General features: G+C 66.1%; 51 protein-coding genes and 2 tRNA genes (2 of these 53 running past the window's edge). 23 read left to right on the top strand and 30 right to left on the bottom strand.

The features are described 5' to 3' along the window. Positions 1-1,024, bottom strand: the 5' portion of a protein-coding gene (locus HNP48_RS19125) for an FAD-binding oxidoreductase (protein WP_184859895.1). The gene continues 455 nt to the left of window position 1, outside the view; 1,024 of the gene's 1,479 nt are visible here — the first part of the coding sequence; it begins with the start codon at positions 1,022-1,024; the stop codon falls past the left edge of the window. A 119-nt stretch (positions 1,025-1,143) separates the two neighbouring features. On the opposite strand from HNP48_RS19125, the gene HNP48_RS19120 reads away from it, so the two are divergent. Further along, the gene (locus tag HNP48_RS19120; protein ID WP_184859894.1) at positions 1,144-2,049 is read left to right on the top strand and encodes a LysR family transcriptional regulator; all 906 of its coding nucleotides are present in this window, start codon (positions 1,144-1,146) and stop codon (positions 2,047-2,049) included. Here the strand turns inward: HNP48_RS19120 and nudB are convergent. The 15 genes from nudB to serA all read right to left on the bottom strand — a co-directional run bounded on the left by nudB (position 2,024) and on the right by serA (position 21,173). After that, positions 2,024-2,509: a dihydroneopterin triphosphate diphosphatase gene (gene nudB, locus HNP48_RS19115; RefSeq protein ID WP_184859892.1), complete on the bottom strand. Its 486-nt coding sequence runs from the start codon at positions 2,507-2,509 to the stop codon at positions 2,024-2,026. The genes HNP48_RS19120 and nudB overlap by 26 nt on opposite strands. Further along, on the bottom strand, positions 2,506-5,181 hold the full coding sequence (locus tag HNP48_RS19110) for a chemotaxis protein CheW (RefSeq protein ID WP_311773835.1): 2,676 nt from the start codon (positions 5,179-5,181) through the stop codon (positions 2,506-2,508). Before HNP48_RS19110 ends, nudB begins: the two co-directional genes overlap by 4 nt. 139 nt (positions 5,182-5,320) lie before the next feature. Beyond that, positions 5,321-6,130 carry a curli production assembly/transport component CsgG gene (locus HNP48_RS19105; RefSeq protein WP_184859890.1) on the bottom strand — a complete coding sequence of 270 codons (810 nt, stop codon included), beginning with the start codon at positions 6,128-6,130 and terminating at the stop codon, positions 5,321-5,323. Between the two features lie 126 nt (positions 6,131-6,256). Continuing rightward, entirely contained in the window at positions 6,257-8,080 is a 1,824-nt protein-coding gene (aspS, locus tag HNP48_RS19100) for an aspartate--tRNA ligase (protein ID WP_184859888.1), read from the bottom strand. A gap of 46 nt (positions 8,081-8,126) precedes the next feature. Further along, positions 8,127-8,747: a DUF502 domain-containing protein gene (locus HNP48_RS19095; protein ID WP_184860021.1), complete on the bottom strand. Its 621-nt coding sequence runs from the start codon at positions 8,745-8,747 to the stop codon at positions 8,127-8,129. Positions 8,748-8,755: 8 nt separating this feature from the next. After that, entirely contained in the window at positions 8,756-9,091 is a 336-nt protein-coding gene (locus tag HNP48_RS19090; RefSeq protein ID WP_184859886.1) for an FmdB family zinc ribbon protein, read from the bottom strand. A gap of 107 nt (positions 9,092-9,198) precedes the next feature. Then, entirely contained in the window at positions 9,199-10,644 is a 1,446-nt protein-coding gene (locus HNP48_RS19085) for a sodium:solute symporter family protein (RefSeq protein WP_184859884.1), read from the bottom strand. Between the two features lie 45 nt (positions 10,645-10,689). Next, positions 10,690-12,273, bottom strand: a complete 1,584-nt coding sequence (gene ubiB / locus HNP48_RS19080) for a ubiquinone biosynthesis regulatory protein kinase UbiB (protein WP_184859881.1) — start codon at positions 12,271-12,273, stop codon at positions 10,690-10,692. Next, the gene (locus HNP48_RS19075; protein ID WP_184859880.1) at positions 12,270-12,875 is read right to left on the bottom strand and encodes an SCP2 domain-containing protein; all 606 of its coding nucleotides are present in this window, start codon (positions 12,873-12,875) and stop codon (positions 12,270-12,272) included. The genes ubiB and HNP48_RS19075 overlap by 4 nt, the downstream gene beginning before the upstream one ends. A 78-nt stretch (positions 12,876-12,953) precedes the next feature. Then, positions 12,954-14,006 carry a Tim44 domain-containing protein gene (locus HNP48_RS19070; protein ID WP_184859878.1) on the bottom strand — a complete coding sequence of 351 codons (1,053 nt, stop codon included), beginning with the start codon at positions 14,004-14,006 and terminating at the stop codon, positions 12,954-12,956. Between the two features lie 36 nt (positions 14,007-14,042). Then, entirely contained in the window at positions 14,043-14,774 is a 732-nt protein-coding gene (ubiE, locus tag HNP48_RS19065; RefSeq protein ID WP_184859876.1) for a bifunctional demethylmenaquinone methyltransferase/2-methoxy-6-polyprenyl-1,4-benzoquinol methylase UbiE, read from the bottom strand. A gap of 214 nt (positions 14,775-14,988) precedes the next feature. After that, on the bottom strand, positions 14,989-15,411 hold the full coding sequence (locus tag HNP48_RS19060; RefSeq protein ID WP_184859874.1) for a gamma-butyrobetaine hydroxylase-like domain-containing protein: 423 nt from the start codon (positions 15,409-15,411) through the stop codon (positions 14,989-14,991). Between the two features lie 71 nt (positions 15,412-15,482). Then, positions 15,483-15,923, bottom strand: coding sequence for an HIT family protein (locus HNP48_RS19055; RefSeq protein ID WP_184859872.1), 441 nt, complete (start codon positions 15,921-15,923; stop codon positions 15,483-15,485). Then, entirely contained in the window at positions 15,920-19,834 is a 3,915-nt protein-coding gene (locus HNP48_RS19050; protein ID WP_184859870.1) for an FAD/FMN-binding oxidoreductase, read from the bottom strand. Before HNP48_RS19050 ends, HNP48_RS19055 begins: the two co-directional genes overlap by 4 nt. A gap of 109 nt (positions 19,835-19,943) precedes the next feature. Continuing rightward, the gene (gene serA, locus HNP48_RS19045; RefSeq protein ID WP_184859868.1) at positions 19,944-21,173 is read right to left on the bottom strand and encodes a phosphoglycerate dehydrogenase; all 1,230 of its coding nucleotides are present in this window, start codon (positions 21,171-21,173) and stop codon (positions 19,944-19,946) included. Between the two features lie 298 nt (positions 21,174-21,471). On the opposite strand from serA, the gene ugpB reads away from it, so the two are divergent. From ugpB to HNP48_RS19015, 6 genes are all read left to right on the top strand, one after another. After that, positions 21,472-22,782, top strand: a complete 1,311-nt coding sequence (gene ugpB / locus HNP48_RS19040) for a sn-glycerol-3-phosphate ABC transporter substrate-binding protein UgpB (RefSeq protein ID WP_184859866.1) — start codon at positions 21,472-21,474, stop codon at positions 22,780-22,782. A 123-nt stretch (positions 22,783-22,905) separates the two neighbouring features. Then, positions 22,906-23,787, top strand: coding sequence for a sn-glycerol-3-phosphate ABC transporter permease UgpA (ugpA, locus tag HNP48_RS19035; protein ID WP_184859864.1), 882 nt, complete (start codon positions 22,906-22,908; stop codon positions 23,785-23,787). A gap of 1 nt (position 23,788) precedes the next feature. Beyond that, a complete protein-coding gene (gene ugpE / locus HNP48_RS19030) occupies positions 23,789-24,640 on the top strand; it encodes a sn-glycerol-3-phosphate ABC transporter permease UgpE (RefSeq protein ID WP_184859862.1) in 852 nt (283 codons plus the stop codon). A gap of 70 nt (positions 24,641-24,710) precedes the next feature. Continuing rightward, positions 24,711-25,721, top strand: a complete 1,011-nt coding sequence (locus tag HNP48_RS19025; RefSeq protein ID WP_184859860.1) for a sn-glycerol-3-phosphate import ATP-binding protein UgpC — start codon at positions 24,711-24,713, stop codon at positions 25,719-25,721. Next, entirely contained in the window at positions 25,718-26,470 is a 753-nt protein-coding gene (ugpQ, locus tag HNP48_RS19020; protein ID WP_184859858.1) for a glycerophosphodiester phosphodiesterase, read from the top strand. The genes HNP48_RS19025 and ugpQ overlap by 4 nt, the downstream gene beginning before the upstream one ends. A gap of 112 nt (positions 26,471-26,582) precedes the next feature. Further along, on the top strand, positions 26,583-29,096 hold the full coding sequence (locus tag HNP48_RS19015; protein WP_184860019.1) for a DUF3772 domain-containing protein: 2,514 nt from the start codon (positions 26,583-26,585) through the stop codon (positions 29,094-29,096). A gap of 2 nt (positions 29,097-29,098) precedes the next feature. Here HNP48_RS19015 and HNP48_RS19010 read toward each other — a convergent pair whose 3' ends face one another. Further along, positions 29,099-29,377: a hypothetical protein gene (locus tag HNP48_RS19010; RefSeq protein WP_184859856.1), complete on the bottom strand. Its 279-nt coding sequence runs from the start codon at positions 29,375-29,377 to the stop codon at positions 29,099-29,101. A gap of 71 nt (positions 29,378-29,448) precedes the next feature. Between HNP48_RS19010 and hemA the strand changes: the two genes are divergently transcribed. The 6 genes from hemA to HNP48_RS18980 all read left to right on the top strand — a co-directional run bounded on the left by hemA (position 29,449) and on the right by HNP48_RS18980 (position 35,744). Further along, on the top strand, positions 29,449-30,750 hold the full coding sequence (gene hemA / locus HNP48_RS19005; RefSeq protein ID WP_184859854.1) for a glutamyl-tRNA reductase: 1,302 nt from the start codon (positions 29,449-29,451) through the stop codon (positions 30,748-30,750). An 86-nt stretch (positions 30,751-30,836) separates the two neighbouring features. Further along, positions 30,837-31,925 carry a peptide chain release factor 1 gene (gene prfA / locus HNP48_RS19000; RefSeq protein WP_184859852.1) on the top strand — a complete coding sequence of 363 codons (1,089 nt, stop codon included), beginning with the start codon at positions 30,837-30,839 and terminating at the stop codon, positions 31,923-31,925. Between the two features lie 25 nt (positions 31,926-31,950). Further along, entirely contained in the window at positions 31,951-32,805 is an 855-nt protein-coding gene (gene prmC, locus HNP48_RS18995) for a peptide chain release factor N(5)-glutamine methyltransferase (RefSeq protein WP_184859850.1), read from the top strand. A 52-nt stretch (positions 32,806-32,857) separates the two neighbouring features. After that, positions 32,858-33,181, top strand: a complete 324-nt coding sequence (grxD, locus tag HNP48_RS18990; protein WP_184859848.1) for a Grx4 family monothiol glutaredoxin — start codon at positions 32,858-32,860, stop codon at positions 33,179-33,181. A 154-nt stretch (positions 33,182-33,335) separates the two neighbouring features. Beyond that, positions 33,336-34,343: an AAA family ATPase gene (locus HNP48_RS18985; RefSeq protein ID WP_184859846.1), complete on the top strand. Its 1,008-nt coding sequence runs from the start codon at positions 33,336-33,338 to the stop codon at positions 34,341-34,343. A 69-nt stretch (positions 34,344-34,412) separates the two neighbouring features. Continuing rightward, positions 34,413-35,744 (top strand): hemolysin family protein, encoded by a 1,332-nt coding sequence (locus HNP48_RS18980; protein ID WP_184859844.1) that lies wholly within the window; start codon positions 34,413-34,415, stop codon positions 35,742-35,744. A gap of 26 nt (positions 35,745-35,770) precedes the next feature. On the opposite strand, the gene HNP48_RS18975 is transcribed toward HNP48_RS18980, so the two are convergent. Both HNP48_RS18975 and HNP48_RS18970 read right to left on the bottom strand, forming a co-directional pair. After that, complete coding sequence (locus HNP48_RS18975; RefSeq protein WP_184859842.1) at positions 35,771-36,451, bottom strand: lytic transglycosylase domain-containing protein; 681 nt, start codon at positions 36,449-36,451, stop codon at positions 35,771-35,773. After that, the gene (locus HNP48_RS18970) at positions 36,448-38,190 is read right to left on the bottom strand and encodes a proline--tRNA ligase (RefSeq protein WP_184859840.1); all 1,743 of its coding nucleotides are present in this window, start codon (positions 38,188-38,190) and stop codon (positions 36,448-36,450) included. The genes HNP48_RS18975 and HNP48_RS18970 overlap by 4 nt, the downstream gene beginning before the upstream one ends. 90 nt (positions 38,191-38,280) lie before the next feature. On the opposite strand from HNP48_RS18970, the gene HNP48_RS18965 reads away from it, so the two are divergent. Beyond that, on the top strand, positions 38,281-38,988 hold the full coding sequence (locus HNP48_RS18965) for an RNA pyrophosphohydrolase (protein WP_184859838.1): 708 nt from the start codon (positions 38,281-38,283) through the stop codon (positions 38,986-38,988). A gap of 68 nt (positions 38,989-39,056) precedes the next feature. On the opposite strand, the gene proB is transcribed toward HNP48_RS18965, so the two are convergent. From proB to rplU, 4 genes are all read right to left on the bottom strand, one after another. After that, positions 39,057-40,199, bottom strand: coding sequence for a glutamate 5-kinase (gene proB, locus HNP48_RS18960; RefSeq protein ID WP_184859836.1), 1,143 nt, complete (start codon positions 40,197-40,199; stop codon positions 39,057-39,059). A gap of 102 nt (positions 40,200-40,301) precedes the next feature. Then, positions 40,302-41,372 (bottom strand): Obg family GTPase CgtA, encoded by a 1,071-nt coding sequence (cgtA, locus tag HNP48_RS18955; protein WP_184859834.1) that lies wholly within the window; start codon positions 41,370-41,372, stop codon positions 40,302-40,304. A gap of 181 nt (positions 41,373-41,553) precedes the next feature. Continuing rightward, positions 41,554-41,811, bottom strand: coding sequence for a 50S ribosomal protein L27 (gene rpmA / locus HNP48_RS18950; protein ID WP_184859832.1), 258 nt, complete (start codon positions 41,809-41,811; stop codon positions 41,554-41,556). 15 nt (positions 41,812-41,826) lie between these two features. Next, positions 41,827-42,138: a 50S ribosomal protein L21 gene (gene rplU, locus HNP48_RS18945; RefSeq protein WP_024814187.1), complete on the bottom strand. Its 312-nt coding sequence runs from the start codon at positions 42,136-42,138 to the stop codon at positions 41,827-41,829. Positions 42,139-42,364: 226 nt separating this feature from the next. On the opposite strand from rplU, the gene HNP48_RS18940 reads away from it, so the two are divergent. From HNP48_RS18940 to HNP48_RS18905, 8 genes are all read left to right on the top strand, one after another. Further along, entirely contained in the window at positions 42,365-43,294 is a 930-nt protein-coding gene (locus HNP48_RS18940; RefSeq protein ID WP_260420295.1) for a polyprenyl synthetase family protein, read from the top strand. A gap of 49 nt (positions 43,295-43,343) precedes the next feature. Further along, a tRNA-Pro gene (locus HNP48_RS18935) sits at positions 43,344-43,420 on the top strand. A 138-nt stretch (positions 43,421-43,558) separates the two neighbouring features. Continuing rightward, positions 43,559-45,298 (top strand): type IV-A pilus assembly ATPase PilB, encoded by a 1,740-nt coding sequence (pilB, locus tag HNP48_RS18930; RefSeq protein WP_184859828.1) that lies wholly within the window; start codon positions 43,559-43,561, stop codon positions 45,296-45,298. Positions 45,299-45,326: 28 nt separating this feature from the next. Continuing rightward, a complete protein-coding gene (locus HNP48_RS18925; protein WP_184859825.1) occupies positions 45,327-46,547 on the top strand; it encodes a type II secretion system F family protein in 1,221 nt (406 codons plus the stop codon). Continuing rightward, entirely contained in the window at positions 46,547-47,467 is a 921-nt protein-coding gene (locus HNP48_RS18920) for an A24 family peptidase (protein WP_184859823.1), read from the top strand. Before HNP48_RS18925 ends, HNP48_RS18920 begins: the two co-directional genes overlap by 1 nt. A gap of 2 nt (positions 47,468-47,469) precedes the next feature. Next, a complete protein-coding gene (gene coaE, locus HNP48_RS18915; RefSeq protein ID WP_184859821.1) occupies positions 47,470-48,069 on the top strand; it encodes a dephospho-CoA kinase in 600 nt (199 codons plus the stop codon). Between the two features lie 98 nt (positions 48,070-48,167). After that, positions 48,168-48,923 carry a cell division protein ZapD gene (zapD, locus tag HNP48_RS18910; RefSeq protein WP_184859819.1) on the top strand — a complete coding sequence of 252 codons (756 nt, stop codon included), beginning with the start codon at positions 48,168-48,170 and terminating at the stop codon, positions 48,921-48,923. Positions 48,924-48,937: 14 nt separating this feature from the next. After that, on the top strand, positions 48,938-49,153 hold the full coding sequence (locus tag HNP48_RS18905; RefSeq protein ID WP_184859817.1) for a DNA gyrase inhibitor YacG: 216 nt from the start codon (positions 48,938-48,940) through the stop codon (positions 49,151-49,153). Position 49,154: 1 nt separating this feature from the next. Here HNP48_RS18905 and HNP48_RS18900 read toward each other — a convergent pair whose 3' ends face one another. The 5 genes from HNP48_RS18900 to HNP48_RS18880 all read right to left on the bottom strand — a co-directional run bounded on the left by HNP48_RS18900 (position 49,155) and on the right by HNP48_RS18880 (position 55,705). Beyond that, the gene (locus tag HNP48_RS18900; protein ID WP_184859815.1) at positions 49,155-49,628 is read right to left on the bottom strand and encodes an NUDIX domain-containing protein; all 474 of its coding nucleotides are present in this window, start codon (positions 49,626-49,628) and stop codon (positions 49,155-49,157) included. Further along, positions 49,606-50,478 (bottom strand): ATP-binding protein, encoded by an 873-nt coding sequence (locus HNP48_RS18895; protein WP_184859813.1) that lies wholly within the window; start codon positions 50,476-50,478, stop codon positions 49,606-49,608. The genes HNP48_RS18900 and HNP48_RS18895 overlap by 23 nt, the downstream gene beginning before the upstream one ends. A gap of 19 nt (positions 50,479-50,497) precedes the next feature. Then, the gene (argJ, locus tag HNP48_RS18890) at positions 50,498-51,727 is read right to left on the bottom strand and encodes a bifunctional glutamate N-acetyltransferase/amino-acid acetyltransferase ArgJ (protein ID WP_184859811.1); all 1,230 of its coding nucleotides are present in this window, start codon (positions 51,725-51,727) and stop codon (positions 50,498-50,500) included. 103 nt (positions 51,728-51,830) lie between these two features. Further along, positions 51,831-54,596 carry a preprotein translocase subunit SecA gene (secA, locus tag HNP48_RS18885; RefSeq protein WP_184859809.1) on the bottom strand — a complete coding sequence of 922 codons (2,766 nt, stop codon included), beginning with the start codon at positions 54,594-54,596 and terminating at the stop codon, positions 51,831-51,833. Positions 54,597-54,736: 140 nt separating this feature from the next. Next, positions 54,737-55,705 carry a M23 family metallopeptidase gene (locus HNP48_RS18880; protein ID WP_184859807.1) on the bottom strand — a complete coding sequence of 323 codons (969 nt, stop codon included), beginning with the start codon at positions 55,703-55,705 and terminating at the stop codon, positions 54,737-54,739. A gap of 32 nt (positions 55,706-55,737) precedes the next feature. Here HNP48_RS18880 and HNP48_RS18875 point away from each other — a divergent pair, with 32 nt between their 5' ends. After that, positions 55,738-56,037 (top strand): hypothetical protein, encoded by a 300-nt coding sequence (locus HNP48_RS18875; RefSeq protein WP_184859805.1) that lies wholly within the window; start codon positions 55,738-55,740, stop codon positions 56,035-56,037. A gap of 156 nt (positions 56,038-56,193) precedes the next feature. Here the strand turns inward: HNP48_RS18875 and HNP48_RS18870 are convergent. Together HNP48_RS18870 and HNP48_RS18865 are read right to left on the bottom strand one after the other, a co-directional pair. After that, positions 56,194-56,269: transfer RNA gene (locus HNP48_RS18870), tRNA-Thr, on the bottom strand. 61 nt (positions 56,270-56,330) lie between these two features. Next, positions 56,331-56,449: the 3' end of a ClpXP protease specificity-enhancing factor gene (locus HNP48_RS18865; protein WP_184859803.1), read on the bottom strand. The gene runs 433 nt beyond the window's last position; 119 of the gene's 552 nt are visible here — the last part of the coding sequence; its start codon lies beyond the right edge, outside the window; it ends in the stop codon at positions 56,331-56,333.

Below are 56,449 nucleotides of genomic sequence, written 5' to 3'. Positions count from 1 at the left end.
CGCGCAGCGCCCACAGGGCCTCGAACTGGGCCAGCGTGGCCGACAGCGCGGCATCGGCCACCCAGCCCGCCTCCATCGCAGCTTCGAGCACCCCTTCGATGGCCTGCTGCGCCTGGTCGGTGGCGCCCTCCTCGGCACCGGTCACCGAGACCTCCAGCAGCACATACCAGGGCGACGCCTCCGCCAGCGGGCGGCGCGCGCCAGGCACATGCTGCAGCACCAGCGACAGGCAGGTGTCCGACAGCAGCTCGAAGGCCGTGAGCGACGCGCCCAGGCGCTGCTGGGCCAGTGCCAGCAACTGCAGGGCCTCGCCCGGCGAAGGCACGGCCACCAGCGCGGCCACCTGGGCGGCAGGCAGCGGAAACAGCTTGAGCACCGCGGCCGTGATCACGCCCAGCGTGCCCTCGGAGCCGATGTACAGGTCGCGCAGGTCGTAGCCGGTGTTGTCCTTGCGCAGGGTGCGCAGGCCGTTCCAGACCTCGCCCTCGGGCGTCACCACCTCCAGGCCCAGGCACAGCTCGCGCGCATTGCCATAGCGCAGCACCTGCACGCCGCCCGCGTTGGTGGCCAGGTTGCCGCCGATGGTGCACGAGCCCTCGGCCGCCAGGCTCAGCGGGAACAGGCGCCCCGCCGCGCGGGCCGCATCCTGCACCTGCTGCAGCGTGGCGCCGGCCTCCACCACCAGGGTGTTGTTGAGTGCATCGACCTGGCGCACCCGGTGCATGCGTGTGAGCGACAGCAGCAGCGGCAGGTGCTGGCCCGCCGCCTCGGGCACCGAGCCGCCCGAGAGCCCCGTGTTGCCGCCCTGCGGCACCACAGGCACGCCGTGCGCATGGCACCAGGCCAGCAGTTGCGCCACCTCGGCCGTGTCCGCCGGCTGGGCGACCGCCAGGGCCGGGCCGGTCCATTTGCCGCGCCAGTCCGTGAGGAAGGGGGCCATGTCCGCGGGCTCGCTCCACAGGCGGCCGGCGTAGGCGGCGCGCAGGGAGTCCAGGGGGCTGGCGGCGTGGGTATCGGCGGTCATCGGCTGGCTGCTTGTCTCGTTGCTGGCGCGTTTGCGCTTGCCGCAAAGTATCTGCAGCCACCCTGCTCCCCACAATCAATGCTTTCTTATGGATTGTGAAGGTGGTCTAATGAATGACCATGTCCCTGCCCCATTTCACGCTGCGCCAGCTCGAAGCCTTTGTCACCGTGGCCGAGATGCGCAGCTTCACCGCCACGGCGGACCGGCTGGCGCTCACACCCTCGGCCGTGAGCCAGCTCGTGGGCGAGTTGGAGGAGGTGCTCGACTTCAAGCTCTTCGAGCGCAGCACACGCCGGGTGGCCATCACCAGCGCGGGGCGGGAGTTCCTGGCCTCGGCCGAATCGGTGCTCAAGCACCTGCGCATGGCGCAGTCGGCCGCCAGCGATGTGCGCAACCGCGCGGCGGGGGTGGTGCGCATCGCCGCCCCGCTGGTCGTGGCCAGCGTGATCCTGCCGCGCGCAATCAAGGCCTACGTGGCGGACCGGCCCAAGGTGCGCATCCACATCCGTGACGTGCCGGTGGAAAAGCTCGTGGACGCGGTCGCCAGCGGTGATGCCGACCTGGCCCTGGGCCCGGACCGCGCCTGCGGCGAGGACGTGGCGCGCACCCAGCTGTTCCAGAGCCCCTGGGTGCTGTGGTGCGCCCCCACCCACCCGCTGGCGCGCCAGCGCAGCGTGACCTGGGAGCAGTTGCACGCCCACCCCCTGGTGGCTGCGGGCCGCGACCACGAGCGCAGCGTGGCGCAAATGCACACCGGCCTGCCCAGCGAGCAGCGCGTGACGCCCGTGGAAATCGTGGACAACATCTCCACCGCGCTGGGCCTGGCCGCGGCCGATGTCGCTGCCACGCTGGCGCCCGACTACGTGGGTGCGCTGGCCAAGCCGCTGGGCCTGGTGCGCCGGCGCATCCTCGCTCCCGAGGCCATGCGCTACGTATGCCTGTACAGCCCCACGCAGCGCGCCACCTCCCCGGCAGCCGAAGGCTTTGCCGAGCACCTGGTCAAGGTGCTGCCGCAGCGCCGCTGAAACGAGGAAGCAACAGGCAGGCCTCGGCATTCGATGCCGAAAAGCACCGGTCCGCCGCCTCGCGCCAGGGCAGCCACTGGTACGCCACATGCTCGCGCGGGCTCAGCACCACGGGCGTGCCCACAGGCACGCACAGGCCGAAAATACGCTCGTGGTTGAACACCACGCCCGGGGCGTAGCGGTGGCGCCACTGGGGCCAGATGTCGTAGACGTTCTCCAGGTACCAGTCGGCCAGCACGCAGCCCGGTGCCTGCACGTCGATGCCTGTCTCCTCCCACACTTCACGCGCGGCCGTGGCCTCCCAGGCCTCATCCTCACGGTCCTTGCTGCCAGTGACGGACTGCCAGTGCTCCCCTCCGTCGGCGCGGCGGATGAGCAGCACCTCGCGCGCGGGCGTGTGTACCACGACCAGCACGGACTGCGGTATCTTGAAGGGGCGCGCCGTGGCCTGGCTGCTCATGCGGCAGCCAGCAGTGCACCAACGTCCTGCGCGGGCCCGTCGGCCAGCGCCCCCAGAGCGCACTGCTGCAGCCACTGTGGCGAGATGCGGCACAGCAGGCCGCGCCCAGGCTGGTCGCCCGCGGTGGCGACCGGAACCACGGCATCGATCAGCGCGGTGCCTGCCGACCCGGCTGCCATGCCCACCGGACGCAGTTCCCGCCGGTCGAGGTCGAGCATGGCGCCCAGTGCATCGACACGCAGGATGAAGTCCCGCCCACTGTTGTGGCCCTGGCTGCCATTTTCCAGCGGCACGCGCACCAGCACCATCTGGCGCTGGAGGTCGGCGGCGCGCGACACGGGCGCACTGCCCGGCGCGGTCGACACCACGCTGCGCAGGTCCACCACGGAGTAGACGCGCTCACCGATCTGCGCCATGCCCAGAAAGGGCGGGCGCGATCCCCCACCGTGCAATACCGTCACATCGGGCCCGGCGGCGACCACCTGGGCCGCTTCCACACCCAGCCAGTGCGTGCCGACCAGGAAGGTGGCCATCTGCAAGCGGTGCTGGGCCCCCACGCGGGCGGCGCCCAGGTGCGCATCGGACTGCGGCGCGGCAGGCACCGGCGCGCGGCGCTCGCACAGGTGGCGCAGCACCAGGCAGCCGAGGCCGTGGTCATAGCCATCGCTGCTGCGGAACTCACGGTAGCCTTGGCCGCGCGACTGGCCCACGCCGTACAGCTGGCCGTCCAGCGCCACCGAGCGCCCGCCCTGCCGGCTGGTGGCAATGGCCTGTGGCGGCTGCAGGCTGGCGGGGTCACCGCTGGTGCGCACGATGCGGTCCTGGCCATCGACGAAGGCCAGCACGTCGCGCGTGCCCGTGCCCACGGCGCAATCGTCGAGGATGGATTGGAGCTGGCTGGCAGCGTCCCAGACGATGGCGATGCCGCCCAGCACCGGACCAGTGGCCCGGCCCATGCCATCGCCCACATCGGCCCGCACCGCGGCGGCATACACGAAGGTCGGCCCCTGGTCGTAGAAGCGGCTGGCCTGGTAGGGACTCACGGTGTAGGCCTGGCTGCCCCGCAGGCGCAGGCAGCGCTGCACCCAGTCCTCGTCGAGCCGGGTCCCGACGTGGTGTGCCAGGCCCGGCCGGGACACTGCCATCACCCGGCCATCGACGCCAAACAGCACCAGGCAGGCGTAGACGGTATACAGGCCGTTGATCTCCTCCAGCACCGAGGTGGCCTGGCTGCAGCCTGCCGTGCCCGCAGCGAGGGTGCGGGCGAACTGCGGGGCGAGCGCCCACCACCGGCAGTCATTGGCCCGCTCATAGAGGTTGCGGTCCAGGATCTGCATGGCCAGCGCAGCCCGGCCCTGGGCATCGCGCAGCAGCGAGCGCAGCACCACGCCATACAGATCCTGCAGCGCACCCGAGAAGGCCTGCGCGGTCTTGCGCGCCGTGGCGCCGATCTCGGACAGCAGGGTCTTGGCGAACAGCAGCTCGCGCGGGGCGGCCGCATCCCGGCCGTCCGCACCCGCGTCGCCGATCTGGTTGAGTTCCAGCAACCCGTTCCAGACCGACCGCTCCAGCGCCGCCAGGATGGCGGCCGAGCGCTGCGGGATCTCGCGCAGGTCCTGCGAAAGCAGCTCCGCCTGGCCCGACAGCTCGCCGGCCAGGGGGCTGCGCTCGTCGTGCGCGGTCTCGTCGAAAGCCAGGTCCAGCGGCAGCAGGGCCACTCCGCGCCAACCCGGGCCCTGGTAGCCCTGGAAACCCTGGGTGCCGCGCACGGCCATCAGGTAGCGGCGGCTGGCATGGCGCACGCAGTGGATGCCCGCGCTGCCGGCCTGGGGCAGCACCCAGCCGGTGGGCAGCTGCAGCGCATCGCCCGAGACCAGCACACGCCCATGGGCATCGACCAGGGCCAGCACCGCATCGCTGCCCTGCAGGCCCCCGCCCTGGGCGTCGCCCTGCTGCACCGAGTCGAAGATGGCCGGCATCTCGTCGGCCAGCTTGAACTCCAGGCACAGCACGCCGACGATGCGCCCACCGGCATGCACGCGCCGCGCGTAGAGCAGCGTCTCGGCCTCGGTGCCGCAAAAGCCATGCACGGCATGGTGCTCGGCATAGGCGGCATCGCTTTGCAGCACCGAGCGCAGGAAGGCGCCATCGGCATCGAGCCGGTCGAGCCCGCCCACGGGAGCTACCGGGCGCAGGCCGGCACACAGCTGCAGATCGGTATCGAAGAGAAAGATGTTGCGGTACACGGAGTACTTGCTGGCGTACTCGGCCAGGCGCGCCTCGACCAGGGGGCGCAGGGCCGGGTCCGGGTCCGCGAGGTACTCGGCCACACCCACATCCGTGGCGAAGAAGCCGATGTCGGCGGTGCGCTCGAACAGGTTGCGCACCAGCACATCGATGCAGACCTGGGCGCGGGCCGCCAGATCGGCGCTGCGGTTCTTCAGGGCCTCGTTCACCAGGCCCTGCATCAGATCGCCCGAGAGCGCCGCAAAGTCCCTGCGCGCCTGGGCCAGGTCACCGCCCGACGAGGCCTTGGAGGACAGCAGGGACAGCGAGGACAGCAGCGACAGCTGGTCCCACGCGCTTTCGACCAGGCGCAGTTCCTGGCGCTGGTGCTGCGCCGCGGGCATGTAGCGCAGCCATTGCTCCGCAGAGTTTGGAAGGGAAGACACGGGTGATCGTCCTTTGCGCGGGGGTCCCGGCGAGGACCGAGCACGCATTGTGCGGCCTGGCGGGCGATCGACCAACAGGCATATTGCACGCCCGGCCCGCACGGGGTGCGTGTCCCCGCGCGGCGGCGCGAAGGCCTGCTCAGGGCTTGCTGCGGGTGGCCACGGGGGGCGGCAGCTCCTTGGCCTGCAGCATCTGCACCTGGGTCACGAGCTTGTTGTGCGCGTCGAGGAAGGCAGCGGCGATCACCTTGCCCTCGTTGGTATTGCTCCAGCCGGCACCGCCCGCGCCGCCCATGCGGCCCCAGAGCAGGCCGGCCGCCCCCAGGTCGGTGCTGCGCGCAGCACCCGTGGCGGCCGCCACCTGCTCGGTGGTCTCGTTGTCGGTGAGCAGCAAGGCGGTCTGAGCCTCCTTGAACTTCACCTGCTCTACCAGCCCCACCAGGCCGGCGATGTCACGCAGCACCGGAATCATGGCGATGATGCCGGCGATGCTGCGGCCTGCGTCCTGCTCGCTGAAAGTCAGGCTGGGTGTGAGCGTGTACTGCGCCTCGTAGCCCTTGCCCTTGGCCACTGTGGAGTTCTTGCGCAGGATGCCGGCGTCCTTGAGCTCCTGCTCCTGCACCGTGCCGCGCAGGCCGGCCGCACGGTCGACGATGCGAAAGCAGCCGCTCTGCTGGGCGATAAGCCGGATCAGCGGCACGGGCGAAGCCGGCAACTGGTAGCTGCTGGACATGGTGTAGCCGTTCGGGTTCTCGGCCAGCGCCAGCGTGGCCACGGGCTGGCTGCACTGGGTCAGTTCCTTGGCGGCATCCTTGGCCCCGGCCGGGCCGGCCGAGCCGGTGACCACCGAGCCGCCCTGGCCCAGCTCGGTCTTCTTTTCACCGCAGCCTGCGAGCAGCAGGGCCGCGGCCGCTGCCAGCACGAAGGGAACGCTCACGGAAGGACGCATGGAATACCTCGGATCGACTCGAAAAGGAAACACAGGGGGCCCCTCCAAGAAAAAAGCGGCACCGGCCCGAGGCCGCTGCCGCTTTCATCAGGGGTGCCCGGTCATGGGGATGACAGGCTTGCCCGCTCAGGCCCCAGCCGTCGTCTTCACGGCATCCGGGTTGCGCAGGCGGATGTGCAGCTCGCGCAACTGCTTTTCGTCCACGGGCGACGGGGCCTGGGTCAGCAGGCACTGGGCGCGCTGGGTCTTGGGGAAGGCGATCACGTCACGGATCGACTCGGCGCCGGTCATCAGCGTCACGATGCGGTCCAGGCCGAAGGCCAGGCCGCCGTGCGGGGGCGCACCGTACTGCAGCGCGTCCAGCAGGAAACCGAACTTCTCCTTGGCTTCCTCGGGCGAGATCTTGAGCGCGTCGAACACCTTCTGCTGCACGTCGGCACGGTGGATACGGACCGAACCGCCACCCATTTCCCAGCCGTTGAGCACCATGTCGTAGCCCTTGGAGATGCACTTCTCGGGCGCGGTGACCATCCAGTCCTCGTGGCCGTCCTTGGGGCTGGTGAAGGGGTGGTGCACCGAGTTCCAGCGCTGGTTGTCCTCGTCGTACTCGAACATCGGGAAGTCCACCACCCACAGCGGGGCCCAGCGGTCCTCGAACAGGCCGTTCTTCTTGCCGAATTCGCTGTGGCCGATCTTGATGCGCAGCGCGCCGATGGCGTCGTTGACGATCTTTTCCTTGTCGGCACCGAAGAAGATCAGGTCACCGTCCTGGGCGCCCGTGCGCTGGAGGGTCTCGTTGAGCGCCGCGTCATGGATGTTCTTGATGATCGGGCTTTGCAGGCCTTCACGGCCCTTGGACAGGTCGTTGACCTTGACCCAGGCCAGGCCCTTGGCACCGTAGATCTTGACGAACTCGGTGTAGGCGTCGATCTCGCCGCGCGACAGGCCGGCGCCTTCCTTGGCACCGCCGGGCACGCGCAGGGCGACCACACGGCCGTTCTTCATGTTGGCGGCGCCCGAGAAGACCTTGAACTCCACGTCCTTCATCACGTCGGTCAGCTCGGTGAACTCGAGCTTCACGCGCAGGTCAGGCTTGTCCGAACCAAAGCGGAAGGCCGCGTCCTGGTAGGTCATGACCGGGAACTCGCCCAGGTCCACGCCCAGCGTGTTCTGGAACACCGTCTTGATCATGCCCTGGAACATGTCGCGGATGTCCTGCTCTTCCATGAACGATGTTTCGATATCGATCTGGGTGAACTCGGGTTGGCGGTCGGCACGCAGGTCTTCGTCGCGGAAGCACTTGGTGATCTGGTAGTAGCGGTCGAAGCCGGCCACCATCAGGAGCTGCTTGAACAGCTGGGGCGACTGGGGCAGCGCGAAGAACTGGCCATCGTGCACGCGGCTGGGCACCAGGTAGTCGCGCGCGCCTTCGGGCGTGCTCTTGGTGAGCATGGGGGTCTCGATGTCCACGAAGCCGTTGGCGTCGAGGAACTTGCGCACTTCCATGGCCACCTTGTAGCGCAGCATCAGGTTGTTCTGCATGTAGGGGCGGCGCAGGTCCAGCACGCGGTGCGTGAGGCGCGTGGTTTCGCTCAGGTTCTCTTCATCGATCTGGAACGGAGGCGTGACCGAGGGGTTGAGCACGTTGAGTTCATGGCACAGCACTTCGATCTGGCCGCTCTTGAGCTTGTCGTTGGTGGTGCCGCTGGGACGCGCACGCACCACGCCCTTGACCTGTACGCAGTATTCGTTGCGCACTTCTTCAGCGGTCTTGAACATCTCGGCGCGGTCGGGGTCGCACACCACCTGCACATAGCCTTCGCGGTCGCGCAGGTCGATGAAGATCACACCACCGTGGTCGCGGCGGCGGTTCACCCAGCCCGAGAGGGTGACGGTTTGGCCCAGAAGGGCTTCGGTCACAAGACCGCAGTAGTGGGAACGCATGGCCATGGCAGAACTTCCGGCGCCCCTCGGGCGCATTGACAAAAAGGGTTACTTACTTGGGCGGCAACTGGGTGGGGTCGACCGGAGCGACCACACCCATGGAAACAATGTACTTGAGCGCGGAATCCACGCTCATGTCGAGCTCGACGCAGTCGCTCTTGCGCAGCATCACGAAGTAGCCGCCCGTCGGGTTGGGGGTCGTGGGCACATACACGCTCACGAATTCATCGCGCAGGTAGGCCGCCACCTCACCGCCGGGCGCGCCGGTGACGAAGGCCACCGTCCAGACGCCTTCGCGTGGCCACTGCACCAGCACGGCCTTGCGAAAGGCGTTGCCGTTCTCGGAGAACAGGGTGTCGGAAACCTGCTTGACGCTGGAATAGATCGAGCGCACCACCGGAATGCGGTGCACCAGGGCATCGCCCCACTGCACCAGCTTGCGGCCGGCGAAGTTGCTGGCAATGGCACCCACCACGAGCAGGATGGCCAGCGTGAGCACCACGCCGAAGCCGGGCACGTGCACGCCCAGCACCCGGTCGGGCTGCCAGGCCTCGGGCAGGATCTGCAGGGTCTGGTCCAGTGTGCTGACGATCCAGTGCAGCACCCACGCGGTGATGACACCGGGCACGATGACCAGCAGACCGGTGAACAACCATTTGCGCAGCGAGGGCATCAGCAAGCTCAGTCCTTGGAGGTGGAGCCGGCACCGGCGCTTGGCGCACTGGTGCTGGAGGCGGTGTCTTTCTTGGCGGGTTCCGCGCTGGCCGCTGGGGCTGCGGCCGGGGCATCGCCGCCCTTGGCGTCGGTGGCTGGAGCGGACGTACCGCCACCGCTACCGCCCCGGAAATCCGTGACGTACCAGCCCGAACCCTTGAGCTGGAAGCCCGCAGCCGTCACCTGCTTGGAAAATGCCTCGGCGCCGCACGCCGGGCACACGGTCAGCGGTGCGTCGGAGATTTTTTGCAGCACGTCCTTGGCATGGCCGCAGGAGCTGCATTTGTAGGCGTAGATAGGCATGTCGAGCGCGTCGTTGAAGGCAAAAGTGCAAAACCCTCAATTATAGGCGTGCGGCCCCCCGGGGGCCACGGTGGGTGGTTTCACCGCACGCAGGGTGCCTCGACCCGTTACTCGACGCCCACCATGCGGTGGTGGCCGGCATGGCTGTTGCGCAGCATCTGGGGCAGGAGCGAGCCCGCCACCATGCCCACGACGGCGGCCAAAAGGCCGGCGAGTTGCGCCGGGAACACTTCGCCCCAGGAGGTATTGAGCAACAGCAGCCAGGTGCCCAGGCCGAGCACGATGGCGAAGACAGCGCCCTGCGTGGTGGCACGCTTCCAGTACAGGCCCGCCACCAGCGGCACGAAGGCGCCCACCAGCGGTACCTGGTAGGCACCCGAGACCAGTTCATAGATGGAGGTGCCCTGCATGCGGATCGCATAGGCCAGCACGCAGCCACTGAAGACCAGGGTAGTGATGCGCATGGTGCGCAGGTGCTCCTTGTCCGTCATCGTGGGGCGGAACTGGCGCCAGATGTTCTCGGTGAAGGTGACGCTGGGCGCCAGCAGGGTGGCCGAGGCCGTGGACTTGAGCGCCGAGAGCAGTGCGCCGAAGAACAGCACCTGCATGATGAAGGGCATCTTGGCCATCACCAGCGTGGGCAGCACTTTCTGCGGGTCTTCCTTGAGCAGGGTGGCGGTTTCGCCGGGCATGATGATCAGCGCGCTGGCCACGAGGAACATGGGCACGAAGGCGAACAGGATGTAGCAGATGCCGCCGATCACCGGGCCGCGCGTGGCGGCCTGGATGCTGTTGGCCGACATGACGCGCTGGAACACATCCTGCTGCGGGATGGAGCCGAACATCATGGTCAGGCCCGCGGCGATGAAGAACACCACGTCGTGGAACTTGGGCTCGGGCAGGAAGCGGAACAGCTCGCGGTTGGAGGCGAACTCGATGACCTTGTCGGCGCCGCCGGCCATGTTGCCGGCGAACACGGCGATGATGGCCAGGCCCACGACCAGGATGATCATCTGGATGAAGTCGGTCACCGCCACCGACCACATGCCGCCGAACAGCGTGTAGGCCAGGATGGACACCACGCCGATGGTCATGCCCACGGGTATGCTGATGGCGCCGCCCGAGAGCAGATTGAACACCAGGCCCAGCGCCGTGACCTGCGCCGACACCCAGCCCAGGTAGCTGAGCATGATGATCAGCGAGCAGACGATCTCGACCAGGCGGCCGTAGCGCTCACGGTAGTAGTCGCTGATGGTGAGCAGCGTCATGCGGTAGAGCTTGGCCGCGAAGAACAGGCCCACCAGGATCAGGCAGAAGCCCGCGCCGAAGGGGTCTTCCACCACGCTGCCCAAGCCGCCCTCGATGAACTTGGCCGGGATGCCCAGCACCGTCTCGGAGCCGAACCAGGTGGCGAAGGTGGTGGTGATGATCATGTACAGCGGCAGATGCCGCCCGGCGATGGCGAAGTCCGCCGCGTTCTTCACGCGCCGGGCTGCCACGAGGCCGATGGCAATGGTGATCAACAGATAGACAATGACCAGGGTCAACAGCACGGCATGCTCCTCGATGTCGCGAAGGGGTGGAAAGGTGAACGAAGCCTAGAAGATCCGCAAGCGCGCAAACACTTGCAACTGCTGTACCAGCAGCAGCGCCACCCAGCCCAGCACAAAGCCGGCCCCGGTGTAGATGACGGCGTTGAGCAGGCGGTTGGTGCGTTTTTGCTCGGCCAGCAGTTCCAGCAGTTCGCGCTGGTGGTCCTGGGGCCGGTTGCGCAGGTAGTCGTGCAGCAGGCGTGGCAGCTCGGGCAGCATCTTGGCGAAATGCGGGCTCTCGGCCTGGATTTCGCGCAGCAGGCGCTGCGGCCCCATCTGCTCGAGCATCCATTTCTCCAGAAAGGGCTTGGCCGTGCTCCACAGGTCGAGCTCGGGGTCGAGCTGGCGGCCCAGGCCCTCGATGTTGAGCAGCGTCTTTTGCAGCAGCACCAGCTGGGGCTGGATCTCCACGTGGAAGCGACGCGAGGTCTGGAACAGGCGCATCAGCACCATGCCCAGCGAAATCTCCTTGAGCGGCCGGTCGAAATACGGCTCGCAGACGGTGCGGATCGCCGATTCGAGGTCGTTGGCGCGCGTATCGGGCGGCACCCAGCCGCTTTCGATGTGCAGCTCGGCCACACGCTTGTAGTCACGGCGGAAGAAGGCCGTGAAGTTCTGCGCCAGGTACTCCTTGTCGAACTCGGTGAGCGTGCCCACGATGCCGAAATCGAGCGAGATGTAGCGCCCGAAGGTCGCCGCATCCAGGCTCACCTGGATGTTGCCCGGGTGCATGTCGGCGTGGAAGAAGCCGTCGCGGAACACCTGGGTGAAGAAGATGGTGACGCCGTCGCGCGCCAGCTTGGGGATGTCCACCCCGGCATCGCGCAGCCGCTCGATCTGGTTGATGGGCACGCCGTTCATGCGCTGCATCACCATCACCTCGGCGTGGCAGAAGTCCCAGAAGATCTCGGGAATCAGCACCAGGTCCAGGCCGGCCATGTTGCGGCGCAGCTGCGCGGCGTTGGCCGCCTCGCGCACCAGGTCCAGCTCGTCGTGCAGGTAGTTGTCGAACTCGGCGACCACCTCGCGGGGCTTGAGGCGCTTGCCATCGGCCGAGAGGTTCTCGACCCAGCCGGCCATCATGCGCATCAGTGCCAGGTCCTTCTCGATCACCGGCAGCATGCCCGGGCGCAGCACCTTCACGGCAACCTCGCGCTCGATGCCCTGGCGGTCGCGCAGGGTCGCAAAATGCACTTGGGCAATCGAGGCGCTGGCCACCGGTGTGCGGTCGAAATGCGTGAACACCTGGTCCACCGGGCGGCGGAAGGCGCGCTCGATGGTGGCGATGGCGATGTCCGGGTGGAACGGCGGCACCCGGTCCTGCAGCAGGGCCAGCTCATCGGCGATGTCCGCCGGCAGCAGGTCGCGCCGGGTGGACAGCACCTGGCCGAACTTCACGAAGATGGGCCCCAGGCGCTCCAGTGCCTCGCGCAGGCGCTGGCCGCGCGGCGCATCGAGGTTGCGGCCGATGGAGACGATGCGCGAGACCAGGCGCAGCCACGGCTTCTGGAAGCTGTCGAGCACCAGCCCGTCCAGCCCGTAGCGGAACACCACCCAGAGGATGGATGCACCCCGGACGAATTGCTTCATGGACCGGTCCGGTCTGCGCTGGTGCTGCTGGGGTTGCCCGGCGCAGGGACCGGTGCCGAGGTGCTGCCGCCGGCGGCCGGCGGAACGCGCGAGCCCACGAACTGGCGCAGCGCCTGCGCGGCCTTGCGGGCCACTTCGCTGATGGTGTGCGCCGGCGCATCCCCCACCACGCGCGAAAGGTCTTCTTCCAGGTCCCAGCGCACGTTGTCCACCAGCCAGTTGATTTCGGCCGCCAGCTGCACATCGCCCTCGATGCGGATGGCGGGCTTGTCGCCGCGCAAGGCGGCCTGAGCCAGCGCCAGGGGCGAGGTGTCGGTCACTTCGAGCAGCAGGTCGGGCACGGCGCCTTCAGGCGCCAGGTTCAGCAGCCCGGCCGGCGTGATCACCAGCGCCATGGAGAACATGCGCCACTGCACGCGCGCCACACGCCCGCGCTGGCGCACCAGGCGGTCCATGGCTTCCCGCTCCTGCATGAGCACATGGTTCAGGAACAGCACCAGCCGCTGCTGCACCTCGTGCACGAGCCATTGCGGCGGCTGCGGGCCGGCAGCCAGGCGCTCAAAGAGGCCATCCAGGAACGAAAAAGGGGACTGTGTTGCCATAGTCCCCGATTATTCCCTGAACTTGGCCCAAAACAGGGGTTTTGGGCCGATCCGAGTTGATTTACAAAGCCGCTGCGCTCACTGCAGGGCCTGCACACCGGCCACGAGCCAGCCGCTGGCACCGCTCTTGGCCTTGGTCATGTTCCATACTTCGCGGAAGGGGCTCGGGCCGGCCGAGAGCTCTTCGCGGATCATGCCCGAGAACTCCACGCTGGCCATGTAGCCGTCGTCCAGCTCTTCAATGCCCAGCAGTTGCGCCTCGATCATCACCACGTCGGTGTGGTTGGGCTCGGCGCCGCGGTGCGTCTCGCGCTCGGCCAGCTGCGAACGGATTTCCTCAAGCATGCCGTCGGTCATCATGGAACGCAGGGTGGAGATGTCCGAGCGGTCCCACGCAGCCTGCAGGGTCACGAAATTGCGCTTGGCAGCCGCCAGGAAACCGGGCGTATCAAAGCCCTCGGGCACACCCCAGTTCTGCGAACCGGACAAGGCGGCGCCGGCGGCGGCACCGGTCAGGCCGGAACCGATCACCACGCCCGAACCGGCAGCTCCGGCCGCAGCCGGCTGCGCACGCGCGGCATCGAAAGCCATGCTGTTGCGCTCCCAGGGGCGAGCCGAGGCGTCGTTGCCGACATTGTTGGGGCTGTACTGCGGAGGCACCTGGGCCGCCGCCGGGGTGGCTGCGCCCGCGCCCTGGAAGGCGAAGGGTGCGCCGCCTGCAGACACGCCGCCCTGGTTGCCGCCGCCATTGCGCATGCGCATGACCATCTTGAAGATGGCAAACGCCGCCACGGCGAGCAGCAGGATCATGAGGATGTTGCCGAAACCTGCACCCAGGCCCAGCGAGCTGGCCAGCCAGGCCAGGCCCAGGCCCGCGGCCAGGCCACCGAGCATGGCGCCCCAGGGCTTCTTCGGGGCAGCGGCAGCGGCCGGTGGCGTCGCTGGCGTGGCGGGCTTGTTGGCCGCGTTGTTGGCGTTCTGGGCAGGGCCGGCGGGCGCCGCGGATTCGCGCTGCGTCACGTTGCTGGACTGCTTGCCCACGGAGTTGCCGCCACCCAGGCGGCGGGCGTCGGCATCTGCATGCGCGAACGCCAGCATTGCCACCAGAACCACAGACCACAGTTTCATCATGTCATCTCCATCTTGTATACGGCCGAACTTTGCCGTTCAGCACTTGATTCCAACATGCAAGGCCACTATGCCGCCAGTCATGTTGTGATAGTCCACATGCCCAAAGCCAGTTTGCTGCATGAGGCTTTTGAGCTCTTCCTGCCCTGGGTGCATGCGGATGGACTCGGCCAGGTAGCGGTAGCTCGCGTCATCGCCGGCCACCAGCTTGCCCAGTTGCGGCAGCACCTTGAAGGAATACCAGTCATAGACCTTGGTCAGCGGCTTGGCGACCTTGGAGAACTCGAGCACCAAGAGCTTGCCGCCCGGCTTGAGCACACGGCACATCTCGCGCAGCGCAACATCCTTGTGCGTCATGTTGCGCAAACCAAACGCCACGCTCACCACGTCGAAGTGCGCATCGGGGAACGGCAGCTTCTCGGCATCGCAGACCAGGGTGGGCAGCACCACGCCCGCGTCGATCAGGCGGTCGCGCCCGGTACGCAGCATGGCTTCGTTGATGTCGGTGTGCACCACGCGGCCGGTGGCGCCGACCTTCTTCGAGAAAGCCAACGCCAGGTCGCCCGTGCCGCCCGCGATGTCCAGCACCTGGCTGCCCTCGCGCAGGTTGGCCACCATCACGGTGTAAGCCTTCCAGGCGCGGTGCAGGCCCGCCGACATGAGGTCGTTCATGACGTCGTACTTGGACGCCACCGAATCGAACACGCCGCGCACATGGCGCGCCTTGTCCTGTTCGTCGACCGACTGGAAACCGAAGTGGGTGCTGCTCATGGGATTCATGCTAGGCGCGTGCGCGCCAGAGGTACAGCGACAACCCCGCACTGAAACGGGGCATCTGCCGCAGGGGTGGAGAAAGTCGGGGCATCAAAAGACAGGCGAAACCTGTCCGTGCATACCCTGTTTGCTATTGTAAGGAGAGCACCAAAGGCCGGTGCGCCGGGCGCCACGATGGTGCGCGCGGGCCACAGTGCGGGCTCGACCGGGCTCAGTGGCTGCCGCAGGCGTGGCCACCGCCCCCGCCCTTCGGGGCCATGGGCGCATCGCGGCCCACTCCGGCGGCGGCAAGCCGGCTCTCGTACTGCGCCCACAGCGCGGCCTGCTGCTGGCCCAGCTCGTACAGGTAATCCCAGGTGAAGATGCCCGTGTCGTGCCCGTCCGAGAACGTGGGCTTGACGGCATAGTTGCCGATGGGCTCCAGACTGTCGAGCGTTACCTCGCGCTTGCCGGTCTGCAGCACCTCCTGGCCCGGGCCATGGCCCTGCACCTCGGCCGAGGGCGAGTAGACGCGCATCAGCTCGAACGGGATGCGGAAGGCCGCGCCGTCCGAGAACACCACTTCGAGCACCCGCGACTTGCCGTGCACCGTGAGTGCCTGCGGCGTGGGCGAGCCCGCTTTCAAACCTGCCATGGATATCACCTCGAAAAACGGCCTGGCGACGATTGCCAGGCCGGCCCACATTGTCCCACCCGGGGTCTGCCTCAGTGGCCAAGCCCCTGCAGCGCGGCCACCATCGCCGCCTCGGCGGCCGGCAGGCGCGCGCGCAAAGCGGCCTCCTCGGCAAGCGGACTGGGCCGCTGGGCAGCGGCCCACACGGGCGCCGGGAAATGGCTGTCCCAGGCGAAGCGTGCAATCACGTGCCAGTGCAGGTGCGGCACCATGTTGCCCAGCGCCGCCAGGTTGACCTTGGTGGGCGCCAGATGGTCGCGCAGCGCCCGCTCGACGGCCGTGACGGCCTCCATGCAGTGCACGCGCTCGGCCGCCGACAGGTCCGAGAACTCGGCCGCATGGGCTGCCCACACCACGCGGTAGAAGGCCGGAAAGCCGGCCTCATCGGCGCGGATGACGCGCAGGCGCTCACCGCGCCAGACCAGCGTGCCGCCATCGGCGGCGCACAGGGGGCAGGCGATGCGTTCGCTCATACCAGCACCCGCTCGATGCCACCCGCGTTGGCGCGCTCCACGTACTCGGGCATCCAGTTCTCGCCCAGGATCTCGCGCGCCATCTCCACCACGATGTAGTCGGCTTCGAGCAGACCGTTGTTCAGGTCGTCCTGGTAGCGGTTCAGGCCTTGCAGGCAGCTCGGGCAGCTGGTGAGGATCTTCACGTTGTCCTGCGCCCCCACGGCGCCGCTGGCGCGCAGCGCGGCCTCGCCCTTCTTGATCTCCTCTTCCTTGCGGAAGCGGATCTGGGTGGAGACGTCCGGGCGCGTCACGCCCAGGGTGCCCGACTCGCCGCAGCAGCGCTCGCTCTTGAGCACCTGCTCGCCCACCAGGGCCTTCACGGTCTTGAGGCCGTCCTGCTGCTTCATGGGGCTGTGGCAGGGCTCGTGGTACAGGTAGGCACCCTTGCCCTGCAGGGCGATGCCCTTTTCGAGCAGGTATTCGTGGATGTCGATGATGCGGCTGCCCGGGAAGATCTTGTCGAACTCGTAGCCCTGCAGCTGGTCGTAGCAGGTGCCGCAGCTCACCACCACGGTCTTGATGTCCAGGTAGTTGAGCGTGTTGGCCACGCGGTGGAAGAGCACCCGGTTGTCGGTGATCATCTTCTCGGCCTTGTCGAACTGGCCGCTGCCGCGTTGCGGGTAGCCGCAGCACAGGTAGCCCGGCGGCAGCACGGTCTGCACGCCCGCATGCCAGAGCATGGCCTGCGTGGCCAGGCCCACCTGGCTGAACAGGCGCTCCGAGCCGCAACCGGGGAAGTAGAACACCGCCTCGGCCTCGGCCGTGGTGGCCTTGGGGTTGCGGATGATGGGGACGTAGTCCTTGTCCTCGATGTCCAGCAGCGCGCGCGCGGTGCGCTTGGGCAGGCCGCCGGGCAGCTTCTTGTTGATGAAGTGGATCACCTGCTCCTTGACCGGTGCGGTGCCCACCGTGGCCGGCGGCTTGGCGGTCTGCTTGCGGCCGACCTTGCGCAGCAGGTCCACGGCCATGCGCTGGGCCTTGAAGCCCACGTCCACCATGGCACTGCGCATGAACTTGATGGTCTCGGGGTTGGTGGCGTTGAGCATGGTCATCGCCAGCGCATTGCCGGGGCGGAAGGTCTTCTTGCCCATCTTGCGCAGCAGGTTGCGCATGTTCATGGTGACGTCGCCGAAGTCGATCTTCACCGGGCAGGGGCTGGCGCACTTGTGGCAGACCGTGCAGTGGTCGGCCACGTCCTCGAACTCCTGCCAGTGCTTGATGCTCACGCCGCGGCGGGTCTGCTCCTCGTAGAGGAAGGCCTCCACCAGCAGCGAGGTGGCCAGGATCTTGTTGCGCGGGCTGTACAGCAGGTTGGCGCGCGGCACGTGCGTCGCGCACACGGGCTTGCACTTGCCGCAGCGCAGGCAGTCCTTGACCGAATCGGCAATGGCGCCGATGTCGCTTTGCTGCATGATCAACGACTCGTGCCCCATGAGGCCGAAGCTCGGCGTGTAGGCATTGGTCAGGTCGGCATGCAGCAGCGCCGGGTCGCGCGCCTGGCCACCCGGGGTGGCGTCCATGGCCAGCACCGGCGCGGCATCGCGCAGCAGCTTGCCCTTGTTGAAGCGGCCTTCGGGGTCCACGCGCTGCTTGTACTCGGCGAACGGGCGCAGCTCGTCGTCGGTCAGGAATTCGAGCTTGGTGATGCCGATGCCGTGCTCGCCCGAGATCACACCATCGAGGCTGCGCGCCAGCACCATGATGCGTTCCACCGCCTCGTGCGCGGTCTGCAGCATCTCGTAGTCGTCGCTGTTGACGGGGAGGTTGGTGTGCACATTGCCGTCGCCGGCATGCATGTGCAGGGCCACCCAGACGCGGCCCTTGAGCACGCGCTTGTGGATGGCCGTGGCCTCGTCGAGGATGGGCTTGAAGGCGGCGCCGGCAAAGATGGTCTGCAGCGGCGCACGCAGCTGGGTCTTCCAGCTGGCGCGCAGGGTGTGGTCCTGCAGCTGCGGGAACAGGCTGTCCACGTTCTGCAGCCAGGTGGCCCAGAGCGTGCGCACCTCGGCCACCAGGGCGATGGCCTGGGCCACGCGGTCCTCCAGCAGCTCGGCCGAGGGGATTTCATTGGCGTCGTCGTGCTTGCCCAGGGGCAGGTTGCCGCGCTCGAAGAAGTCGGTGAGCGCATCGCACAGCTTGAGCTTGTTGCGCAGTGACAGCTCGATGTTGATGCGCTCGATGCCGTCGGTGTACTCGGCCATGCGCGGCAGCGGGATCACCACGTCTTCGTTGATCTTGAAGGCGTTGGTGTGGCGGCTGATGGCGGCCGTGCGCTTGCGGTCCAGCCAGAACTTCTTGCGCGCCTCGGGGCTGATGGCGATGAAGCCCTCGCCGTTGCGCGAGTTGGCGATGCGCACGACCTCGCTGGTCACACGCGCCACTTCGTCGGCGTCGTCGCCCGCGATGTCGCCGATCAGCACCATCTTGGGCAGGCCGCCGTTGCCCTTCTTGCTCTTGGTGGCGTAGCCCACCGCCTTGAGGTAGCGGTCGTCCAGGTGTTCCAGCCCCGCCAGCAGCACGCCCGAGCGCTTTTGCTCGGCGAACATGTAGTCCTTGATCTCGACGATGCTCGGGACGGCGTCCTTGGCGTTGCCGAAGAACTCCATGCACACGGTGCGCGTGTGCTCAGGCATGCGGTGCACCACCCAGCGCGCGCTGGTGATCAAGCCGTCGCAGCCCTCTTTCTGGATGCCGGGCAGGCCCGAGAGGAACTTGTCGGTCACGTCCTTGCCCAGGCCTTCCTTGCGGAAGGTCTTGCCCGGAATGGACAGGCGTTCGGTGCGCACCGGGGTCTTGCCGTCGGCCTCGAAGTACTGCAGCTCGAAGGTGGCGGTCTCCACGTCGTGGATCTTGCCCATGTTGTGGTCCAGGCGCGTGACTTCGAGCCACTGCGCCTGCGGCGTCACCATGCGCCAGCTGGCCAGGTTGTCCAGCGCCGTGCCCCACAGCACGGCCTTCTTGCCGCCCGCGTTCATGGCGATGTTGCCGCCGATGCACGAGGCCTCGGCGCTGGTCGGGTCCACGGCGAAGACGAAGCCTGCGCGCTCGGCCGCGTCGGCCACGCGCTGGGTGACCACGCCGGCCTCGGTCCATACCGTGCCCACGTCGCGGTCCATGCCCGGCAGGCGGCGCATCTCCACCTCGGTCATGGCCTCGAGCTTTTCGGTGTTGATGACCACGCTCTTCCAGGTCAGCGGGATGGCGCCGCCGGTGTAGCCGGTGCCGCCCCCGCGCGGGATGATGGTCAGACCGAGCTCGATGCAGCCCTTGACCAGGGCGGCCATCTCGGCTTCGGTGTCGGGCACCAGCACGACGAAGGGGTACTCCACACGCCAGTCGGTGGCGTCCGTCACGTGGGACACGCGCGACAGGCCGTCGAACTTGATGTTGTCCTTGGCCGTCAGGCGCCCCAGCGTGCGCTGGATGCGCCGGCGCAGCTCGCCCGCCTGCACGAAGGTGGCGTTGAAGGCAGTCACCGCCTTGCCGGCGGCTTCGACCAGTTCGCCCACCAGGCGGTCGCGCCCGGCGTCGTCGCCCGGGGTGCGGCGCTTGTCGATCTCGGCCAGGCGGTGCTGCAGGGCTTCCACCAGCTGCTTGCGCCGGCCGGGGTTGTCCAGCAGGTCGTCCTGCAGGTAGGGGTTGCGCTGCACCACCCAGATGTCGCCCAGCACCTCGTAGAGCATGCGGGCGGAGCGCCCGGTGCGCCGTTCCTTGCGCAGCTGGTCGAGCACCTCCCAGGAGGCGGAGCCCAGCAGGCGGATCACGATCTCCCGGTCGGAGAACGAGGTGTAGTTATAGGGGATCTCGCGCAGACGCACAGGCTCGGCGGCCTGCGTCTGCAAGGCAGCCAACGCTATCGGAACATTCATGGGGGTCTACCTGGGGTGGGCGCCGCGCGCCCATGAGCCTCGGGGGCGTGATTTTACGCCAGAGGCCCGATCGGCGCTGGGCGGGGCCCTCTCCCGCCCCGCTTTCCGCTCAGAACAGCACGCGGCTGCGCAGCGTGCCGGTGACGCCGGCCAGCTTGTCCAGCGCCAGGTCGGACGAGGCCGCGTCGATGTCGATCACCACGTAGCCGATCTTCTCGTTGGTCTGCAGGTACTGCGAGGAAATGTTGATCTGGTTGTCCGAGAAGATGCGGTTGATCTCCGACAGCACGCCCGGCACATTGCGGTGGATGTGCAGCAGGCGGTGCTTGCCGGGGTGGGCCGGCAGCGCCACTTCCGGGAAGTTGACCGACGAGGTGCTGGTGCCGTTGTCGCTGTACTTGACGAGCTTTTCGGCCACTTCCAGGCCGATGTTGGCCTGGGCCTCCATGGTGGAGCCCCCCACGTGCGGGGTGAGGATCACGTTGTCCAGGCCGCGCAGCGGGGACAGGAACTCGTCCTTGTTGGTGCGCGGCTCCACCGGGAACACGTCGATCGCCGCGCCCAGCAGCTTGCGCGCCTTCAGGGCCTCGGCCAGGGGCTCGATCTCGACCACCGTGCCACGCGCGGCATTGATCAGGATGCCGCCGGGCTTCATGGCCGCGATCTCGGCAGCGCCGATCATCCACTGGGTGGAGGGCAGCTCGGGCACATGCAGGCTCACGATGTCGCTTTGCGCCAGCAGGTCGTGCAGATGGTGCACCTGGCGCGCATTGCCCAGGGGCAGCTTGTTGACCACATCGAAGAAGGCCACCTGCATGCCCAGGGCCTCGGCCAGCACCGACAGCTGCGTGCCGATGGAGCCGTAGCCGACGATGCCCAGGGTCTTGCCGCGGATCTCGTAGGCGTTGTCGGCCGACTTGAGCCAGCCGCCACGGTGCGCCACGGCATTCTTCTCGGGAATGCCGCGCAACAGCAGAATGGCCTCGGCCAGCACCAGCTCAGCCACCGAGCGGGTGTTGGAATACGGGGCATTGAACACGGCAATACCGCGCTCGCGTGCGGCATCCAGGTCCACCTGGTTGGTGCCGATGCAGAAGCACCCCACGGCCACGAGCTTGTGGGCCCTGGCGAAGACCTCCTCGGTCAGCTGGGTGCGCGAGCGGATGCCCAGGAAGTGCACATCGGCGATCTTGGCCTTCAACTCTTCGTCGGGCAGGGCGCCGGAGACGGTCTCGATCTGGGTGTAGCCCGCAGAGCGCAGCACGTCCACCGCCGAGGGGTGGATGCCTTCGAGCAGCAGGAATTTGATCTTGTTCTTGTCCAGAGAGTTGTTGGCCATGGCAGTTGGTGGTTGCTGAGGAATGGGAACGAACGGGTCTTGCGCGCTGCGCACCGAAGGTGTGCAGCGCAAGCACCACTATGCACCAAGGATGGTGCAATGCACAAAACCTTGCAACGCTCCGTGAATGGCAAAATCCTGTCACATAAGCGTCACAATCGGACACACTGCGTCCAACGCAAGGGGATTTCCCCAGTTGTGACCACTACAGTGCTGTGCGACAACGACATATCACTGTCACAAGGGCTGCCTAGCATGCGCCCTTTGTGCATTTCGCCATCTCCGGAAGGAACCATTCATGCAACTCAAGCAACTGGCACTGTCTGCTGCCATCGCCCTGTCCGTCTGCGCCCCCGCGCAGGCCCAACAAGTAGAAATCCAATGGTGGCACTCCATGAGCGCCGCCCTGGGCGACTGGGTGAACGATCTGGCCAAGCAGTACAACGCCAGCCAGACCAAGTACAAGGTCGTGCCCACCTACAAGGGCACCTATGACGAGTCGATGACCGGCGCCATCGCGGCCTTCCGCGCAGGCAATGCGCCCCACATCATCCAGGTGTTCGAAGTGGGTACCGCCACCATGATGGCCAGCAAGGGCGCCATCGTGCCCGCCGCCAAGGTGCTCAACGACGGCGGCTTCAAGTTCGACCCCACCCAGTACGTGTCGGCCGTGGCCGGCTACTACACGGCACCCAACGGCCAGATGCTGAGCTACCCGCTCAACAGCTCGACCACCATCTTCTATTACAACAAGGACGCCTTCAAGAAGGCCGGCCTGGACGCCGACAAGCCGCCCAAGACCTGGCCTGAAGTGTTCGCAGCCGCCTCCAAGCTCAAGGCCAGCGGCCACAGCTGCCCGCTCACCACCAGCTGGATCAGCTGGACGCAGCTGGAGAGCTTCTCGCTGTGGCACAACACGCTGTTCGCCTCCAAGAACAACGGCTTCGATGGCAATGACGCCCAGCTGCAGATCAACACACCGCTGCACGTGCGCCACTTCGAGAACCTGGCCAAGGCCTCCAAGGACGGCAGCTTCGTCTACAAGGGCCGCGGCAACGCGCCTGACGCCTCCTTCCCCTCGGGCGAGTGCGCGATGATCACCGGTTCGTCGGGCCTGTACGCCCGCGTGGCCAAGGAAGCCAAGTTCGCCTACGGCATCTCGGCCCTGCCCTACTACGACGACGTGAAGGGTGCCCCCCAGAACACCGCCATCGGCGGTGCCAGCCTCTGGGTGATGTCCGGCAAGAAGGCCGAGGAATACAAGGGCGTGGCCGATTTCCTGAACTTCCTGAACGACACCAAGGTGCAGGCCGCCAGCCACCAGCGCACGGGCTACCTGCCCGTGACCACGGCGGCCTACAAGCTGACCGAAGCCTCCGGTTTCTATGAGAAGAACCCTGGCACCGATGTGGCCGTGACGCAGATGATCCGCAAGGCGACCGACAAGTCGCGCGGCATCCGCCTGGGCAACTTCGTGCAGATCCGCACCATCATCGACGAGGAAACCGAGCAGATCTGGTCGGGCAAGAAGTCGCCCAAGGAAGCCCTGGACACCGCCGCCACCCGCGGCAACGAGCAACTGGCACGCTTCGCGCGCGCCAACAAGTAAGCAGGCAGCCCCGCCTGCGGGCAGCCATCCCGGCACACCGGCCGGGACGCTGCCGAAAGCCCGCCTCCCTCGCAAACCGACCTGGTTTGCTGGTTGGCGGGTTGTCTTTTTGAGAGTCTGGACATGGAAAAACGCGTTCTCTTTCGCTCCGCGTGGCTGCCGTGGGTGCTCATTGCCCCCCAGTTGGTCATCATCAGCGTCTTCTTCTTCTGGCCCGCCGGCCAGGCCCTGGTGCAATCCTTCCAGATGCAGGACAGCTTCGGCCTGTCCAAGGAATGGGTGGGCCTGGACAACTTCAAGGCCCTGTTCGAAGACCCGGGCTACCTGGCGTCGTTCAAGACCACGGCCTTCTTCTCGGTCCTGGTGGCCGCGGTGGGCATCTGCCTGTCGCTGATGCTGGCGATCTTTGCCGATCGCATCATCAAGGGCGCCATCGTCTACAAGACCGCACTGCTGCTGCCCTATGCCGTGGCCCCCGCCGTGGCCGGCGTGCTGTGGATGTTCATGTTCTCGCCGTCGCTGGGCGTCGTGGCCTACATGCTGCGCCAGTCGGGCTTCAACTGGAACCACATGCTCAACTCCGACCACGCCATGTCGCTGATCGTGATCGCAGCCGTGTGGAAGCAGATCTCCTACAACTTCCTGTTCTTCCTCGCGGGCCTGCAGTCCATCCCCAAGTCGCTGATCGAAGCGGCGTCCATCGATGGCGCCGGGCCCTGGCGCCGGTTCTGGAGCATCCAGTTCCCGCTGCTCTCGCCCACCACCTTCTTCCTGCTGGTGATCAACGTGGTCTACGCCTTCTTCGACACCTTCGCCATCGTGGACTCGACCACGCAGGGCGGCCCGGGGCGCGACACCGCCATCCTGGTCTACAAGGTGTACCACGATGGCTTCAAGGCCATGGACATGGGCGGCTCGGCTGCGCAGTCGGTGGTGCTGATGGCCATCGTGGTCGTCCTGACCGTCATCCAATTCCGCTACGTCGAAAAGAAAGTCCAGTACTGATATGGTTGAACGCAGCCCTTATCTCACCGCGTTCTCGCACCTCATCATGGTGCTGGGCGTGATCATCGTCGGCTTCCCGCTGTACCTGGCCTTCGTGGCCTCCACCCACACGGCGCAGGACATCGTGCAGGTGCCCATGCCCATGGTGCCCGGCAGCAACTTCTGGCAGACCTACCACGACGCGCTGTTTGGCGGCGGCACCGGCGCGGGCTCCACCGCGCCGGTGGCACGCATGATGTGGGTGAGCTTTGTCACCGCCATCGTCATCACGGTGGGCAAGATCGCGATCTCCCTGCTCTCGGCCTTTGCCATCGTCTACTTCCGCTTCCCGTTCAAGGGCATCTGCTTCTGGCTGATCTTCATCACGCTGATGCTGCCCGTGGAAGTGCGCATCGGCCCGACCTACCAGGTGGTGTCGGACCTGGGCATGCTCAACAGCTATGCGGGTCTCACGGTGCCGCTGATCGCATCGGCCACGGCCACCTTCCTGTTCCGCCAGTTCTTCCTCACGGTGCCCGACGAATTGGTCGAAGCCGCCCGCGTGGACGGCGCCGGCCCCATGCGCTTCTTCAAGGACATCCTGGTGCCGCTGTCGCGCACCTCGATTGCCGCACTGTTCGTGATCCAGTTCATCTACGGCTGGAACCAATACCTGTGGCCGCTGCTGGTGACCACTTCGGAAGACATGTACCCCGTGGTCATCGGCATCAAGCGCATGCTGGCCGGCGGCGATGCGGGCAACGAGTGGAACATCGTGATGGCCACCGCCCTCCTGGCGATGCTGCCCCCGGCCTTCGTGGTGGTGGTCATGCAGCGCTGGTTCGTCAAGGGCCTGGTGGATACCGAGAAATAAAGACAAAGCCAACCCGACAGCCCCTATCGCCCTATTCAACTGCGTTAGCAGCTACTAATTCAATAGCAAAATGGCATCTCTTTCCTTTCGCAACATCATCAAGCGCTACGGCGTGGGCCCCAAGGCCAACCAGGTCATCCATGGCGTGAACGCCGAGGTCAAGGATGGCGAGTTCATCGTCATCGTCGGCCCCTCAGGCTGCGGCAAGTCCACCCTGCTGCGCATGGTGGCCGGCCTGGAGGAAATCTCGGGCGGCGAGCTGCGCATCGGCAGCCGTGTGGTGAACGACCTGGAACCGGCCCAGCGCGACATCGCGATGGTGTTCCAGAACTACGCGCTCTACCCGCACATGACGAACTTCGAGAACATGGCCTACGGCCTGAAGATCGCCAAGGTGCCCAAGGAAGAAATCAAGGCGCGCGTGGACAAGGCCGCCAAGATCCTGGAGCTCGGTCACCTGCTCGAACGCAAGCCGCGCGAGCTCTCGGGCGGTCAGCGCCAGCGCGTGGCCATGGGCCGCGCCATCGTGCGCCAGCCCCAGGTCTTCCTGTTCGACGAGCCGCTGTCCAACCTGGACGCCAAGCTGCGCGCCCAGACCCGCCTGGAAATCCAGAAGCTGCACCGCGAACTCGGCATCACCAGCCTGTTCGTGACCCACGACCAGGTCGAGGCCATGACCCTGGCCGAGCGCATGATCGTGATGAATGCCGGCAACATGGAGCAGTTTGGCACGCCCGAGGAGGTCTACCACACGCCGGCCTCGACCTTCGTGGCCAGCTTCATCGGCTCGCCGCCCATGAACCTGCTCAAGAACGCCCCGGGCGGCAAGGAAGGCGCCATCCTGGGCATCCGCCCCGAGCACCTGGACGTGGGCAGCGACGGCTGGGCCGTGACGGTGGAGACCGTGGAGCTGCTGGGCGCCGAGCGCCTGATCTACGGCCGCCTGAACGGCGAGCAGATCATCGTGCGCGTGGAAGAAGGCACGCATTCGCCCGCGCCCGACACGGTGATCCACGTGGCGCCGCGCCCTGACCGCCTGCACAGCTTCGACGCCGCCTCGGGCAAGCGCATTTCGGCATGACCGGGCTGCAGACCACGGCCTGGCCCTACCCCCGCTGGATCGCCCACCGGGGCGCGGGCAAGCTCGCGCCCGAGAACACGCTGGCGGCCTTTCGCCTGGGCGCGCAGCATGGCTACCGCATGTTCGAGTGCGATGCCAAGCTGAGCCGCGATGGCGTGCCCTTCCTGATGCACGACGCCACGCTGCAGCGCACGACCAATGGCCACGGCACCGGCGGCGACCTGGACTGGAGCGCTTTGTCGCAGCTCGATGCAGGCGGCTGGCATTCACGCGCCCACGCCGGCGAGCCCCTGCCCACGCTGGAAGCCCTGGCCCGCTACTGCATCGCCAACGGGTACTTGCTGAACATCGAGATCAAGCCCACACCCGGGCAGGACGAGACGACCGGCCGCGTGGTGGCCGAGGCTGCCGCCCGGTTATGGCAGGGGCAGGCCGTGCCGCCGCTGCTCTCCTCCTTCCAGCCCGCAGCGCTGGCCAGCGCCCGCAATGCCGCGCCCCAGCTGCCGCGCGCCTTGCTGGTGGACGTGCACCGCCAGGGCTTCGTGGACGAGGCCGTGGGCCTGGGCTGCGTGGCGATTGTCTGCAACCACGCGCTGTGGGATGTCGCCCTGGTGGCCACCGTGCAAGGCCAGGGCCTGCGCGCCCTGAGCTACACCGTGAACGACCCCTGGGCCGCCCAGCGCCTGATCGACCTGGGCACGGACGGCATCATCACCGACCGGGTCGACCTGTTCAGCCCGGCGGGCTGATCCTGCGTTCCCGCCCGCCCCGGGCTGGAACACTCTCTCACAGGCCGCGCCGCAGGGGCCGCACAATGCGCGCATGAATTTGCAACGCAACTGTGCCGGCCCCAAGGCCGGCATGGCCTTTCTTTCGGCGCGCCTTCTCTCCCACCGTCCCTGGTCCAGCCTGCTGCAGGCTGCCTTGCTGGTGCTGCTGCTCGCGCCCCAGCCCCCGCTTCCCGCCCTGGCGCAGACCCGCAGCGCCGCGCCGCCGGCCCTCACCGCCAGCAGCGCCACCGGCGAAAAGCCCGAACTGCCCGGCGTGGATGCGCTGCGCGAGCGCTTCGATGCCATCCCCACCAAGCTCGGCGAGGACGACGACTACCGCCAATGGCTCAGCGACGTGGCCGCCATCGGCACGGCCGCGACCCAGGTGGCGGCACGCCGTGCCGAAGCGCTGGCCGATATCGACACCCGGCTGGCGGGCCTGGGCCCGGCCCCCGCCAAGGGGGCGCCGGCCGAAGCCGCCGACGTGGCGCAGCAGCGCGCGGCCCTGAGCAAGGAGCGCAGCGCCATCGACTCGGAGCTCAAGCTGGCCCGCCTGATCGCGGTGGACGCCGAGCAGCGCAGCACCGAGATCATCCGCCAGCGCCGCGAGCAGTTCCAGACCGCCCTCACCACCCGCATCGATTCACCGCTCACGGGCAGCTTCTGGCGCAATGTGCGCAACGCCTTCCCGAGCGACTGGATGCGGCTGCGCTCCCTGGGCAATGAGCTGCGGGCCGCCGCAGAACAGGCCTGGGAGCCGGCGCACCGCACGGGTTTCGCGGTCAGCCTGGCCGTGGCCCTGTTGCTGGCGACCGCCGGCCCCTGGCTGGGCGAACGGCTGCTGTTGCGCCTGGCGCCCGCGCGCCTGCCGCCCGGGCGTCTGCGGCGCTCGCTGCTGGCCTTTGCCGCGGTGCTGCTGCACACCCTGCTGTTGGCGCTGGCCGCACAGCTGGCCTGGAGCGGGCTCACGGTGGAGGGCGGCCTGGGCCCACGCCTGCAGGCGTTCGAACGCGCCACCCTGCAGCTGGTGGTGTTCGCCGCCTTCATGATCGCGCTGGGCCACGCACTGCTCTCGCGCAAGCGCAGTTCCTGGCGCCTGGCGGCCCTGTCGGACGAGCTGGCCACGCGCCTGGCGCCCTACCCCTGGTGGCTGGCGCTCACGGCCCTGCTGGGCGGGCTGGTCATCGAGGTCAACCGTGTGGTCGGCGCCAGCCTGGCGGCCGAGGTGTCGGCCCACACCTTGTCGGCCTTGCTCATGGCCCTGGTCATCCTGTGCGCACTGCGCCACCTGCGCGCGCCCGCAGAGGCTGCGCCAGCACCCTCCGGGGAAGCACCGGCCAGCGAAGCCACCGCGCCGGCGCCACCGGCCCGCCCGATCTGGGTCGGCCTGCTGGTGGCGGCGGCGGCCGCCACGGCCTTTGCCATCCTGGTGCTGCTGGTGCTGGGCTTCGTGGCACTGGCCCACATGCTGGCGGGCCAGATGGTCTGGACCGGGGTGGTCTTTGCCACCACCTACCTGCTGTTCCAGTTGGTGGACGATGTGGCACAGGCCGTGCTGTCCTCGCGCGGCGGCTTCGGCCAGCGCCTGCACACGGGCCTGGGCATCGACGGCAAGCTGCTGGACCAGAGCGCCGTGGTGGCCTCGGGCGCACTGCGCCTGGTGCTGCTGTTCTACATGGTGATCGCCCTGCTGGCGCCGCTGGGCACGGCGCCGGACGAGGTGTTCCGCCGCGGCAGCAGCGTGAACCAGACCCTGCAGGTGGGCAGCGTCACGCTGGCGCCGCAGGCGCTGCTCACGGCGCTGGCGATTGCCTGCGCCGGCTTCGTGATGATCCGCATCCTGAAGCGCTGGCTCAGCGAGCAGTTCTTTCCCAACACCTCGCTGGAGCCGGGCATGCGCAGCTCCATCGTCACCCTGCTGGGCTACGTGGGCGGCGTGGCGGTGATCGCCATCGCGCTGGCGGGCCTGGGGATCAGCGTGGAGCGCATCGCCTGGGTGGCGAGCGCACTGTCGGTGGGCATCGGCTTCGGGCTGCAGGCCATCGTGCAGAACTTCATCTCGGGCCTGATCCTGCTGGCCGAGCGGCCGGTGCGCGTGGGCGACTGGGTGGTGCTGGGCGAAACCGAGGGCGACGTGCGCCGCGTGAACGTGCGCGCCACCGAGATCCAGCTCGGCGACCGCTCCACCGTGATCGTGCCCAACTCGGAGTTCATCACCAAGACCGTGCGCAACATGACGCTTACCGGCGCCCCCGGCCGCGTGCTGCTGCGCCTGCCCGCGCCGCTGGACACCGACGCCCAGCGCATGCGCACGCTCATCCTGGAGGCCTTCACCGCGCACGAGGGCATCATGGCCGACCCCGAGCCCGTCGTGCAGTTGGAAGGCATCCTGAACGGCACGCTGACCTTCCTGGCGATCGGCTATGTGAGCAACCCGCGCAATGCAGGCGGGGTGCGCAGCGACCTGCTGTTTGCCATTCTGGACAAGCTGCGCGATGCGGGGCTGGCCCTGTCACCACCGGCCACCACGGCCGTGGCGCACAGTGCGCGCGCCCAAGGGGGCGATACACCGCTGGCGCCGGTCACACCAGTTGCCCCGGGCTGAGTTCAGGCCTTCCAGCCCTTGCCCAGCCACCACTGGCAGGTGGCGCAGGCCACCACCAGGGCGGCATAGGTGGCCATCTTGCCGTCCCGGCCCAGCAGCACCAGGCCGGCCAGCAGCACGGCGCAGCCTACGGCCAACTGGATGGCAAACTGCTTCCATGCGGCATGGGATGCGCCCGACTTCCAGCGCAAAACGCGGCTGCCCAGCGCCATCAGCACAGCCATGGCAAAGGCCGGGGCGAAGAAATTGAGCAGGTGGTTGAGCGTGTCCAGCGGACCCATAGGAATTGACCCAGATCAAGGCTATCCCAGCCAGTTGTACCGGGATGTTCCAACAATTTTATAATTGGGGCATGGCAGTCTGGGCCCTCGGCATCAACCACACCACCGCGCCCCTCGATCTGCGCGGCCGGTTCGCGTTCGCGCTCGACCAGATTGCCCCCACGCTGCAGGGCCTGCGCCAGTCGCTGGGCCAGCAAAGCCGCCACCCCAGCGTGGAGACCGCCATCATCTCCACCTGCAACCGCACCGAAATCTACTGCGCGGGCGAGCAGGCTGCCATGGACCACACACTGGGCTGGCTGGCCCAGAGCGGCGGCGTGAGCCCGGCGCTGCTGCGCTCGCATTCCTACACCCTCGAAGACAGCCTGGTGGCCCGCCATGCCTTCCGCGTGGCCAGCGGGCTCGATTCCATGGTGCTGGGCGAAGCCCAGATCCTGGGCCAGATGAAGGATGCCGTGCGCGCTGCCGAAACGGCTGGTGCCCTGGGTACCACCCTGAACCAGCTGTTCCAGCGCAGCTTTGCCGTGGCCAAGGAGGTACGCACCTCCACCGAGATCGGGGCGCACAGCATCAGCATGGCGGCCGCAGCCGTGCGCCTGGCCAGCCAGTTGTTCGAAGACCTGTCCAAGATCCGTGTGCTCTTCGTGGGCGCGGGCGAGATGATCGAGCTGGCTGCCACGCACTTCGCGGCCCGCAACCCCAAGTCCATCGCCATCGCCAACCGCACCCTGGAGCGCGGCGAGAAGCTCGCCACGCGCTTCGGCGGCGAGGTGATGCGCCTGGCCGACCTGCCCGAGCGCCTGCATGAGTTCGACGCCGTGATCAGCTGCACGGCCAGCAGCCTGCCCATCATCGGCCTGGGCGCCGTGGAGCGCGCGCTCAAGAAGCGCCGCCACCGCCCCATGTTCATGGTGGACCTGGCCGTGCCACGCGACATCGAGCCCGAGGTCAAGGCCCTGGGCGACGTCTACCTGTACACCGTGGACGACCTGGCCAGCGTGGTGCAGACCGCCCAGGCCAACCGCCAGGCCGCCGTGGCACAGGCCGAGGCCATCATCGACGCGGGCGTGCAGAGCTTCATGCATTGGATGGACCAGCGTCACCCCGAGGGCGGCGTGGTGCCCCTGATCCAGCAGCTCAACGCCCAGACCGACAGCTGGCGCGCCGCCGAGATCGCGCGCGCCAAGAAGCTGCTGGCCCGGGGCGAAGACCTCGACGCCGTACTCGAAGCCCTGTCGCGCGGCATCACGCAGAAAATGCTGCACGGCACCATGGCCGAGCTGCACGCCGGTGACGCCGAGATGCGCGCCCAGACGGCACAGACCGTCTCGCGCCTGTTCCTGCGCTCGCAAAGCAAGAACAGCGGCCTGTAGCGGCGATCGCCGCCCCGCCAGGCCCGCTGCCCGCCCGAGGACAGCGCCCGCTGCGACCGTGCAGCCCTCTCCCTCTCTTTCACCGCATGAAGACCTTTCTCCGAAACCAGCTGGAGCGCTATGCCCAGCGCCTGGGCGAACTCGATTTCCTGCTCTCGCGCGAGGACATCATGGGCGACATGGCGCAGTACCGCCTGATCTCGCGCGAACATGCCGAGGTGACCCAGGTGGCGGGACGCTATGCCCGCTACCAGCAGCGCAAAGCCGACCTGGCCGGCGCCCGCGAGATGCTGGCCGACCCCGACATGGCCGAGATGGCGCAGGAGGAGATCACCAGCGCCGAGGCCGAGCTCGTGGCGCTGGAAGACGAACTGCAGCGCCTGCTGCTGCCCAAGGACCCGGACGATGCGCGCAATGCCTTTCTGGAAATCCGCGCCGGTACCGGGGGCGACGAGTCGGCCCTGTTCGCGGGCGACCTCACGCGCATGTACTCGCGCTACGCAGCCAACGTCGGATGGAAGGTCGAGGTGGTGAGCGAGAACGCGGCCGAACTCGGGGGCTACAAGGAAATCGTGCTGCGCATCGAGGGTGACAACGTGTATGGCGCCCTCAAGTTCGAGTCGGGCGGCCACCGCGTGCAGCGCGTGCCCGCCACCGAGACGCAGGGCCGCATCCACACCAGCGCATGCACGGTGGCCGTGATGCCCGAGCCCGACGAGACCGAGGCCATCAAGCTCAACCCGGCAGACCTGCGCATCGACACCTTCCGCGCCAGCGGCGCGGGCGGCCAGCACATCAACAAGACCGACTCGGCCGTGCGCGTGGTGCACTTGCCCACGGGCATCGTGGCCGAATGCCAGGACGGCCGCAGCCAGCACAGCAACAAGGCCAAGGCCCTGCAGGTGCTGCAGGCGCGCATCCAGGAAAAGGAGCGCAGCGAGCGCGCCGCCAAGGAGGCCGCATTGCGCAAGGGCTTGATCGGCAGCGGCGACCGCAGCGACCGCATCCGCACCTACAACTTCCCGCAGGGGCGGCTCACGGACCACCGCATCAACCTCACGCTGTACAAGCTGCTCCAGGTGATGGAAGGGGACTTGGCCGACGTGCTGCAGGCCATGGCCCATGCACGCGAGGCCGAACAGCTTGCGGAACTGGAGACCAGCGCGGCGGTCTGACCCCGTGCAGCGCCCCACCCCATCCATGGACGACACCACCGCCAACCCACCCGCCACCGTGGCCGATGCCTTGGGCCAGGCCCGCACGCTGGGCCTGGCGCGCATCGACGCGCAACTGCTGCTGCTGCATGCCGTTGGCCGAGCCTCCACCGACCGCGCATGGCTGCTGGCGCATGACACGGATGCACTGCCCACCGAAGCCGCAGACCGCTTTGAAGCCCTGTGCCTGCGCCGCGCGGCAGGCGAGCCGGTGGCCTACCTCACGGGCACCAAGGAGTTCTATGGCCTGCCCCTGTCGGTGGACGCGCGCGTGCTCGACCCGCGCCCCGATACCGAGACCCTGGTGGACTGGGCGCTGGTCCTCCTGGCCTCCCTGCCCGCCCCCCGGGTGGTAGACCTTGGAACGGGCAGCGGCGCCATCGCACTGGCCCTGCAGCACCAATGCCCCGCCGCCCAGGTGCTGGCCGTGGATGCCAGCGCCGATGCCCTGGCTGTGGCGCGCGCCAACGCCGAACGCCTGGCCCTGCCGGTGCGGTTTGCACAGGCCAACTGGCTGAGTGGCGTGGATGGGCATTTCGATGCCATCGTCACCAACCCCCCGTACATCCCCGCGGCCGATCCGCACCTGGCGGCACTCATCCACGAACCGCTCTCGGCCCTGGCCAGTGGCGCTGACGGGCTGGACGACATACGCACCATCGTGGTGCAATCGCCGGACCACCTGCTGCCTGGCGGCTGGCTGCTGCTGGAGCACGGCCACGACCAGGCCGATGCCGTGTGCGCGCTGCTGCGCGAGCGGGGTTTCGACCAGGTGCAAAGCCGCATGGACCTGGCAGGCATCGCACGCTGCTCGGGCGGACAATGGCCGACAGTGAAATAATCGCGCTATTGCAGGCTGGCAAGGCCTGCCAGCCTTTTCAAGGAGTATTCCCATGAGCGACACCCAACAACGCATCGACGCCCTCGTGAAATCCAGCGACATCCTGCTGTTCATGAAGGGCAGCGCGAGCTTCCCCATGTGCGGTTTCTCGGGCCGCGCGATCCAGATCCTCAAGGCCAGCGGCGTGGACCCCAAGTCCGTGGTCACGGTGAACGTGCTCGAAGACGACGAGATCCGCCAGGGCATCAAGGAGTACAGCCAGTGGCCCACCATTCCGCAGCTGTATGTGAAGGGCGAGTTCATCGGCGGCTCGGACATCATGATGGAGATGTACGAATCGGGTGAACTCAAGCAGGTGCTCGGCACCGGCGAGTAAGCGATTCTTCGCTCTGCACCAGGCCGCCTTCGGGCGGCTTTTGCTTTCTGGCAACACGGCAGGTTGTCAGGGCTTGTCCTGCGTTAGGACGGGCATGTTGTGTGCTTGAATGGTTGCGTGATGTGACGCTTTTGCAACTCACCAGGAGCACGCGATGACCGGCCATAGCCTTGTTCCCCAAGCCCCTGCCCTGCGCCTGCCGGTGGCCCAGATGCGCAATGTGTTCCACCCCGGCGATGTGGAGCGCAAGCTCGCACGGCTGCAGGAGTCGGGAAACCAGCGCGAGTACGAAACCCTGCGCACCGTCTACGAGCGCATGCTCGAACGCGGGCCGGAGCGCTTCCAGGTCAAGCCTTCGGGTGTGCCCGACATGGCCAGCCTCTACGAACAGTTGCCCAACTTCACCGACGTTCTGGACGACGTGAAGCGCCATGTGGCCCTGGCGCAGGACAGCGCCGACGGACTGGAGGTGACCCCCATGCTGCTGCTGGGGCCGCCAGGCATTGGCAAGACGCACTTTGCCCGCCAGTTGGCCGACCTGCTGGGCACGGGCATGAACCTCTTGCCCATGAGTTCCATGACGGCGGGCTGGTTGTTGTCGGGCTCGTCTGCACAGTGGAAGGGCGCACGGCCGGGCAAGGTGTTCGAGGCGCTGGTGGAAGGCGAATATGCCAACCCGGTGATCGTGGTGGACGAGATCGACAAGGCTGCGTCAGATGCCCAGTACGACCCGCTGGGCGCGCTGTACAGCCTGCTCGAGCACGACACGGCGCAAAGCTTCACCGATGAGTTCGCCGAGGTGGCCATCGACGCGAGCCAGGTCATCTGGATCACCACGGCCAACGACAGCCGGGGCATCCCCGATCCCATCCTGAACCGCATGAATGTGTTCGAAGTGGAGGCCCCCACGCTGGCCCAGGCGCGCACCATTGCGCGCAACCTGTACCAGGGCATCCGCACCGGCCATGACTGGGGCCGCCTGCTCGACCCCGAGCCCCAGGGCGATGTGCTGGACCTGCTGGCGACCATGCCGCCGCGCGAGATGCGCCGCGCGCTGATGACGGGCTTCGGCAACGCCCGACTCGATCGGCGCTCCACGGTGGAGGTGGCCGACCTGCCCAAGGCGGCCACAGGGCGCGGTCGTATCGGCTTCGTGCAGTAGGGACCGCCACGCCCGGAAACGGGCAGCTACACTTGGACAGCCCCGCCCCTGACGGCGGGCCTGCCACCCATGAGCCTGTCCCAAAGCCTGTTCGTCATCGGTCTGCTGATCGCAGCCAGCGCCTTCTTCTCCATGGCCGAGATCTCGCTGGCCGCTGCGCGCCGCCTGCGGCTGCGCCAGATGGCCGACGAAGGCGATGCACGCGCGGACCGCGTGATGCGCATGCAGGAGCAGCCGGGCGACTACTTCACGGTGGTGCAGGTGGGGCAGAACGCCGTGGCCATCCTGGGCGGCATCGTGGGCGAAGGGGCACTGAGCCCGCACTTCAGCACCCTGTTCGGCTGGTGGCTGACCGAGGACAACGCACAGCGCGTGGGCTTTCTGGCCTCGTTCCTGGTGATCACCTCGCTGTTCATCCTGTTCGCCGACCTGTTTCCCAAGCGCCTGGGCATGGCCGAACCCGAGCGGCTGGTGGTGCGCCTGGCCAAGCCCATGGCTTGGTGCATGGCCCTGCTACGCCCCGTGGTGTGGTTCTACAGCCGGGGCGCGGATGCACTGTTCCGCGTGCTGGGCCTGTCGTCGCTGCGCGACGACCGCATCACCTCGGACGACATCCTCGCCATGATGGAGGCCGGTGCACGCGCGGGCGTGCTCGCGGCACGCGAGCAGCAGGTCATCACCAACGTGTTCGAGCTGGACACGCGCACGGTGTCCAGCGCCATGTCGCCACGCGACCGGATCGCCTATTTCCTGCGCGACGAGCCCGATTCGGTGATCCGCCTGCGCATCGCCGCCGAGCCGTTTTCCACCTACCCGGTCTGCGAGGGCGACATCGACCATGTGGTGGGGTACGTGGACGCCAAGGACCTGTTCCAGCGCGTGCTCAACAACCAGCCGATCTCGCTGGCCGACGACAGCCTGGTGCGCAAGGTGCTGATCGTGCCGGACCGGCTCACGCTGTCGGAGGTGCTGGAGCAGTTCCGCCAGGTGCACGAGGACTTCGCGGTCATCGTCAACGAGTACAGCCTGGTGGTGGGCGTCGTCACCCTCAATGACGTGATGAGCACGGTGATGGGCGACCTGGTCTCGCCGCTGGACGAAGAGCAGATCGTGCGGCGCGACGAGAACTCGTGGCTGATCGATGGCGTGACCCCCATCAGCGATGTGCTGCGTGCGCTGTCGCTCGACGAGTTGCCCCATGGCGAGGAGTACGAAACCCTGGCAGGCTTTCTGATGGTGATGCTGCGCCGCGTCCCGCGCCGCACCGACAGCGTGAGCTGGGGTGGCTACAAGTTCGAGGTGCTCGATGTGGACAGCTACCGCATCGACCAGGTGATGGTGTCGCGGCTGTCGCAGTCTGTGGCGCCAGACAACACCAATACCCCAGGCACTATCGTCTAGGGTGGGCGCCGCCGGTCAGGCCCTGGCTAGCCCGTGGCGGGCCGGTCCACGTAGTTCCAGGCGCGCTGGGCGCCGAAGACCGCATCGGGGTACGGCGAACGCCCGCGGCTGCCGTTGTAGCGGCCGAGCGCCATGAACAGGTCGCCCCGCTCACGTTCGAGGTAGTGGCGCAGGATCACGCAGCCAAAGCGCAGATTGGTCTGCATGTGGAACAGCTTGCCGGCATCGCCATCGCCGATCACACGCGTCCAGAACGGCATGACCTGCATGTAGCCGCGCGCGCCCACGCTGGAGACGGCGAATTTGCGAAAGCCGCTTTCCACCTGGATCAGGCCGAGCACCAGGGAGACGTCGAGCCCCGCGCGCTTGGATTCGTACCAGACGGTCTGCAGGAAGTCGCGGCGCACCTGCCACTCGGGCTTGCGCCGGCGCAGCCGGTCGCTCATGGATGCGAGCCAGCGCACATAGTGCAGGCGCGTCTCGGTGGTGAAGAATTCGGGCTCGGGCGGTGCCTGGTTGGCGATGGCCGAGCTCAGCGCAGTGCGCACCGAGTCCATGAGCGGCTCTTCGAGCTGGCCGCCGGCATGGGCGAGCGCAGGCACAGCCAGCCAGGCCGAAGGGCCCGCCAGCGACGCCGTGGCCACCAGGCAGGAACGCCTGGACAGGCCCCCGCCCGCTTGCCCTGTGCTCACCCCCTCGCCGCTCATACCGCCATGCGGCCCTTCACATGGGCCTGGATCTCGGTGATCGCCACCTTGGTGGCGGCGCTGTCGCGGCGGTGCTGGTACTCGACATGGCCTTCCTTGAGGCCACGGTCGCCGATCACCACGCGGTGGGGCACGCCGATCAGTTCCCAGTCGGCAAACATCGCGCCGGGGCGCTCGCCACGGTCGTCGAGCAGCACGTCCACGCCGGCGGCGAGGAAGTCCGCGTAAAGCTTTTCGGCTGCGGCCTTCACCTCTTCGCTGCGGTCCATGCCGATGGGGCAGATCACCACGGTGAAGGGGGCAATGGCGTCGGGCCAGATGATGCCGCGCTCGTCGTGGTTCTGCTCGATGGCTGCGGCTGGCAGGCGCGTGATGCCGATACCGTAGCAACCCATTTCCAGGGGCTGGGGCTTGCCGTTCTCGTCCAGGAAGGTGGCATTCATGGCGCGGCTGTACTTGGTACCGAGGTAGAAGACATGGCCCACTTCGATACCGCGCTCGATCGCCAGTTCCCCCTTGCCATCGGGCGAGGCATCGCCCGCGACCACATTGCGCAGGTCGGCCACGGCATCGGGCTCGGGCAGGTCGCGGCCCCAGTTGACACCGGTGATGTGGAAATCGGCTTCGTTGGCACCGCAGATCCAGTCGGCCATGAGCGCCACTTCGCGGTCGGCCACGATCTTGAGCGGCTTTTTCAGGCCGATGGGCCCCAGATAGCCCGGCTTGCAGCCGAAGTGCTCTTCGATCTCCCCCAAGGTGGCGAAGCGGAAGCCCGCCAGACCCGGTACCTTGCCGACCTTGATCTCATTCATGTCATGGTCGCCACGCAGCAGCACCAGCCAGACCTGGGTCTTGACGGTCTCGCCCGCCTCGTTGGTCTCGTCGGTGGCCAGGACCAGCGACTTGACGGTGGTCTTCAGGGGCACGGACAGCAGTTCGGCCACATCGGCACAGGTGCTCTTGCCGGGCGTGGCCGTCTTGGTCAGCGCCTGCGTGGCAGCGCCGCGCGGGCCGGCAGGCGCCAGGGACTCGGCCTTTTCCATGTTGGCGGCGTAGTCGCTGCCGGGGCAGTAGACAATGGCGTCTTCGCCGGTGGCGGCGATCACCTGGAATTCCTCGCTCAGATCACCGCCGATGGCGCCGCTGTCGGCGGCCACGGCACGGTAGGTCAGGCCGAAGCGGTCGAAGATGCGGCGGTAGGCCTGGGCCATGACCTGGTAGCTCGCCTTGGCGGCGGTCTGGTCGCGGTCGAAGCTGTAGGCGTCCTTCATGGTGAACTCGCGGCCACGCATGAGGCCGAAGCGCGGGCGGCGCTCGTCGCGGAACTTGGTCTGGATCTGGTAGAAGTTTTTTGGCAACTGTTTGTAGCTGCGCAGCTCCTGGCGCGCGATGTCAGTGATCACTTCTTCGCTGGTTGGCTGAATCACGAAGTCCCGGCCGTGGCGATCCTGGATGCGCAGCAGTTCAGGGCCCATTTTTTCGAAGCGGCCGGTTTCCTGCCACAGCTCGGCCGGCTGGACCACAGGCATGGTGACTTCCACAGCACCTGCGCGGTTCATTTCCTCGCGCACGATGGCTTCCACCTTGCGCACCACACGCAGCCCCATGGGCATGTAGTTGTAGATACCTGCGCCCAGCTTCTTGATCAGACCGGCGCGCGTCATCAGCTGGTGGCTGACCACCTCGGCATCGGCAGGCGCTTCCTTGAGGGTGGAAATGAAGAATTGGGAGGCTTTCATGCTGGGGCGGAGGGCGTTCAGGTGCAGCCCACTTGCTGCGCTCTAAGCGCCGTGCATAATGGACACAGTTTAAAAATTTGGGGTTTGATTATGCTTGACCGGGACGGCTTTCGGCCGAACGTCGGCATCATCCTGCTCAACCAGAAGAACCAGGTGTTCTGGGGCAAACGCATCCGCACCCACAGCTGGCAGTTTCCACAGGGTGGCATCGACCGGGGAGAAACCCCGGAACAGGCCATGTTCAGGGAGCTGCACGAAGAAGTGGGCCTGCACCCCAACCACGTGCGCTTGGTGGCCCGTACCCGGGACTGGTTGCGCTATGAGGTGCCTGACCGGTACATCCGCCGCGATGCGCGCGGACATTACAAGGGCCAGAAACAAATCTGGTATCTGCTGCAGCTGCTGGGGCACGACTGGGATCTGAACCTGCGTGCCACCAACCACCCGGAGTTCGACGCCTGGCGCTGGAACGACTACTGGGTACCGCTGGATGTGGTCGTGGAATTCAAACGTGGTGTCTATGAAATGGCACTCACGGAGCTGGCGCGCTTCCTGCCCCGCAACGAGCAGCGCAACCGCTACCTGCGCAGCGGCATGCGCACGCGCGATGGGGAGCATGCGGGCAGCGCCATGTTCCGCACGGGTTCGCTGCTGGTGAATCCCGGCATGGAGTTGCCGCCGGGCGCAAGCTTCGACCCCGACCCGCAGGGCAGCCGGCCCATGGGATTGGAGGGCTTGCCGGCCCCCTCCCCTCTGGACGCCAGCAGCACGAACGACGGCCCGCCACCGGCCAAGTAGTCCCGGCCGGGCTGGCGCCCGGGGCAGGTGCTTGCCGCAGCCAGGTGCTGCCCCGGCAAGATCCCTCATCACGCCGTGGTGAGCACCATGTTGTCGCGGTGCACCATCTCGGCTTCGGCCACATAGCCCAGCAGCCGCTCGAATTCCGAGGAAGACTTGCGGCACAGCAGGCGCGCCTCGGCACTTGCATAATTGGCCAGACCCCGGGCGATCTCCACCCCGGCCAGGTCACGCACGGCGATCACGTCGCCGCGCGAGAAATCCCCCTCAACGGCCGTCATGCCAATCGGCAGCAGGCTCTTGCCTTCATCGCGCACCTTGGCCGCGGCGCCGGCATCGACCAGCACCGCACCGCGCAGTTGCAGGTGGTCGGCCATCCACTGTTTGCGGGCCTGTTTCTTCTGCGTTTGCGCCACCAGCAGGGTTCCCAAGGCCTCTCCGTTCACCAGGCGCACCAGCACGTCCTGCTCGCGCCCCCAGGCAATGACGGTGGAGGCGCCCGAGCCCGCTGCACGCTTGGCCGCCAGGATCTTGGTGATCATGCCGCCCTTGCCGATGCTGGAGCCGGCGCCGCCGGCCATGGCCTCCAATGCGAGGTCGCCCGCCTGGGCCTCGTGCACGAACTGCGCGGCCGGGTCGCGGCGCGGGTCGGCGGTGTACAGGCCCTTCTGGTCGGTGAGGATGACCAGGGCATCGGCCTCGACCAGGTTGGCCACCAGCGCGCCCAAAGTGTCGTTGTCGCCGAACTTGATTTCGTCGTTGACCACCGTGTCGTTCTCGTTGATCACGGGCACCACCCCCAGGCGCAGCAGGGTGAGCAGGGTGGAGCGCGCATTCAGGTAGCGCTCCCGGTCGGCGAGGTCGGCATGGGTGAGCAGCACCTGGGCGCTGCCCATGCCCTGCTCGCGCAGCTTGGTCTCGTACATCTGGGCCAGGCCCATCTGGCCAACGGCGGCGGCGGCCTGCAGTTCATGCACCTCATGGGGGCGGGAAGTCCAGCCCAGGCGCTTCATGCCCTCGGCAATGGCGCCGCTGGAGACCATGACCACCTCGCGCGGAGCGCCACCGCCCTCGCCGCGCACCAGCGCGGCCAGCTGCCGGCTCCATTCACCGATGGCCGCCTCGTCAAGGCCCCGGCCTTCGTTGGTGACCAGGCTGGAGCCTACCTTGACGACGATTCGGCGGGCATCCCGCAGCACACTGGAAACCATTTTTGCTTCTATTGCCTCTGTCGCTGGGTTGCCTTGGCGGCCACCGCATTGTGTTCTGTATGGTCGCCCCAGGGAAAACCGGGGCTTGCACATCCCGCCAGGTCAGGCCGGAGCATCCCCGGCAAAGCGCGGGTCGATCTCCTCGGGCACATTCTCCAGGCGCTGCTCGGCCTGCACATGGCGGAAGATGGCGTGGATCAGCGGCTCGCAGCCTTCGCGCGTCAGGGCGGAGATCTCGAACACCGGCCCCTTCCACTTGAAGCGCTTGACGAAATCCTTGACGCGCTTGTCGCGTTCGTCTTCGGGCACCATGTCGAGCTTGTTGAGCACCAGCCAACGCGGTTTGTCATGCAGCGACTGGTCGTATTTCTTGAGCTCACCCACAATGGCCTTGGCCTGGGCGACAGGATCGACCGTGTCGTCAAAGGGCGCCAGGTCCACGATGTGCAAGAGCAGGCGCGTACGCTGCAGATGGCGCAGAAACTGGTGGCCCAGGCCCGCACCTTCGGAGGCACCCTCGATCAGGCCCGGAATGTCGGCGATCACAAAGCTCTGCTCCGGCCCCACGCGCACCACGCCCAGGTTGGGGTGCAGGGTCGTGAAGGGGTAGTCTGCGATCTTGGGCCGTGCGTTGGACACGGCCGTGATGAAGGTGGACTTGCCCGCATTGGGCATGCCCAGCAGGCCGACGTCGGCCAGCACCTTGAGTTCGAGCTTGAGATTCTTCCTCTCGCCGGGCCAGCCGGGGGTCTTCTGGCGCGGGGCGCGGTTGATGGCACTCTTGAAGCGCAGGTTGCCAAAGCCGCCGTCGCCGCCCTTGGCGATGGTCAGAACCTCGCCAGGGTTGAGCAATTCATAGAGCACCTCGCCGGTCTCTGCATCCGTGATGATGGTACCCACGGGCATCTTGAGCGTGATGTCGGAACCTGCGGCACCGAACATGTCGGAACCCATGCCGTGCTCGCCCCGCTTGGCTTCGTGCCGGCGCGAGTAGCGGTAGTCCACAAGGGTGTTGAGGCTTGGGTCCGCCACGGCGAACACATGCCCACCCCGGCCACCGTCCCCCCCATTGGGGCCGCCGAACTCCTTGTACTTCTCGTGCCGAAACGACACGCAGCCATTGCCGCCATCACCGGCAGCAATGTCAATATAGGCTTCATCGACGAACTTCATGGGTATCCAGTTTACAAAAGAGCGCTGCGCAAGAAAATCACCGGTGAAGGAGCAGCAGGGCTTTGCTCTTTTCGAGGGGTGTGCAAGACACCAGGGGGACGGGCATGCAGGCGATGCCAGGCGTCCAAACAACAAAGCCCCGACCAGGCGGGGCTTCGTTTGCTGCCGAAGGAAAGATCCCTCAGGCGGCCGTCACATTGACTGTCTGCTTGGACAGGGCACCCTTGGTGCCGAACGACACGTGGCCGTCCACCAGTGCAAACAGGGTGTGGTCCTTGCCCACGCCCACGTTGGTACCGGGGTGGAAACGGGTACCGCGCTGGCGCACGATGATGGAGCCCGCACTGATCAGTTCACCACCGAACGCCTTGACACCCAGCATCTTTGGCTTGGAGTCACGTCCGTTTCGCGTAGAGCCGCCGCCTTTTTTCTGTGCCATGACATCAGCTCCCGATTAAGCAGCGATCACACCGATTTGCAGTTCGGTGAACTGCTGGCGATGACCTTGGCGTTTCTGATAGTGCTTGCGACGGCGCATCTTGAAGATGTGCACTTTGTCGTGCTTGCCGTGTGCCACGACAGTGGCTTTGACCGTTGCACCGGACACCAGGGGCGTGCCTACCTTCAGTTCAGCGCCGTTGCCGACAGCCAGAACCTGGTCGATCACAATTTCCTGGCCTACGTCCGCAGCAATCTGTTCTACTTTGATTTTTTCGCCGGAAGCAACGCGATACTGCTTGCCGCCGGTTTTTATGACCGCGTACATGTTGACCTCTTGATATGAGTTCTGCAGACGGATTTCCGCAGAGCCCTCGATTTTAGCACAGGCAGCAGATCGTGGCAAGCCAGCGACATCCGCCGCAAACGTGGGGCACCGCCACGGCAGGAAGGCCATGGCCGTTCCTATAATCCGCTGCACTTCGAGCGCTCCTATCTTGACTGACCACTCCCAACCAGCCGCCACGCCCGCACTCACGCTCATCGCCGCCGACATGCACGAGGTGGATCGGGTGATTGCCGCACGCCTGACCTCCTCTGTCCCGCTGGTCGGGCAGATTTCGCAGTACATCATTGCTGCAGGCGGCAAGCGGCTGCGGCCAGCGCTGCTGCTGCTCATCTGCGGCGCCCTGGGCTACCGCGGCGCCCACCGCTTCGGCCTGGCTGCCGTGGTCGAGCTGATCCACACCGCCACGCTGCTCCACGATGACGTGGTCGATGCATCCACCCTGCGCCGTGGTCGCGCGACGGCCAACGAGACCTTCGGCAACCCGGCCAGCGTGCTGGTGGGCGATTTCCTGCATACGCGCTCCTTCCAGATGATGGTCGAGACCGGCAGCATGCGGGTCATGGAAATCCTCTCGGAAGCCACCAACGTGATTGCTGAGGGCGAGGTGCAGCAGCTGATGAACATGCACGACGCCTCACTGGACGAGGAGGGATATCTACGGGTGATCCGCTCCAAGACGGCCAAGCTCTTTGAGGCCAGCGCGCGCCTGGGCGCCGTCCTTGCAGGCAGCCCCCCCGAACTCGAAGACGCCTGCGCCTCCTATGGCCAGGCCCTGGGCACGGCATTCCAGATCATCGACGACGTGCTCGACTACGACGGCGACGCCAGCGAGATGGGCAAGAACCTGGGAGATGACCTGCGCGAAGGCAAATCCACCCTGCCGCTGATTGCAGCCATGCAACGCGGCACGGCGGCCCAGGCCGCGATCATCCGGGAGGCCATCGAGCAAGGCTCCACCGAGCAACTCCCCGCCATCATTGCCATTGTCCGCGAAACCGGCGCACTGGAAGTCACCCGGGCCGCAGCGACTGCAGAGGCCCGCAGAGCCATTGCCGCTCTGCAGGCCCTGCCGGGCAACGATTACACCGCCGGTTTGCTACACTTGGCGTCTCAATTGCTGGACCGTCGCGCATAGGCCGTGCCCTCATGCGACCCACAGGTCCTGGCGCCCCACGGGCGCCATACGGGGTGTAGCTTAGCCTGGTAGAGCGCTACGTTCGGGACGTAGAGGCCGGAGGTTCGAATCCTCTCACCCCGACCACCGTCCTACGGAGGGTGTCGCATGGCAAATTCATTTTGAACTGTGGTTCAGGCGCCAATATGCAAAGCTGTACAGGTCTTTGCCAATAGGCGATGATAGGATGGCCTGCTGTTCAATTCCTAACACATTACCGGTTACATGGCTGCTGTAGATACTGCTCAGAAAGAAACACCTGCAATAGCCCTTCCGGGCTTGGGCCGGGCGTTGATGTCTGCGGGAAAGCTGACCCAGAAGGCAGCCGAGGATATTTACAAAAAGTCACAAACCAGCCGCACCAGCTTTATAGCCGAGTTAACCGGTTCGGGGGTTGTCTCTGCCGGCGACCTGGCCCATACGGTATCGGCCGTCTTTGGCGCCCCTTTGCTGGACCTGGAGGCCATTGACCCCCTGCGGCTGCCCAAGGATCTGCTGGATGCGAAGATCTGCCAAGCCTACCGGGTGGTGGTGCTGAGCAAACGCAACAACCGCTTGATCGTCGCCACGGCAGACCCGACCGACCAGGAGGCCGCCGAGAAAATCAAGTTCACCACCCAGATGGGCGTGGATTGGATTATCGCTGAATATGACAAACTGAACCGACTGGTTGAAAGCACCACGAAATCGACGTCCGAGTCGATGGAGGCCATGACCAGCGGCGGGGATTTCGAGTTCGACGATATTCCTGTTGAAGAAGAACCCGACGCCGCTGATGCTGGCGCGGCGTCGGACGTGGAAGACGCGCCTGTCGTCAAGTTCCTGCACAAGATGCTGCTTGATGCCTTCAATATGCGAGCGTCCGACCTGCATTTCGAGCCCTATGAGCATCAGTACCGCGTGCGCTTCCGCATCGACGGAGAACTCCGGGAAATCACCTCGCCGCCGATTGCCATCAAGGACAAGCTGGCTTCGCGCATCAAGGTGATTTCGCGCATGGATATTTCCGAAAAGCGGGTGCCGCAGGACGGGAAGATGAAATTGAAAATCGGCCCCGATCGGGTCATCGATTTTCGGGTGAGCACCCTGCCCACGCTGTTTGGCGAAAAGATCGTGATCCGTATCCTGGATCCGTCCAGCGCCAAGCTGGGTATCGATGCACTGGGCTACGAACCCGAGGAAAAGGCCCGCCTGCTAGACGCTATCAGCCGCCCCTACGGCATGATTCTGGTGACCGGCCCCACGGGCTCGGGCAAGACGGTGTCTTTGTACACCTGCCTGAACCTGCTCAACAAGCCAGGGGTGAACATCGCCACGGCAGAAGATCCGTCGGAAATCAACCTGCCCGGCGTGAACCAGGTCAACGTCAATGACAAGGCCGGCCTGACCTTTGCCGTCGCACTCAAGTCCTTTCTGCGCCAGGATCCCGACATCATCATGGTGGGGGAAATCCGCGACCTGGAAACAGCCGATATCTCGATCAAGGCAGCCCAGACGGGCCACTTGGTGCTGTCTACGCTGCACACCAACGATGCGCCAACGACGCTCACGCGCATGCGCAACATGGGCATCGCGCCGTTCAATATCGCTTCCAGCGTCATCCTGATCACGGCGCAACGTCTGGCCCGGCGCCTGTGCCCCAACTGCAAGGCGCCCGCAGACATTCCGCACGAAGCCCTGGTGGATGCGGGCTACTCCGACGAGGAGCTCGATGGCTCATGGGTGCCTTATCGCCCCGTGGGGTGCTCCGCCTGCAACAATGGATACAAGGGCCGGGTCGGCATCTACCAGGTCATGCCGATCACAGAAGAAATCCAGCGCATCATTCTGCGCGATGGCAGCGCTCTGGAGATCGCGGAGCAGGCCCGAAGTGAAGGCGTGCGCTCCCTGCGCGAGGCAGCACTGCACAAGGCCAAGCTGGGTCTGACCTCTCTCGAAGAGGTGCTGGCCGTGACCAACGAATAAACATTACAGAGTAGCGACGGGGAACACCATGGCGACTGCAGTAGCAACCAAGGACATCAAGGAATTCGTCTTCGAATGGGAAGGCAAGGACCGCGCAGGCAAGATCGTGCGCGGGGAAATCCGCGCAGGGGGCGAGAACCAAGTCCAGGCCACGCTGCGCCGCCAGGGCGTGTTCCCGACCAAGATCAAGAAACGGCGGATGAAGTCGGGCAAGAAGATCAAGCCCAAGGACATCGCCCTGTTCACGCGCCAACTGGCCACCATGATGAAGGCTGGGGTGCCGCTGCTGCAATCGTTCGACATTGTCGGCCGCGGCAACACCAATGCCAGCGTAACCAAGCTGCTCAACGATATCCGCACTGATGTGGAAACAGGGACTTCGCTGAATGCGGCCTTTCGCAAGCATCCCCTGTACTTCGACACCCTGTACTGCAACCTGGTGGAAGCCGGTGAAGCAGCAGGTATTCTGGAAGCGCTGCTGGACCGTCTGGCCACCTACATGGAAAAAACGGAGGCCATCAAGTCCAAGATCAAGTCAGCACTGATGTACCCCATCTCGGTGATTATTGTGGCCTTTGTGGTGGTCACGGTGATCATGATTTTCGTGGTCCCCGCTTTCAAGGAAGTATTCACCTCGTTTGGCGCCGACCTGCCCGCCCCCACCTTGTTTGTGATGGCCATTAGTGAAATTTTTGTCAAATGGTGGTGGCTGATCTTCGGGGTGATTGGAGGTGGCTTCTATTTCTTCATGCAAGCCTGGAAGCGAAGCGAGAAGATGCAGCGCTTCATGGACCGCGCTTTGCTGAAGATGCCTATTTTTGGGGTGCTGATCGATAAATCCTGTGTCGCCCGCTGGACACGAACATTGGCTACCATGTTTGCGGCTGGAGTCCCCCTGGTCGAAGCGCTCGATTCCGTCGGAGGTGCGTCTGGTAACTTTGTGTATCTTGCCGCTACCGAGAAAATCCAACAAGAGGTCTCCACAGGCACCAGCCTGACGGCGGCCATGGGCAATGCCAACGTTTTCCCATCGATGGTGCTGCAAATGTGCGCAATCGGTGAAGAGTCGGGTTCTATCGATCACATGCTGGGAAAAGCAGCGGACTTCTATGAAGCCGAGGTAGACGAAATGGTCGCGGGTTTGTCCAGCCTCATGGAGCCGATCATCATTGTGTTTCTGGGATCCCTGATTGGTGGCATCGTGGTGGCTATGTACCTGCCCATCTTCAAACTCGGCCAGGTTGTTTGATGCTCCTGGATCCGTGGTGGAGTGCCGCGCTGGTCGGCTTGTTCGGTTTGATGATCGGCAGTTTCCTGAATGTGGTGATCTACCGGCTGCCCAAGATGATGGAGCGGCAGTGGGATGCAGAAGTAGCCGCTTATGCGGCAGAGCGTGCAGCCCGGCAAACCACTAGCGCTACGACGGCAGAGCTAGCTGCGGTGCTTCCACCCGTTTCAGAGCCGTTCAATCCAGAGCCCTTCAATCTGCTGGTTCCGCGCTCGCGCTGCCAAGCCTGTGGGCACATGGTGCAATGGTATGAAAACATACCCGTCCTGAGCTATTTAGTCCTGCGGGGCAAATGCTCGTCCTGCGGGGTAAACATCAGTGTGCGCTACCCTTTGGTGGAGCTGAGCACCGCGGGCCTGTTCGCGTTTCTGGGCCATTGGGGGGGATTGTCATTACCCACCCTGATCTGGTGCGGATTTGCTGCAGCGATGGTAACGCTTGCGATGATCGACTGGGACACCACCCTGCTGCCTGATGACATCACCCTGCCCTTGCTGTGGACAGGGTTGCTTGCTTCGACGCTGGGCTGGACCGGTGTTCCTGCGGCTACCTCGGTGGTAGGCGCTGCAGCTGGCTATCTGTCTCTGTGGATCGTGTACTGGGGATTCAAGCTCGCCACCGGCAAGGAGGGCATGGGCTATGGCGACTTCAAGCTGTTTGCCGTGCTTGGCGCCTGGTATGGCTGGCAAGCCCTACTCCCCATTATCTTGATGGCCTCCATCGTCGGCGCCATCGTGGGCTTGGTCATGAAATTCCGAAATCGACTGCGGGAAGGCGGATATGTCCCTTTCGGCCCATTCTTAGTTGGAGCAGGCTTGGTGTCCATGGTGTTCACCCCCGAAAGCATTATGCAGGCGGTGCTGGGTCTCCTCGGGCTGTAGCCATGCGCATCGGCCTGACCGGAGGTATCGGCAGCGGCAAGAGCACGTTCGGCCAATTGCTGGCGTCCCAGGGCGCAGCACTGATCGACGCCGACCAGATCGCGCGCAGCGTGACCGGTCCGGGCGGTGCGGCCATCGATGCGATCCGGCAGACCTTCGGGCCCGACTATGTCGATGCCTCCGGCGCACTCGACCGGGCCCGCATGCGTGCCCTGGCCTTTTCCGACGGGAATGCGCGAATGCGCCTGGAGTCCATCGTGCATCCGCTGGTGACGCAATTCAGTGCCGAAGGCGCTCGCCAGGCCCAGCAGGATGGCAAGCGCCTGATCGTGCACGACATTCCCCTGCTCGTGGAGTCCGGGCGCTGGGCCCGCCAGCTCGATGCCGTGGTGGTGATCGACTGCCCGGCCGAAACCCAGATCGAGCGGGTGGTCCAGCGCAGCGGTCTCGCGCGCGAAGCCGTGCAGGCCATTCTTTCCCACCAGGCCAGTCGGCCGGCACGCCGCGCAGCGGCAGATGCCGTCGTGCACAACGGCCCTCTCTGCACATTGACGCAATTACAGGCCCAGGCCGAGCAACTGGGACGGCTGTTCGGGCTATGATGCATGCGCACGCCTGTGGGCCCCTCCCGCTTTGACGGGCAGTGATCCACGGTGCACGGTGCCGCAAAATACCCTGAGAGCCCCGGGAACCCGCCAGCGTGATCCTTTACGAATACCCTTTCAACGAGCGCCTCAGAACGTACCTGCGTCTGGAGCAGCTGTTTCGCCGGCTCGGCGAACTGATCCCGCGCTCCCACGCCCTGGACCACCATTTCGCACTGGTCACGATCTTCGAGATCATGGACGTGGCTGCCCGCGCCGACCTGAAAGCGGACGTTCTCAAGGACATCGAGAAGCACAAGCACCAACTGGAAGGCTACCGCGGCAACCCGTCCATCTCGGAAGCCGCACTGGAAACGGTCATCACGCAGCTGGACCATTGCTTCACCGCACTGAACACACAAAGCGGCAAATCTGGCCATGCCCTCACAGAGAACGACTGGCTGATGAGCATCCGCAGCCGCGTGGGAATTCCGGGCGGCACCTGCGGCTTCGACCTGCCCGCCTACTATGCCTGGCAGCACCGCGACGTGGCCTACCGCCAGAACGCGCTGCAGGAATGGGCCTCCACCCTGGCGCCCATGGCCGAATCCATCTATGTGCTGCTCAAGCTGCTGCGTGACTCGGGCGTGCCGCAGAAGGTGGCCGCCGAGCGTGGCCAGTTCCAGCAGAACCTGCCCCAGGGCCGCACCTTCCAGTTGCTGCGCCTGCGCATGGATCCCACCCTGGGGCTCATTCCGGAAATCAGCGGCAACCGTCTGATCGTCTCGGTGCGGCTCATGCGCCAGGAGGCCGATGGCCGGTTGCACTCCTGCACGGAGGATGCCGCGTTCGAACTCACCCTGTGCGCCTGAAGGAGACACCTGCCATGGCCCCCGCCACCAAGCCAGAAGGCCACCGGACCGTCGTCTGCCCCACCTGCGGCGGCGACAGCATCTACAGCCCGGCCAATCCCTACCGTCCCTTCTGCAGCGAGCGTTGCAAGCAGGTGGACCTGGGTGCCTGGGCGAGTGAAGACTTCCGCATGCCCGCCGAAGCCCCTCCCGCCGATGCCCAGTACGGCGACCCCAAACTGCAGCACTGATTCAGGAATCCGACTCCGGGGGCACAAAGGCGATGCCCCGCTCCTCGGACAACCACTGCAGAACCGGGTACGCGCCCGGCAGCACCGGGCTCACGTCCAGGGGCAACTGCTGCCAGGCCATCGCTTGGCCCTCGCGCATCTCGAACTCCCCCGTCCATGCGTGGACCTTGCACCAGTGCAGGCGCACCAGCGCGTGCGGGTAGTCGTGCTCGGTGACCTTCCAGACCTCGGCAGGCCCGATGGCCACCCCCAGCTCCTCAACCAGCTCACGCCGCAGCGCCTGCTCCACCGTCTCGCCCACTTCGAGCTTGCCGCCCGGAAACTCCCAGTAGCCCGCATAGGGCTTGCCTGGCGGGCGGGTGGACAACAACAGCGCGCCATCGTGGCGCACCAGAATGCCTACGGCCACCTCGGTGTGCTTGCGCGCTGCCGCCGCTTCGCTTGCCACAGCTTCAACCACCATTGCGCCCCGCATAGTCACGTGCAAACTGGTAGGCCACGCGGCCGCTGCGCGAGCCCCGCTCCAATGCCCAGATCAGGGCCTGAGGACGGGCTGCCACGATGTCGTCCGCAGCGATGCCCAGCGACGACAGCCACTGCGCCACGATGGCCAGGTACTCATCCTGGCTGAACGGGTAGAAGCTGACCCACAGGCCAAAGCGCTCCGACAGCGAGATTTTTTCCTCCACCACCTCGCCCGGATGCACCTCGCCATCCTCGCTGTGGGTGTAGGTCAGGTTCTCGGTCATGTACTCGGGCAGCAGATGGCGGCGGTTGCTGGTCGCGTAGATCAGCACATTCGGCGTGGCGGCCGCCACCGATCCGTCAAGGATAGACTTGAGCGCCTTGTAACCCGGCTCGCCCTCTTCGAAGCTCAGGTCGTCACAAAACACAATGAACTTCTCGGGCCGGCCCGAGACCACGTCCACGATGTCGGGCAGGTCGGTCAGGTCGGCCTTGTCCACCTCGATCAGGCGCAGGCCCTGGGGCGCATAGGCATTGAGGCAGGCCTTGATCAGTGAGGATTTGCCGGTACCGCGTGCCCCCGTGAGCAGCACGTTGTTGGCGGGCTTGCCCTCCACGAACTGGCGTGTATTGCGCTCGATCTTTTCCTTCTGCCCATCGATTTCCTTGAGCTCGGTGAGGGCCATCGTGGCGACATGGCGCACAGGCTCCAGCGTGCCGTGGCCGCTGCTGCGCTTGCGGTAGCGCCAGGCGATCGAGGCCGTCCAGTCGGGGGCCGAAAGCGGCTGCGGCAGTGCCGCCTCGATGCGGGTGATCAATTGCTCCGCGCGCGCGATCAGGTGTTCCAGTGCTTGGTTCATGGGCCGGTGGCTCGCGATCTCAGGAACGGTAGTCCGCGTTGATGGTCACGTATTCGTGGCTGAAGTCGCAGGTCCACACGGTGTCGGCCGCGCTGCCACGGCCCAGCACCACGCGCACGGTGATCTCGCTTTGCTTCATCACACGCTGGCCGTCTTCCTCGCGGTAGGCCGGGTTACGCCCACCGCGCACGGCCACGTGCACATCGTCCAGGTACAGGTCGATACCGGTCTGGTCCAGGTCCTCGATGCCTGCATAGCCCACGGTCGCGAGAATGCGGCCCAGGTTCGGGTCGCTGGCGAAGAAGGCCGTCTTGACCAGGGGCGAATGCGCGATGGCATAGGCCACCTTGCGGCATTCGTCGCCGGTCCTGCCCCCCTCCACGCGCACCGTGATGAACTTGGTGGCGCCCTCGCCGTCGCGCACGATGGCCTGGGCCAGCTTCTGCGCCACCTGCATCATGGCGGCCTGCAGCGCCTGGCCTTCAGGGCTGGCCAGGTCGGTGATGGGGGTATGGCCGGCCTTGTTGGTGGCCACGAGCACGAAGGAATCGTTGGTGGACGTGTCACCGTCAATGGTCACGCGGTTGAACGAGCCATCGGCCAGCACGCGCACCAGCTGCTGCACCACTTCGGGCGCCACGCAGGCATCCGTCGCCAGGAAGCCCAGCATGGTCGCCATGTTGGGGCGGATCATGCCCGCCCCCTTGCTGATGCCGGTGATGGACACCGTGGCGCCAGCCACCTGCGCCTGGGCGGAAAAAGCCTTGGGCAGGGTGTCGGTGGTCATGATGCCTTCGGCGGCGCGGGCCCAGTGGTCGGCTTTCGCGTCGGCAATGGCCGCGGGCAGGCCGGCCTCGATGCGGTCCAGCGGCAAGGGCTCCATGATCACGCCGGTGGAAAACGGCAGCACCTGCTCGGGCGCCACGTTCAAGTGGCTGGCCAGTGCCTTGCACATCGCACGCGCACGCGCCAGCCCGTCGGCACCGGTGCCGGCGTTGGCATTGCCGGTATTGATCACCATGGCGCGGATGGCCTTGCCACCTGCCAGGTGCTCACGCCCCACCTGCACAGGTGCGGCGCAAAAGCGGTTCTGCGTGAACACGCCGGCCACGCTGGCGCCTTCGTCCAGCAGAAACACCGTCAGGTCCTTGCGGTTGGCCTTGCGGACACCGGCTTCGGCAACACCAATGCGGACACCGGCAATTGGATGCAGATCGGAGGCGACGGGGGCAAGAAGATGAACGGGCATGGGAGGATCTCTTTCTCGAATGACTGCGTCCGATTATGCGAAAAACCGTGGCGCACGAATGAAAACACGGGCCGGGGCCCGTGTCTGGATGTCAATCAGCAGCTCAAGCCAGCTTGCCGTGGCATGCCTTGTACTTCTTGCCACTGCCGCAAGGGCACGGGTCGTTGCGGGCCACCCGCATGCCTTCGGGCAGGGCAGCCGCCTGGGCGCCGCCTTGCTGCTGCAGGCCGGGGGTGGTCTCCGCCTCGCCCGTCTCGGTGGGCGCCGTGTAAGTCACGTTGGAGATGGCTTCGGCGCGGCTTTCCATGTCCTGGGCGGCCTGGTCGAGCTGCGCCTGCGACTGGATCTGCACCGTCATCAGCACCTTGGTGACTTCGTTCTTGACCTGGTCGATCAGCTGGCGGAACAGCTCGAAGGCTTCGCGCTTGTATTCCTGCTTGGGCTGCTTCTGGGCGTAGCCGCGCAGGTGGATGCCCTGGCGCAGGTAGTCCAGCGAGCTCAGGTGGTCGCGCCAGTTCGAGTCGAAGTTCTGCAGCAGCACCACGCGTTCGAACTGCGTGAAGTTCTCGCGGCCCACCTGCTCGACCTTGGCGTCGAAGGCTTCCTTGGCCGCTTGCACCACCTTCTCGAGAATCTCATCGTCGGTGATCGCACTCGACCCTTCCACGATGGACTTCAGGTCGATCTGCACCTGCCACTCTTCGGCCAGCACCTTCTGCAGAGCAGGAATGTCCCACTGCTCTTCGACCGACTCGGGGGGCACATACTGGTGCACCAGGTCGGTCATGCAGTCGTCGCGCATGGCAGCGATCATGTCCGACAGGTCGGCCGAGTCCAGGATCTCATTGCGCTGCTGGTAGATCACCTTGCGCTGGTCATTGGCCACGTCATCGTATTCCAGCAATTGCTTGCGGATGTCGAAGTTGCGGGCCTCCACCTTGCGCTGGGCCGATTCGATGCTGCGCGTCACGATGCCGGCCTCGATGGCTTCGCCATCGGGCATCTTCAGGCGGTCCATGATGGCCTTGACACGGTCGCCCGCGAAGATGCGCATCAGCGAGTCGTCCAGGCCCAGGTAGAAGCGCGAGGAGCCGGGGTCCCCCTGGCGGCCCGAACGGCCACGCAGCTGGTTGTCGATGCGGCGCGACTCGTGGCGCTCGGTGGCGATGATGCGCAGGCCGCCCAGGGCCTTGATCTTCTCGTGGTCCGCAGACCAATCGGCACGCAGCTGGGCGATCTGGGCCGCACGGCCGGCCTCGTCCAGCGACTCGTCGGCCTCGACGGCGGCGATCAGTTTTTCGATGTTGCCGCCCAGCACGATGTCGGTACCGCGACCGGCCATGTTGGTGGCGATGGTGATCATGCCGGCGCGACCGGCCTGGGCCACGATATCGGCCTCACGGGCGTGCTGCTTGGCGTTGAGCACCTGGTGCGGCAGGCCTTCCCGGTTGAGCAACTGGTCGATGATCTCGGAGTTTTCGATCGAAGTCGTCCCCACGAGCACCGGCTGGCCACGCTCGTGGCATTCACGGATGTCCTTGATGGCCGCTTCGTATTTCTCGCGCGTGGTCTTGTACACGCGGTCGAGCTGGTCGTCGCGGCGGCTGGGGCGGTTCGGCGGGATCACCACGGTTTCCAGGCCGTAGATCTCCTGGAATTCGTAGGCTTCGGTATCGGCCGTGCCGGTCATGCCGGCCAGCTTGCTGTACAGGCGGAAATAGTTCTGGAAGGTGATCGAGGCCAGCGTCTGGTTTTCGGCCTGGATGTTCACGCCTTCCTTGGCTTCGACGGCCTGGTGCAGGCCCTCGCTCCAGCGGCGGCCCGACATCAGGCGGCCGGTGAACTCGTCCACGATCACGATCTCACCGTTCTGCACCACATAGTGCTGGTCGCGGTGGTACAGGTGGTTGGCCCTGAGCGCTGCATACAGGTGGTGCATCAGCGTGATGTTGGCCGGGTCATAGACCGAAGCCCCCTCGGCGATCAGGCCGTGGCTGGCCAGGATGCGCTCCGCGCTTTCATGGCCCTGCTCCGTCAGGAACACCTGGTGGGTCTTCTCGTCGAGCGTGAAGTCGCCGGGCTTGGTCACGCCCTCGCCAGTGCGTGGGTCGGCTTCACCTTCCTGGCGCACCAGCAGCGGCACCACCTTGTTCATGGCGATGTACATGGCCGTGTGGTCTTCGGCCTGGCCGCTGATGATCAAGGGCGTGCGCGCCTCATCGATCAGGATCGAGTCCACTTCGTCGACGATGGCGAAGTTCAGGCCCTGCTGCACGCGGTCCGCGGCCTCATAGACCATGTTGTCGCGCAGGTAGTCGAAGCCGTATTCGTTGTTCGTGCCGTAGGTGATGTCGGCGCGGTAGGCGGCCTGCTTCTCCTCGCGCGGCATGTTGGGCAGGTTGATGCCCACCGTGAGGCCCAGGAAGTTGTACAGGCGACCCATCCAGGTCGCATCGCGGTTGGCCAGGTAGTCGTTCACGGTCACCACGTGCACGCCCTTGTCGGACAGGGCGTTCAGGTACACCGGCAGCGTGGCGGTCAGGGTCTTGCCCTCACCCGTGCGCATTTCGGCAATCTTGCCGTAATGCAGCGCCATGCCGCCCAGCAGCTGCACGTCGAAGTGGCGCATCTTCATGATGCGCTTGGAGCCCTCGCGCACCACCGCAAACGCTTCGGGCAGGATATCGTCCAGCGACTCCCCCTTGGCCACCCGGTCCTTGAACTCCTGCGTCTTGGCGCGCAGCGCCTCGTCCGTCAGCTTCTCGTAGTCGGGCTCCATCGCGTTGATGCGGGAGACCGTCTTGCGGTACTGCTTGAGAAGCCGGTCATTGCGGCTGCCGAATAGTTTGGTAAGGAAGTTGGTGGCCATGCGAACAGGACCGCCCCAGCGCTGCAATCAGCGCGCGAGGCGACCGAAACCCCTAAGATGAATTGAGAGATCAGGTGGGTGCGCTGCCCGGGTTTGCAAGGACTGCACGACCCCGGGCGGCGAACGCCGGACCTGCGATTTTACCTGCCTGCCGCAGGCCCGCCGGAAGCCACCACGGCCCCGGCCTTCTGCGGGGCCCCGGCCACCGCACTGCCGGCGCTGAGAAACTTCTGCGGATCCTGGAAAACCCCTTGCACCAGCACCTCGAAGTGCAGGTGCGGGCCGGTGGAGCGGCCGGTGGTGCCGACTTCGGCGATCTTCTGTCCGCGCTTGACGATGTCCCCTTGCTTCACCAGGGTACGCGAGGCGTGCGCGTAGCGCGTCACCAGCTGGTTGCCATGGTCCACCTCGATCATGTTGCCGTAGGCCGGGTGGTACTCCTGCGTCACGACCACGCCGCCAGCGGCAGCCAGGATGGCGGTGCCGGTATCGGCCTGGAAATCGAGCCCGGTGTGCAGGGCCGACTGCCCCGTGATGGGGTCGATGCGCCAGCCGAACGATGAGCCAGGCAGCTTGCCTGCCACAGGCGCATGCGTGGGCACCATCTTCTTGCGGATGTGCTGGTCGAACAGGCGCGACTCCATCACCGTCATCAGGTCCACGCGCTGGTTGGTCAGGCGCTCCAGGTCATCCAGGGTGGCCTGCAGCTCTTCCATGCTCAGGTTGTGGGCGCTCACCAGCGCGCCGCCACGCCCGTCGCGGCGCAGCTCCGTGGCGGGCATGCCCGCGAGGCCCAGCACACGCTCGCCCAGCGATTCCAGCTGCACCATGCGTGCCTGCATCTCGCCCACCCGCTTGGCCATGGCATCGAGGTTGGCCCGCATGAAGCGGTCGCGCTCGGCGAATTCGTCCTTCACCACCAGGCGCACCAAGGCGCCGAACACCGGCCAGCCCTCGCGTGCACCCTTGAGAAAGACCCAGTGGTACAGGCCGGCGGCCGTCACCATGAGTCCGAGGGAAAGAAGCAGGCCCGCCAGCAAAAGGCGGACTCCTGACAAATGAATGGCGCGGCTGCGCGCCAAACGGGCGTCCGTGATAATCAGGTGCACTACGACATCTCCACGCCCACCGGCGCATCCCCATGACCCGCCGCCACTACGCCGTCACCCTGCAGCAAGCCAGCGAGGAATCCCCCACGCTGCACATGCTCACCGCAATGACACGCGACTCCAGCGATCGGCTCAAGGCCATTGAATTGTTGTTACCTGCCGGCCTGCGCCAATCCGTCCAGGCAGGCCCCATCGATGGGAATACCTGGTGCCTGCTGGTCAAGAGCAATGCCGCCGCGGCCAAGATCCGTCAACTGCTGCCTGCATTGCAGGCGCACTTGCGCAGCCGGGGGTGGGAGGTTAACTCCATTCGGCTGAAAGTTCAAACCTGAAAAACAGGCCCCGAAACATCTGCCTGCTTGTCAAAGAGCTGCCAAATGGGTATGGCAGAGGGCCTTCCGGAGGCCATTGCAATGCCCGATCCCACACAACGGGCGGATGATTCCGCGGGCGGCGGGGACCAGAAGACGGGGGTAGGGAGGAAAAGATGGTGCCGGTTGTCGGAATCGAACTGACGACCTACCGCTTACAAGGCGGGTGCTCTACCAACTGAGCTAAACCGGCGAAGGCTGGATTCTATCCTGCAAAAACAGCCCTCAAAATGAACCGAGGGCGCGCGCCCGCCCTATTTCACCCGCTTGAGCGCTGGGCGGCTGCCACCACCGGAAGGCGAAGGGCGCGGGGGATTGCCATCGCCGCCCTCAGACCCAGGGGATTCCCCGGGAACCAGATGGACCACGCGGT

Origin of the sequence: Acidovorax soli, from assembly GCF_014207955.1 — a bacterium.
GTDB lineage: Bacteria > Pseudomonadota > Gammaproteobacteria > Burkholderiales > Burkholderiaceae_C > Acidovorax > Acidovorax soli_A.
The sequence above is the reverse complement of the archived record's forward strand: the minus strand, read 5'-3'. Positions and strand labels throughout refer to the sequence as shown.

What these genes read in the sequence shown, in the direction of transcription:
- cgtA (WP_184859834.1), bottom strand. Translation starts at nt 41,372, where the DNA reads ATGAAGTTCGTCGATGAAGCCTATATTGACATTGCTGCCGGTGATGGC.
- HNP48_RS18965 (WP_184859838.1), top strand. Translation starts at nt 38,281, where the DNA reads ATGCTTGACCGGGACGGCTTTCGGCCGAACGTCGGCATCATCCTGCTC.
- serA (WP_184859868.1), bottom strand. Translation starts at nt 21,173, where the DNA reads ATGGCCAACAACTCTCTGGACAAGAACAAGATCAAATTCCTGCTGCTC.
- rpmA (WP_184859832.1), bottom strand. Translation starts at nt 41,811, where the DNA reads ATGGCACAGAAAAAAGGCGGCGGCTCTACGCGAAACGGACGTGACTCC.
- HNP48_RS18980 (WP_184859844.1), top strand. Translation starts at nt 34,413, where the DNA reads ATGAGCCTGTCCCAAAGCCTGTTCGTCATCGGTCTGCTGATCGCAGCC.
- ugpE (WP_184859862.1), top strand. Translation starts at nt 23,789, where the DNA reads ATGGTTGAACGCAGCCCTTATCTCACCGCGTTCTCGCACCTCATCATG.
- HNP48_RS18970 (WP_184859840.1), bottom strand. Translation starts at nt 38,190, where the DNA reads ATGAAAGCCTCCCAATTCTTCATTTCCACCCTCAAGGAAGCGCCTGCC.
- ubiB (WP_184859881.1), bottom strand. Translation starts at nt 12,273, where the DNA reads ATGAAGCAATTCGTCCGGGGTGCATCCATCCTCTGGGTGGTGTTCCGC.
- HNP48_RS18920 (WP_184859823.1), top strand. Translation starts at nt 46,547, where the DNA reads ATGCTCCTGGATCCGTGGTGGAGTGCCGCGCTGGTCGGCTTGTTCGGT.
- grxD (WP_184859848.1), top strand. Translation starts at nt 32,858, where the DNA reads ATGAGCGACACCCAACAACGCATCGACGCCCTCGTGAAATCCAGCGAC.
- HNP48_RS18940 (WP_260420295.1), top strand. Translation starts at nt 42,365, where the DNA reads ATGCACGAGGTGGATCGGGTGATTGCCGCACGCCTGACCTCCTCTGTC.
- HNP48_RS19075 (WP_184859880.1), bottom strand. Translation starts at nt 12,875, where the DNA reads ATGGCAACACAGTCCCCTTTTTCGTTCCTGGATGGCCTCTTTGAGCGC.
- HNP48_RS19120 (WP_184859894.1), top strand. Translation starts at nt 1,144, where the DNA reads ATGTCCCTGCCCCATTTCACGCTGCGCCAGCTCGAAGCCTTTGTCACC.
- HNP48_RS18975 (WP_184859842.1), bottom strand. Translation starts at nt 36,451, where the DNA reads ATGAGCGGCGAGGGGGTGAGCACAGGGCAAGCGGGCGGGGGCCTGTCC.
- aspS (WP_184859888.1), bottom strand. Translation starts at nt 8,080, where the DNA reads ATGGCCATGCGTTCCCACTACTGCGGTCTTGTGACCGAAGCCCTTCTG.
- ubiE (WP_184859876.1), bottom strand. Translation starts at nt 14,774, where the DNA reads ATGAGCAGCACCCACTTCGGTTTCCAGTCGGTCGACGAACAGGACAAG.
- HNP48_RS19095 (WP_184860021.1), bottom strand. Translation starts at nt 8,747, where the DNA reads ATGCCCTCGCTGCGCAAATGGTTGTTCACCGGTCTGCTGGTCATCGTG.
- HNP48_RS19105 (WP_184859890.1), bottom strand. Translation starts at nt 6,130, where the DNA reads ATGCGTCCTTCCGTGAGCGTTCCCTTCGTGCTGGCAGCGGCCGCGGCC.
- HNP48_RS18985 (WP_184859846.1), top strand. Translation starts at nt 33,336, where the DNA reads ATGACCGGCCATAGCCTTGTTCCCCAAGCCCCTGCCCTGCGCCTGCCG.
- HNP48_RS19055 (WP_184859872.1), bottom strand. Translation starts at nt 15,923, where the DNA reads ATGAGCGAACGCATCGCCTGCCCCCTGTGCGCCGCCGATGGCGGCACG.
- HNP48_RS18925 (WP_184859825.1), top strand. Translation starts at nt 45,327, where the DNA reads ATGGCGACTGCAGTAGCAACCAAGGACATCAAGGAATTCGTCTTCGAA.
- HNP48_RS18875 (WP_184859805.1), top strand. Translation starts at nt 55,738, where the DNA reads ATGACCCGCCGCCACTACGCCGTCACCCTGCAGCAAGCCAGCGAGGAA.
- proB (WP_184859836.1), bottom strand. Translation starts at nt 40,199, where the DNA reads ATGGTTTCCAGTGTGCTGCGGGATGCCCGCCGAATCGTCGTCAAGGTA.
- HNP48_RS18895 (WP_184859813.1), bottom strand. Translation starts at nt 50,478, where the DNA reads ATGAACCAAGCACTGGAACACCTGATCGCGCGCGCGGAGCAATTGATC.
- HNP48_RS18900 (WP_184859815.1), bottom strand. Translation starts at nt 49,628, where the DNA reads ATGCGGGGCGCAATGGTGGTTGAAGCTGTGGCAAGCGAAGCGGCGGCA.
- hemA (WP_184859854.1), top strand. Translation starts at nt 29,449, where the DNA reads ATGGCAGTCTGGGCCCTCGGCATCAACCACACCACCGCGCCCCTCGAT.
- HNP48_RS19015 (WP_184860019.1), top strand. Translation starts at nt 26,583, where the DNA reads ATGGCCTTTCTTTCGGCGCGCCTTCTCTCCCACCGTCCCTGGTCCAGC.
- rplU (WP_024814187.1), bottom strand. Translation starts at nt 42,138, where the DNA reads ATGTACGCGGTCATAAAAACCGGCGGCAAGCAGTATCGCGTTGCTTCC.
- coaE (WP_184859821.1), top strand. Translation starts at nt 47,470, where the DNA reads ATGCGCATCGGCCTGACCGGAGGTATCGGCAGCGGCAAGAGCACGTTC.
- pilB (WP_184859828.1), top strand. Translation starts at nt 43,559, where the DNA reads ATGGCTGCTGTAGATACTGCTCAGAAAGAAACACCTGCAATAGCCCTT.
- HNP48_RS19010 (WP_184859856.1), bottom strand. Translation starts at nt 29,377, where the DNA reads ATGGGTCCGCTGGACACGCTCAACCACCTGCTCAATTTCTTCGCCCCG.
- prfA (WP_184859852.1), top strand. Translation starts at nt 30,837, where the DNA reads ATGAAGACCTTTCTCCGAAACCAGCTGGAGCGCTATGCCCAGCGCCTG.
- HNP48_RS19090 (WP_184859886.1), bottom strand. Translation starts at nt 9,091, where the DNA reads ATGCCTATCTACGCCTACAAATGCAGCTCCTGCGGCCATGCCAAGGAC.
- ugpQ (WP_184859858.1), top strand. Translation starts at nt 25,718, where the DNA reads ATGACCGGGCTGCAGACCACGGCCTGGCCCTACCCCCGCTGGATCGCC.
- HNP48_RS19060 (WP_184859874.1), bottom strand. Translation starts at nt 15,411, where the DNA reads ATGGCAGGTTTGAAAGCGGGCTCGCCCACGCCGCAGGCACTCACGGTG.
- HNP48_RS19070 (WP_184859878.1), bottom strand. Translation starts at nt 14,006, where the DNA reads ATGATGAAACTGTGGTCTGTGGTTCTGGTGGCAATGCTGGCGTTCGCG.
- HNP48_RS19050 (WP_184859870.1), bottom strand. Translation starts at nt 19,834, where the DNA reads ATGAATGTTCCGATAGCGTTGGCTGCCTTGCAGACGCAGGCCGCCGAG.
- ugpB (WP_184859866.1), top strand. Translation starts at nt 21,472, where the DNA reads ATGCAACTCAAGCAACTGGCACTGTCTGCTGCCATCGCCCTGTCCGTC.
- secA (WP_184859809.1), bottom strand. Translation starts at nt 54,596, where the DNA reads ATGGCCACCAACTTCCTTACCAAACTATTCGGCAGCCGCAATGACCGG.
- HNP48_RS19025 (WP_184859860.1), top strand. Translation starts at nt 24,711, where the DNA reads ATGGCATCTCTTTCCTTTCGCAACATCATCAAGCGCTACGGCGTGGGC.
- ugpA (WP_184859864.1), top strand. Translation starts at nt 22,906, where the DNA reads ATGGAAAAACGCGTTCTCTTTCGCTCCGCGTGGCTGCCGTGGGTGCTC.
- argJ (WP_184859811.1), bottom strand. Translation starts at nt 51,727, where the DNA reads ATGCCCGTTCATCTTCTTGCCCCCGTCGCCTCCGATCTGCATCCAATT.
- nudB (WP_184859892.1), bottom strand. Translation starts at nt 2,509, where the DNA reads ATGAGCAGCCAGGCCACGGCGCGCCCCTTCAAGATACCGCAGTCCGTG.
- prmC (WP_184859850.1), top strand. Translation starts at nt 31,951, where the DNA reads ATGGACGACACCACCGCCAACCCACCCGCCACCGTGGCCGATGCCTTG.
- HNP48_RS18905 (WP_184859817.1), top strand. Translation starts at nt 48,938, where the DNA reads ATGGCCCCCGCCACCAAGCCAGAAGGCCACCGGACCGTCGTCTGCCCC.